Genomic DNA, 57,671 nt, shown 5'->3' on the forward strand with positions numbered 1-57,671 from the left:
GAACCGCAAGCGGTTCATTTCTGGGTTTTTCTTGGCATTAGCAGAATCTCTAAGTATGAAAAAGCAGGAGCCGCGTTGATAGCAACTCCTGCCCATACTTGTCAATCTGCGCAGTTCTATTCCTTATGAAGTTGCTCCCCAGCAGAGCTTCACTACGCTTCAAACTGCAAACCAAAGGTACAATATGTAAGCTGCTTCAACGAAGAAACATCGGAAAAAATCATCCTGCAATTTGAGCTATAGGATACATACTTCTCAAAATCATCCTGCAAAATGAGCTATACGCCTAATATTATCATTATATATATGCCCCCAACCTTTTGAACAAACTATACCTGTTTTTAAATCTACCTCGTAAGCACAACCACCATTGTGACTATTATCAACAATGCTTTCTCCTATGCCTATACGCAAAGTAGCCTTAAAAATATGAGCTTTTTTACTATTTTTCCCACAAGCTGTATAAATACGTATTGTATTAACAGACTTATTATTAAATATCATCTCCTCTTTCTGCACTATTTTCTGTTCAAAAAGTAGATCTTTATCTTGATATTCACTATAAAGTTGTTTTACCTTATTATGATTTTCTATTTTTAAAACTCTTACCCCAATACCTTCCCAGTTATCTAATGGTTTTATTATAACTTCCTGTTTGCCTCGCATAAAGTTATTGAAAGTTTCATAATTAGCTTCTTTAATACTTATCCAATCACGTTTAATAAAATCTTTAAAATATTTATTAAATTCTACTTTATTCTGTAATATTTTTACGTCATCACTATTATTATAGTGTTTAATAATACCACACCAACGCTTATAGGTTAAGATATCCTTCCTTTCAAAATATTTACGTTTATAAAAACAGCCATCTATAAACTGATTAAGTACACAGCCATATCTAATAAAACTCCAAATACAATCTAATATAGTATAAGTAGAATTAAGATGTTTATCTTTTGAAAAATCATTAAGAACCCGTATGTACTTTTTTAAACCTTTGTAATAACTTTCAAAAATATATTTCATCATCTTCACTCTTGAAAATTAATACATATAAGGTTTTATCTTTTCCCAATAACGATACGTGCCTTTAAACTCTAAAAATTCATATTCGGGGTTATGATTGCCCTCTATTAATTCTACTCCCCCCCCCATAGAGAACAGCTACATCCCAACCAATAAGACCGCATGTAGGCAACTTTTCTTGAGCATGATTACACACTTTTACCACTTCTTCCCAATGGGGTATCTTAAAGCCAAGCATACAAGTATTTGTTTTTGGGTGAAAAATAGCATTATTATTAACCTTTGAAAGTGCTGAAGAGATAATACGTCCTGTAGATAAATCCACTTCATAAACACACCCTCCTTGTGCATAATTATCTATATCAGTATGTCCAACACCTGCTCTAAACAAAGCTTTCACTATATGCGACTTTTTTGTCTTCTTATCTAATAACGTTTCCACCCGTAATGTATTAACACTCGTACTGCCAAGGCTAAGCATAGGCTCCTGTAGAACACATTCCTCTATCATATATTTGCTTGTTTTAAGCTTATTATAAATATTTTTTGCCCCTTCTTCTCCTAATTTTTCAAAATATATTTTATAAACACCTTCTCCTTCACAGGTGTTATAAGGTTTTACTATTAGCTCCTTTTTATCCTTAAATAAACATAAGAAATCTTCATATGACATTTCTGGAGAATAAAGCCACTTACGATGTACATACTCAGAAAAAAAACTATTAAACTCATGCTTGTTTTCCAAAATATGTATACTCTCCTTTTTATTAAAATAATTCAGAGCTTTGAGATAACGCCTATACGTTAAAATTCGTCTCCGTTCAAATTCACGCCGCTTATAAAAATTCCCTATTACATAATGTCTTATTAAGCACCCATGTCTTATTAAGCACCACGCATAATCTATAAAAAGACTACATATAGAAAGTTTTTCTTCTTTATGTAGTTGCCAAAGCATCTTAAAACATTTTTTAATATACCTTACATAAACAGAACATTTTACTTTCATTTTACTTTCATTTTACAAATATTAATATTACACATACAAAGATAATAATAAATATTTATTTCTGGCAAATATGACTATATAAAAACGTCATCATACTTGTCATTATTTTTAGGTATTGCCGCTTCCAAGCTATTTATATATCTTTGCAAAAGATTTTTAGCGTTCGTTAAATAATTTAAAGCTGAACGCTTCCTTTTAGTATTAACAAATATAATTTAACATGACAAAAAAGAATTATTTGCTTCTTGGTATGGCTGCATTAGCATACACTAACAGCTATGCTAATGATGTTACCAAGGTCGATTCTACACTTCTTTTAAAAGAGGTAGTTATTAGTACAACGCGCATTCCTGAAATAAAGTCTAATGCTGCTACAACTGTTACTATTATAGATCAAAAACAAATAGCACAAATGAGCAAAGCAGAATCTGATATATCTCATTTATTAGGTTTGCTTACTCCGGGTATGGCTTTAGCAAGCAACACTACAAGCTCACGAACTCAGTCTCTTAGAGGTAGAAGTGCCCTTGTTTTAATAGATGGAATACCACAATCTACCCCTTTAAGATCTACCGATAGAGACATTCGCTCTTTAGATGTTTCTGCCATTGACCATATAGAAATAATAAAGGGTGCTACCTCTTTATACGGTAATGGTGCTATAGGTGGTGTAATAAACATCATTACAAAAAAGAACACAACAAAGAAAACATTTGCAGGTCAGTCGTCTTTATCTGGTTCTACATATAATTTCTACCATGGTAGCGATGGTATGGGCTATCGTTTTAACCAGCAGTTTTATGGTTCTATCAATAAGCTTAGCTATTTAGTTAGTGGGACTCTTTCTAAAACAGGTAGCAGCATAGATGGAGATGGAGAATATATATCGCCACGTTATGGGCTTGGAGATACTTATACATCAAATGCTCTTGTGAAATTAGGTTATGCCTTTTCACCTAAAAACAGTATAGAGTTTATGTATAATTTTTATAGAAGTTTGCAACATACTTCTTTAATTCAGAAAAAAGGAGAATATCTCAAAACTCCTGCAATAGGTGTTTTTGGCGATAAAGATCCTCAAGCATCTGATGAAGGTACACGATATAACCATAATGCATATTTAAAGTTTACCTCTCGAAAACTGTTTGCAAACACCGACTTTGAGGCTTCTCTTTACGGCACAAGTCTATACACTATATTCGATTTTAGAAAGCATAACCCTAAAAAACCACGCTGGGAAGAAACAAGCGGTCAGGCTACTATAAAGGATCAAAAGTTTGGGTTCCGTTCTCAATTTAACACCTTACTAACCTTCTCTGACAACTCCTTTACACGTCTTGTATATGGGTTTGATTATCTTTTAGATAAGACTTCACAACCTCTTGTTGATGGGCGTTACTGGGTACCTAACCTTACAAGTAATAACGAAGCAATATTCTTGCAAACAAAAACTACTCTTTCTAAAGATCTTAACATCAAGGTAGGTGCTCGTTATGATATTATAGATGTTAATGTTCCTAACTACGACATATTACGCACAAAGAAAAGTGCTCCAGAGGTACATGTAAAAGGCGGAAATCTCAAGTATAACAACTTATCATTTAATGCTGGTATATCTTACAATAAATATCGTGCGTTCCAACCTTTCATAGCTTATTCTCAAGGTTTCTCTATTTTCGATTTAGGTCGTACACTACGTGCTGCTAAAGAAGATGTTTTATCTAAAATCTTAACAGAACCTGTAAAGACCGATAACTATGAAATTGGAGCTTATTCTGATATCAATCGTTGGCTACAGCTAAATGGTGCATTCTTCTACACATACTCAAAATTAGGTAGCGACCTTAAGATTAATGAAGCAGGTTTTTGGGAAGTAAACCGCACTCCTCAAAAGGTATATGGTATAGAACTCAACGCAGATGCACAGCTTCTTAATAACCTAAAAGCTGGGGCTAACTTTACATGGTTTGAAGGTAAGATAAAAGATACTTATGGTCAATGGAGAAGTTATATGTCTAATATTTCTATACCTGCTGCTAAATTCGCAATGTATATAGATTATTCTCCTGTGAAAAATGCTTATTTACAGCTACATTATATCCACTCAGGAAACCGCGACCGCTTTCAACCTATTGATGACGGAAAATATAATGAAGGTGAAGGTAAGATCAGCAGCTTTAATCTGCTCAACTTTACAGCAGGGTACAAGCTAAACTCTTGGGATATTAATTTGGGTATCTCTAACTTACTTAACAATACTTACTACACCACCACCTCTATGCTTATGGCAAGAGATGCAGAATACGCACACGCTGATGGACGTAAAATATCATTGACTGTAACATTTAAGTATTAAAAAACTTTTCATTAAACATAAAACAATTAATTGATTCAGTAAAGGGCTGAACCCGTTTATATATGGGGTTCAGCCTTTTTTTTATTGATTCTTACTTTTATTTATAGGGCATAAAAAATATATGTGCTAAAAGATAAAAGCAAAATACTTCCTTTATCATATTAGAAAGATAAACACTTTTGATACTAAAATCTTATCTTTAAAACATTTAAAAGCAACGTCTATAAAAGAAAAATAAATTATTTTACTTTCATTTTTAATCTATTTTTAGTGTAAAAATAGATTATTTTTATATTCTATACATCTTCTTTTTCTCTATAAAATATTAGCATTACTTACTTAGAAGGTAATGCTCTTTTGCTATGTAAAGATACTTTTTATATGCTTTTCATAGCTATTCTTTTTATATAATCACTCTTTTATGCTGCAATAATATAATTGCTACACTTCATAATGTGTTAATAGTATGAATAACAATAAATAAAATATACTAACATACTCCTAACATAGCAACATCTTCTAAAGACATTAAATAGAATAATCTGTAATGTCTAATAATCCTGCCCTTAAAGCATAGCGTGTAGCTTCATGGGCTGTATTTACACTAAGCTTACGAAAAATGTTTTTACGATGTGTGTTTATAGTATGAAAAGAAGAGTAACGCTTATTTGCTATTTCCTTAGTAGTAAGCCCTTGTGCTATATCTATAAGTATTTCTGTTTCAGTCTTAGTTAATCTTTTTTGCTCAACACACATAGAAGACTCTTTTTCTATAAGCATCTCTTTAGCCTGCTTACAAACAAACAGACTACCTTTGACGGCTTTTTTTATACATTCTTGTATTTCGCTTTTTGTAGAATCTTTAAAAAGTATGCTCACCTTAATACCTACATTAACAACTTTCCTTAAAAGCCTAAGGCTAAGCTCTTCGCTCCAAAGTATAAAAATCACGTCAGCAAAACGCAGCCCCATAACATATAAATCGTTAAAACTCGGAATATCAAAAAGCGTGTAATCTATAATAACAACACTTTTAGGGCTGTCTTTAAGCATATTAATAAGCTCTGTTTTGTTTTGCACAATAACATTTTTTGTATATCCCATTTTAGAAAGAATATACATCATTCCTGCCTGTGTTATGTCCTGATTGTCTGCTAAAATAATATTTACCATAGCCCAAAGTTATAAATTAAAAATAGTATATATAGCAAAAAAAGAAGAATATAATAAAAAAAAATAAGAACCATATTACACAAAAAAAAAGAAGAATATAATAAAAAAAAATAAGAACCATATTACACAAAAAAAAATAAGAAGCACACCTATAAAAGTGTGCTTCTTATGAGAGCCTCTTGTCGGATTCGAACCAACGACCCCGAGATTACAAATCACGTGCTCTGGCCAACTGAGCTAAAGAGGCGGGTGAGCAAGCTATTCTTATCGCACCGCTACAACCTCCTACCCTTGCTATGTTCCCATCCTGGGGGATTTAAAGGGAGCTGGTCGTAAGAGACTTGCTCATTTTTACAAAAAGCGTTTTAGCTTTTGCGAGTGCAAAGTTAAACATTTTGTTTGAATTAACAAGACATATATTTATACTTTTTTTCATTTTAACAAAAATGCTCATTTTAAATGAAGCAATACCTTCCAAGTATGACAATTAAATTGTAAATTTGCACACATGAAATTAGAAGATTATAAGATTTTAAACACCTATGCTTTATATGATGGTATATACTTAGGTGTAATATGGACAGGTGCTTTTGTTTGCTTCTTAGGTGCAGCATATTTTGCTTTCCTTGCACAATTTAACACAATGCTAATATTGTGTACCCCTTTCTTTGTAGCTTATCGTATGCGTTTGATGCGTGATAAAAGTTTGGAAGGTCTCATCAGTTTTAAGCAAGGTATGCTATATTGTTTTAGAGTATATTTCACTGGAGCACTAATATTAGGAATAATACAATACCTATTTTTTAAGTTTTTAGATAATGGCAGAATGCTACAGAGCATGATAGCTGTAATACAATCTAAAGAAGGTGGTGAAATTATAAAAAGCTATGGCTACAAAATAGAAGAAGCTATAAGCATATTGCCACAGGTTTTTACGCCTCAAAACATTGTTTTTGGAAGTTTTATATATGAAATGATATTAGGTTTTTTCCTAAGCATTATCACTTGCTTAATCTTAAAACGCTCTATACCTAAGAATAAAGTTTAGAAAATAAAAAGATAAAAATATGGATATTTCAGTTGTTATTCCACTATATAACGAAGCCGAGAGCCTCTCTGAGCTGCACGCATGGATTAGTAAGGTAATGAAAGAACACCATTACTCTTACGAGATAATCTTTATCAATGATGGTTCTACTGATAATAGTTGGGACATTATAGAAAGTCTACGCCTTAAAGACAGCCATGTTAAAGGTATAAAGTTTAGAAGAAACTACGGAAAGAGCCCTGCTCTTTTTTGCGGTTTCAAAGCTGCTCAAGGCGATGTTGTTATTACAATGGATGCCGACTTGCAAGACTCTCCCGACGAGATTCCAGCCTTATACGATATGATAGTAAAAGACGGCAACGACCTCGTCAGTGGATATAAACAAAAGCGTTATGACCCTATAACAAAAACAGTGCCTACCAAGCTGTTCAATGCCACTGCGCGAAAGATTAGCGGAGTGCATAATCTACATGATTTTAATTGTGGTTTAAAAGCATATCGCTTTGATGTTGTGAAAAACATAGAGGTATATGGCGAGATGCATCGTTACATTCCTTACCTTGCCAAAGAAGCCGGATTTACAAAAATAAAAGAAAAGATAGTACATCATCAGGCTCGTAAGTATGGCGTATCTAAGTTTGGTATAAACCGTTTCTTTAATGGTTACCTCGATTTGCTTACACTTTGGTTTTTAACTAACTTTGGTAAGAAGCCCATGCATGTCTTTGGGCTTATGGGGTCCTTTGTTTTCCTTATAGGCTTTATAGCTTTTCTTTGTCTTATCTTAGACAAATGTTATATGCTTATAAATGGAGAGTATGGCGACTTGCTCGTTAATCATGCTTCTTTTTTCATAGCGTTAATAGCTATGGTTATAGGTACACAACTGTTTTTAGCAGGTTTCATAGGCGACTTAATTAGTCGTAGTAACCCTCATCGTAACGATTACCAGATAGAAAAAGAATTAGGTTTATAAAAAAAGACATGTGGAAAAAGAATTTTACATTAGCAACATCTTCCTTTTTGCTTTTATCTTATATTATCTTAACATCTTGCTCGGAAGCAGATTGCTCTATGCTTAATGGGGTTAGAAGTAAATATGTAGCTAAAGGTGAGCCTACTACCGACACTCTCACTGTGTTAGCCGTAAGAGAAGGTTTGGCAGATACCACTATATTATATAAGCTGCAAGACATTAAAACATTTTCTTTACCTTTAAGCTATAATAATGAGCAGGACAAGCTAAAATTTGTTTTTAACACAAAATCGGGTAAGAAAATAACGGATATAGTGAAAATAACAAAGACTAATGTAAGCTATTTTGAAAACATAAGCTGCCCTGCTTATTTCTTACATAAGATTACTAAAGTAGAAAACACTACTAATCGTATAGACCACATTGATATTAATAATGCTAATGTAAATTTAGATGGAAAAGAGAACCTTTACATTTATTTTAAGTCTGATAATTAGTTTTCTCACACTTTTCACCTCATCACTTTATGCACAGAGAAAGGTTGTTGTAACAAAAGACCAGCCTGATACTATACCTTTTTATAGAGGAATAGCATTGGGTACAGATATAGTAGGCCCTGCTATGATGTTTATAAAAGATTATGGGCAATATGAGGGCATAGCGAGGCTAAACTTAAAAGACAAATATTTCCCTGTTTTAGAGTTAGGTTTTGGAAAATCTAATAAAACAGATGAAACTACTAATATCCATTACAGCACTAAAGCTCCATATTTTAGGGTAGGTATAGATATTAACGTGTTAAAAAACAAGCATGATGATTATAGGGCTTTGGTGGGAGGACGATTAGCTTATACATCGTTTAAATATAGCTTTTATAATAAAACAGCTATTGACCCTATATGGAAAAGCCAAAGTTTATGTTATGCTTCTAATGTTAGCAGCAAGCTGCTATGGGCAGAACTCGTGGCAGGATTAGACGCAAAAATATGGGGTCCTATAAGAATGGGTTGGACTATTAGATATAAAAAGCAACTTCACAAAAAAACTGGAGAAAACGGCTCTGCATGGTATGTACCAGGATATGGAGAAGGAGCAGAGTCGCTCATAAGTGCTACCTTTCAGATATTAGCAGAGTTTTAAATAAAAAAAATAATAAAGATGAACAAGAAAAAACTATACTGGCAAATACCCTTCCTACTAATACTTATAATAGGTAGCATCTATATTATCATACAACAGAGGTCTGCCCCTTATCATCAAGATGAAGGTTTCATTTTTGGCACAGTGTACCATATTACTTATCAGAACGATAAAGACATACAAAACGAAATAGAAACAGAGCTTAACAAAGTAAACAAAACTTTCTCTACCTTTGATAGCACGTCTGTAATATCTTTAATCAATCAGAATAAGCCTGTAAAAGTTAATGATATGTTTGCTGAAGTCTTCGACCTTTCTGAACAAGTTTCAAAAGAGACCGATGGAGCTTTCGATATAACCGTAGCTCCTATAGTAAACCTATGGGGGTTTGGCTTTAAAAGCGAACAGAAACCTACAAAGGAAAAGATAGACCGCCTACGTCCACTCATAGGCTATAACAAGGTAGAGCTTGATGGAGATGTAGTAAAGAAAAAAAATAAAAACATAATGCTCGACTGCTCTGGCATAGCAAAAGGATACGGAGTAGATGTCGTTGCACGTTATCTTCGTGAGCAGGGCATTAAAAACTTTATGATAGAAATAGGTGGAGAAATAGTTACAAGCGGAGTAAATGAAAACAGATTACCTTGGAAGATAGGAGTAACTAAACCTTTAAATAATAAAACAAGTGTCAATCAAGAAATAGAGGTAATATTAAACATTACTGATAAGGCACTTGCTACAAGTGGGAATTATCGTAACTTTTATTACAAAAACGGTAAAAAATACGCTCACACTATAGACCCTAAAACAGGCTATCCTGTGCAACATTCACTTTTATCATCTACTGTTATAACTAAAAAATGTGCCATAGCCGATGCCTACGCTACGTCTTTTATGGTAATGGGAATAGAAAAAGCTAAAGTTTTATTAGAAAAACACCCCGAGCTAATGGCATATTTTATATATTCTGATGAAAACGGAAAATTAAAAACATGGTATAGCCCTTCGTTAAAAGATAAAATAGTAAAATAAACATGCTAAATATATATGATAAACTTATCACATTACCTCTTTTTATAGGTATTGGCAACGAGGAGTTATCTCAAATTATAGCACATATAAGAATTGGATTTCATAAGATAGAAGCAGGAAAATATATATGCAAAGAAAATCATAAGTGCGACAAGCTCTTAATAGTAACTAATGGATCTTTTTCTGTTACTTCCTATTCTAATGATCATCATTATAGCATAGAAGAAGAAGTTAACACTCCTATGATACTACAACCTTCTCACCTTTTTGGCTTAACAGCTCATTATACAAAAGATTTTAAGACTATTACAAAATGTAACCTAATATCTTTAGATAAAGTAGAGGTGCTAAAGCTATTAGAAAAATCTTTAATCTTTCGCCTTAATTTTATTAATTTGATTTCTATAAAAGCGCAACATTCAGGTAAATTGCCTTGGGGACGTAAACCTGAAACGATAGAAAAAGCCTTTATACAGTTTGTGAGAAACCGTTGTATCATACAGTCAGGGCATAAGGTTATACACATTAAAATGACAGATTTAGCTTGTGAAATACACGAAAGCAGACTAAACATATCAAAAATGCTTAGTCGGCTTAAAGCAAAAGGCTTATTAAACAACACACGTGGCGTGATAAGTATACCTTTATTAGAAAAATTGCGTTAAAAACAAACCATTATATTAAGGTGTTTCTCTTTTTCTTTTTAACTTTGTAGAAATAATAATATAAAAAGAAGAGAATATGAATAATAATATAAAAGAGAAAGGAAAACACGTAAATCCTTTCTTTTTACCCTATGGTACTCCACACGAAACAGCACCTTTCGATAAGATAACAATTGACGACTATGAAGAAGCCATTATAGAAGGCATAAGAAGAGATAATGAGCAGATAGAAAAAATGCTTAATAACCCAGAAGAACCTACCTTCTATAACACTATAGTGCATGAAGATGAAGACGAACAGCGCAAACACTACTACGACTTATTAGACAGAGTAACAAGTGTGTTTTTTAATCTTTTAAGCGCAGAAACCAATGACGAGATGGACGCTTTAGCACAAAAGATAAGTCCGATGCTTACTAAGCACTCTAACGATATTAGCCTTAATCCTAAAATATTTGAACGTATAAAATACGTTTACGACCATCATGGAACACTTACCTCTGAAGAACAGAGAGTATTAGAAAACAGCTATGACGGGCTTGTAAGAAGTGGTGCTTTGTTAAATGATAAAGACAAAGAAACCCTTCGTAAGCTAACAGAAAAAGCCAGCATGCTATCATTGCAGTTTTCACAAAACGTCTTAAAGGAAAACAAAGCTTACTCCTTGCATATTACAGATAAAAACAAGCTGCATGGACTTCCTGAAACAGCCTTAGAAACAGCCTTAGAAGCAGCTAAAGAGCGCAACCTTGATGGCTGGGTGTTTACCTTAGATATGCCAAGTTATAGCCCTTTTATAACATATTGCAAAGATAGAGAGCTTAGAAAAGAAATATACATGGCACGAAATACCATTTGTACTAAAGATAATAAAGAAAACAACTTTGACGTCTGCAAACAATTGGTAAACGTGCGTAGAGAGATGGCACAGCTTTTAGGTTATAAAACTTATGCCGACTATGTCATGAAATATCGCATGGCAGCAAAAGTAGAAAACGTTTATAAAATGCTTAACGACTTAATAGAGGCTTATAAGCCTACGGCTATTAAAGAAGAAGCTGAAATTACAGCGCTTGCAAAAGAAAAAGAAGGGCAATCCTTTGAAATGCAGCCATGGGACGTTGCTTACTATTCTCATCAGCTACAGCTGAAAAAATACAACTTTGACCCTGAAGAGCTTAGACCATATTTCGAGATAAATAACGTTATCAAAGGAGTTTTTAATCTTGCTACTAAGCTTTACGGCATAACCTTTAAAGAAAACAAAGACATACCTGTTTATCACCCCGATGTTAAGCCATATGAAGTTTATGATGAAGATGGGTCTTATCTTGCCGTTCTTTATGTAGACTTCTTTCCTCGCAAAGGAAAACGCGATGGTGCTTGGATGACAGAATATCAAGGACAGTGGATAGATAAAAACGGAAAAAATCATCGCCCACACGCCTCTTTGGTAATGAATCTTAGCAAACCTACTAAAGAAAAGCCTGCTCTTCTTCGCCTAAGTGAGGTGGAAACGTTCCTACACGAGTTTGGGCATTCGCTTCACGGAATGTTTGCTAATACCCGTTTTGAAAGCTTATCAGGCACTAATGTTTGGTGGGACTTTGTAGAATTGCCATCACAATTTATGGAAAACTTTGCTGTTGAAAAAGATTTTCTTCGCACTTTTGCCTTCCATTACCAAACAGGTGAACCTATACCTGACAGCTTAATAGAAAAGATAACAGCAAGCCGCAATTATAATATTGCCTCTGCTTGCCTTAGACAAGTTAGCTTTGGGCTTTTAGATATGGCTTACTACACCCAAGAAGAGCCTTTCTGTGAGGACATTATCCCCTTTGAAAAGAAAGCTTGGGAAAAAGCTATTATCGGTAAACAGCTACCTGAAACTTGTATGACCGTACAGTTTTCTCATATCATGGCAGGTGGTTATTCTGCTGGATATTATAGCTATAAGTGGGCAGAGGTATTAGATGCTGATGCTTTTAGTATGTTTAAAGAACATGGGATATTTAATAAAGATGTAGCAAAAAGCTTTAGAGATAATATTCTCTCAAAAGGAGGAACAGAACACCCCATGACTCTTTATAAAAGATTTCGTGGGCAAGAGCCTACAATAAAAGCTCTTCTAAAGCGCAATGGCATTAAGATAAATAATGTATAACTAAAATATTATTTACACTTCTTATAAAAGCTATATCACAAAAAATATGGATAAAAAACAACATAGTCTTGACTGCAGATATTTACGCATGGCTCGCATTTGGGCAGAAAACTCGTATTGTCAACGTCGCAAAGTGGGTACGTTAGTAGTTAAAAACAAGATGATTATCAGCGATGGATACAATGGCACACCAAGTGGGTTTGAAAACGTATGTGAGGATAACAACAATGTTACAAAGCCTTATGTGTTACACGCTGAAGCTAATGCTATTACAAAGTTAGCACGAAGTGGTAATAACAGCGAAGGAGCTACTATTTATGTTACAGATGCCCCATGCATAGAGTGTGCTAAGCTCATTATTCAGGCAGGAATAAAACGAATAGTGTACGCTGAAAAATATCGTCTTACTGACGGTATAGACCTTTTACAACGTGCAAATATAGAGGTCGTAAAAATAGATTTTGAGAAAAATAAAGAAGAATAACAACATTATATATATCATTAGTATTAGTTATGGGGCAACACAAAAACAACCGATTTATGCCACTTTGGCTGGCACTTTGTGTAGTAATAGGAATACTTATTGGAACTTTTTACACAAATCACTTTGCTGGTAATCGTCTTAATATAATAAACAGTGGTAGCAATCGATTGAACAACCTACTACATATTATAGACGATCAGTATGTAGACTCTGTAAATATAAATGACCTTGTGGACAAGGCCATACCACAAATACTTGCAGAGCTTGACCCTCATTCCGTATACATAAGTGCAAAAGACGTACAAACAGCCACAGACGACTTAAAAGGATCGTTTTCAGGCGTAGGTATAGAGTTTACTATTCGACAAGATACCATTCGTGTCCAAAATGTAATAAAAGATGGTCCTGCTGACAAAGCAGGTGTTCTCTCTGGCGATAAAATAGTTAATATCGACGGAAAAAGTTTTGTGGGAAAAGTTGTTACCAATGAAGAAGCTATGCATCGCTTAAAGGGTCCTAAAAACTCTAAAGTGAGATTAGGAATAAAGCGTTATGGTAGTAATAATATAAAATATATTACCGTAACGCGTGGAGATATTTCAGTGAAAAGCGTTTCTTCCTTTTATATGCTTAACGACTCTATAGGTTATCTTCGTATAAAAAGCTTTGGCGAACGCACTTACGCCGAGATGCTTGCAGCTTTACAAAACTTATATATTATGGGCGCAAAAAACATTGTTATAGATCTGCGCGATAATGGTGGAGGATTGTTAGAAACTGCTGTACAAATGGCAAATGAGTTTCTACCTAAAAACCGCTTAATAGTATATACACAAGGTAGGAAAAGCCCACGACAGGAATATAGAAGTAATGGTAAGGGAGCATATCAAAAAACGCCAATGGTTGTGCTTATTAACGAAGGTACAGCCTCTGCTGCAGAAATTTTTGCCGGAGCTATGCAAGATAATGACCGCGCAACAATCGTGGGACGTCGCTCGTTTGGAAAAGGCTTAGTACAACAACAAATCCAATTCCCTGATGGAAGCATGATTCGTCTGACCATAGCTCGATACTATTCACCATCTGGAAGATGCATTCAAAAGCCATTTAAGCCGGGAGATAATGCCGATTACCAGCAGGATATACTTTCACGTTACCTACATGGAGAATTCTTTTCACAAGATAGCATAAAGCATGTTGGGCCAGTATATCACACTTTCCTTGGCAGAAAAGTGTATGGAGGTGGAGGAATAACACCCGATATTTTTGTGCCTGAAGATACTCTTAATTTTACATCTTATTATAAAGAGGCTGCTACAAGCGGATTAATACTTCAGTATACTTTCAAATATACAGATAAATATCGCCCTATACTGGCTAAATATAATAATATGCATTCACTCGCTAACTATCTTAACAAACAAAACTTAGTAGAGGATTTTGCTTCATACGCTAACAAGAATGGGTTAAAGCGTAGAAATCGTATGATAAAAAAATCGCATTCGCTATTAGAAAACTATATCAATAGTCGCATAATATATAATATGTTAGACGAAACAGCGTGGATACAGTTTATCAACTTAAATGATCCTACTATAAAAAGATCGTTAGAAGTTTTTAAAAAAGGACATCTGTTTCCAACAAAAAAATACATGCAAAAACCTAAATGAGATATATAAAATATCTCTATAACATGTTAGCATAAGTTTTATTATATATAAAGAGAAAAGAAAAGTGTCAAACTTGAGAATAACAAACAAGCTTGACACTTTTCTTTTACTACTTATTAAGCTTTTTGCTTAAACTAATATTCATAATTTTTAGCTAACCCTCCTGTACTTGTTTCTTTATATAAAGATGGTATATCATGACCTGTCTGCTTCATGACCTCTATTACACGGTCGTATGACACATGATGCATTCCATCACTAAAGGTAGCATATAGCTGAGCATCTAAAGCACGACAAGCAGCAAAGGCATTACGCTCTATACAAGGTATTTGCACCAATCCACACACAGGGTCGCAGGTCATTCCTAAATGATGTTCTAACCCCATTTCTGCTGCATACTCTATCTGTGCCGGACTTCCTCCAAAAAGCTGACACGATGCTGCCGATGCCATGGCACAAGCTACACCTACCTCGCCTTGACAACCCACCTCTGCACCTGAGATAGAAGCATTATATTTGGCAACATTACCAAATATTCCCGCAGTGGCTAAAGCATGTAATATCTTAGTTTCTGTAAAATTATGACCATTTGATAAATGGTACAATACTGCAGGAAGCACACCTGAAGCACCACAAGTGGGAGCTGTAACAATAGTGCCTCCACTCGCATTTTCCTCACTGACAGCTAATGCATAAGAATACACCAATCCCCTACTCTGCAATGATGCTTTATAAGAGCGAGCTTTAACATAATAAGTAGATGCTTTACGTGCTAATTTTAATGGACCGGGTAAAGCTCCTTCTGTATCCAACCCCCTTTCCACAGAATCTTTCATAGCTGCCCAAACCTCACGTAAATAATCCCAAAAGCCTTCATCCTCACATTGGTCTACATATTCCCAATATCCTCTACCGGTAGATTCACACCATCGCTGAATTTCCTTTATAGTATTGAGCTTGTAAACAGGACTGTTTTTAAACATATCATTCTCGCCCTTACCTTCCGAAAGAGCTCCTCCCCCTACACTATACACCGTCCATTCATCGGTAATATTATCGTTCTCGTCATATGAACGAAATAACAGGCCATTAGGGTGATAAGGTAAAAATGTCTTAGGAAGCCATTTAAGGTCTACAGGGGCTATAACCTCTAAAGGCTTTATAACAGCAATATCCGTCATATGCCCTTTACCTGTTGCAGCCAAACTCCCATATAATGTTACTTCAAAACGATGCGCATCAGTATGTTTTTTACTAAAAATCTTAGCAGCACGTCTTGGCCCCATCGTGTGACTACTTGATGGACCAATACCTATTCTGAAAATTCTTCTTAATGAATCCACTCTTTTATATATATTAAGCCTTCTAAAAAATATTTATCCCAAATGAAAATCTATGAATGCAAAATTACGCTATTTTTTTTAAATATAGCACTTTTATAGTTCTAAAACTAAAGCCGTAGATTCAACCGTCAGTCGTAAGTTCAATTAAGAAATGCAACTTTTGGAAATAAACAAAAGGAGAGAAAAATTAAGCTTTTCTACACCTAAGTGCTAATTCTTTAAACACATTTTGTAATTTTACCTTGCTGGCTGACTACGCGCTATATATCTCATATTCTTTTTATTTGTATAATCGGGAAAGCTTTTGTATTTTTGCATGAAGTAAAGATTATTTTAAACTTTTAATTAAGGTATATTTATGGATAAAGTAGCTCTCATAGCTGGTATAACAGGACAAGATGGATCATATTTAGCTGAATTGTTATTATCTAAAGGTTATGATGTTCATGGCACAATCCGCAGATCGTCTGTCGATTTTCGAGAAAGAATTGCCCATTTAGAAGGTAAACCTCATTTTCATCTACATTATGCAGACCTTAGCGACTCAATGAGTATATTAATGGTTATAGGTAAGGTTAAGCCTACCGAAATATATAATTTGGCTGCCCAAAGTCATGTCCAGGTTAGTTTTGATTCACCAGAGTTTACCGCAGATGTGGATGCTGTTGGCGTTTTAAGAATATTAGAAGCTGTTCGTCAATTAGGACTTACACAACGATGTAAAATTTATCAAGCTTCTACGTCTGAGCTTTATGGTAAAGTTGAGGAAATACCACAAAATGAAAATACTCCATTCCATCCTTATAGCCCATATGCAGTAGCTAAGTTGTATGGTTTTTGGATAGTAAGAGAATATCGTGAAGCTTATAATATGTATTGCTGTTCTGGTATTTTATTTAATCATGAAAGTGAACGTAGAGGTGAAACTTTTGTAACAAGAAAGATAACACTTGCTGCAGCTAGAATAAAACAAGGCAAACAAGATAAGCTGCTTTTAGGGAATCTTAGTTCTCTTCGCGATTGGGGATATGCTAGAGATTATGTTGAGTGTATGTGGCTAATATTACAACAAAAGCAGCCAGAAGACTTTGTTATAGCAACGGGTGTTCAGCATAGTGTACGAGAGTTTTGTTATTATGCTTTTAAACGTGTTGGCATAGAATTAAAATTTGAAGGTAAAGGTTTAGAAGAGAAAGGAATAGATAAAAATACGGGTAAAGTATTAGTAGAAGTTAGTCCAGATTTTTATCGTCCTACAGACGTTGTTAATCTTTTAGGAGATCCAACTAAAGCAAAAAACAGATTGGGTTGGAATCCTAATAGTACTTCTTTTGAGGAGCTTGTAAATATTATGGTAGATAGCGATATGGCAAAAGTAGCTTCAGAAGGAGTAGCAGAAAGAGTGCGTACGAATTTAGAGGAATATTTGGAAAAGGGAATTGTAAAGTAAGATATAATAAATGTCAGAGTTGGATAAAAGTGCAAAAATCTATATTGCTGGGCACAAAGGCTTAGTAGGATCAGCAATATGGAAAAATCTCAAAGCACGTGGATATAATAATCTTATAGGGCGAAGTCATAAAGAGCTTGATCTAACAAATCAATCAGCAGTAGCTCAATTTTTTGAAAAAGAAAAGCCTGATGCTGTAGTTCTTGCTGCAGCTTTTGTTGGCGGTATTATTGCAAATTCATTGTATAGAGCTGATTTCATCATGCAAAACATGAAGATACAATGTAATGTTATAGAAAGTTCCTATATTAACAAAGTTAAGAAATTATTATTTCTAGGTAGCACATGTATATATCCTAAAAATGCTCCACAGCCTATTAAAGAGGAAAGTCTGCTTACCTCTCCATTAGAATATACTAATGAAGAATATGCTATTGCTAAAATAGCAGGACTAAAAATGTGTGAAAGCTATAATTTGCAATATGGAACTAATTATATAGCAGTAATGCCAACTAATTTATATGGTCCTAATGACAATTTTCATCTTGAAAATTCACATGTCATTCCAGGAATTATACGTAAAATATATTTAGCAAAATTACTTTATGATAATAACTGGGAAGCCATTCGTAAAGATATGGATAAACGTCCTATCACACCTGTTAATAGCTTAGAAAATATTATAGGTAAAGAAAATATAGATGGAAATAATTCTGAAGAGCGTATAATAAAAGCATTATCTTTTTATGGTATAGAAAATAATAAAGTAACACTTTGGGGAGATGGCAGTCCGCTGCGTGAATTTCTTTGGAGCGAGGATATGGCAGATGCCAGTGTACATATATTATTAAATGTAGATTTTAAAGATATTATAGGAATAGAAAAATATTCAAGTACTTTTTATGGGACAAAAACAAATGGAGCTATAGATAGAAACAATAGTTCTAATCGTGGAGGTGCTATTCTTTCTCTTGGTGAAATTAGAAATTGCCATATAAATGTAGGTACAGGTAAAGAAATATCTATTAAGTCTTTAGCTTATCTTATTAAAAAGGTTATTAAGTTTGAAGGAGATATAGTTTGGGATATAAAAAAGCCAAATGGGACTCCACGAAAACTTATAGATGTAACGAAATTGCATAGTTTGGGGTGGACTCATAAAATAGAAATAGAACAAGGCATAAATAATATTTTTAAATGGTATAAAGAAAGTATATTATGAAAAAACAAATAATCATAGGTATGATAGCATTAATATCACCTACTTTTCTTATGGCTCAGAAGATTAATTATCCTACACCTCCATCTGATAAAACTATGGATAAATATTTTGGCATCGAAGTATTAGATCCTTATCGTCCATTAGAGAATGATACTGCTAAAGCTACTATTAATTGGGTAAAGGCTGAAAATAGTATAACATCAAGATATCTGTCTAAGATACCATTTCGTGGAAAAATATTAAAAAGGATGAAAGAACTTGCTAATTATGAGAAACATTCCTTTCCATGGTATAATAAACATACAAAAAAATGGTACTTTTATCTTAATAATGGGCTACAAAATCAAAGCGTATTATACGTTATGGATAAGTTAGGTGATGAAAAAAAAGCTCAAGTATTTATTGATCCAAATAAATTTTCTACAGATGGTACTATTGCTTTAAAAAGCGTCAACTTTTCCAATAATGGAAAATATGTAGCATATGCTATTTCTCGTAATGGCAGTGATTGGCAAGAATTTTATGTTATAGATGCTAATACAGGTAAACTTCTTAAGGATCATATAAAGTGGTCAAAGTTTTCTAATGCTTCATGGCTTGGTGATGGGTTTTATTATTCTGCTTATGATAGTCCAAAACAAGGTAATGGTTTAAGCAATATAAATTCTGTTCAAAAGATTTTTTATCACAAAATAGGTACTCCACAATCTGATGATGTTTTGTTTTATCAAAATCCAGAACATCCAATGCGTTTTTATACAGTAAGTATTAATGAAGATGAAACGATGATGTTTTTAACAGAGAGTGGTGCTGGACAGGGAAATGGGCTCTATGTACGTGATCTTAAACAAAAAGATAGTCAATTTATTCAGATTAATGCTAATTTAGATGTGCAATGTAATCCTATTAAAACAATTGGAGATAATATATATATACTAACAGATGAAAAAGCTCCAACTAACAAATTGGTTGTTACTGATATTCATCATCTTAGTAAAACGGAGTGGAAAACTATTATCCCTGCAAGTAAGAATGTTTTAGAAGATGTTACTTTTGCAGATAAACAATTAATTATCACATATATACAAGATGCCTGTAGTCATTCATATTTATATTCAATCGATGGAAAGCTGCTTAGAGAAATAAAATTTCCTAGTTTAGGAAGTGTTAGTTTTAGTGGCGATTTTTATCGACCAGAGATATTTTATTCTTTTACATCTTTTACAGAGCCTACAAGTATTTACAAATACGATATTAATAAAAATACAAGCAAAATATATACTGCACCTAATATAAAGTTTAATAAGACTAAATTTATTACAGAACAAATATATATTACAAGTAAGGATGGGACAAAAATACCCGTTTTTTTAACTTATAAAAAAGGATTAAAACGCAATGCTAAAAATCCTCTTCTTCTTTATGCATATGGTGGTTTTGGCATTTCTTTGACTCCTTCATTTTCTTTTGTTCGACTGCCTTTTATTGAGAATGGAGGGATATATGCTATGGCATGTTTACGTGGTGGAAATGAATTTGGCGAAGCATGGCACCTTGCAGGCACAAAGATGAATAAACAAAATGTCTTTAATGATTTTATATCTGCAGCAGAATATCTTATTAAAGCTAAATATACTAATAAGGATTTACTTGCTATTCAAGGAGGCTCTAATGGAGGATTACTCATAGGTGCTTGTATGACACAACGTCCAGAGCTTTATAAAGTATGTATCCCACAAGTAGGTGTAATGGATATGCTTAGATATCATAAATTTACTATAGGTTGGAATTGGGCTTCCGATTATGGAACAAGTGCAGACTCCAAAGAAATGTTTTTATACCTAAAATCATACTCTCCTCTTCATAATATTAAAAAAGGTACATCATATCCAGCTACTCTTATAACTACAGCTGATCATGACGATCGTGTTGTACCAGCTCATTCTTTCAAGTTTGCTGCAGCTTTACAGGCTGCAAATGCTGGTAGAACCCCTACTCTTATACGTATAGATACAAATGCAGGTCATGGAGGCGGTAAACCTTTGTCAAAACAATTAGAAGAACAAGCAGATATTTATAGCTTTATACTTTATAATATGGGACTAAAATACTGAAAATTTTATGCAAATACTATTAGCTTCAGCTAAAATTATGAAGAGTGAAACATCTTTAGCCGCTTCAATAAATTCTATTCCTATATTTTTAAAGGAGGCTCAAACTTTTGCTAGAGAATTGAGTGAATATACTATAGAAGAATTAACAAATTTGTTAAAATGCAGTGTAAATATAGCTTTAGAAAACAAATTGCGTTATCAAGACTTTATGAACCAAGATGCATGTCTCCCAGCAATTTTTGCTTATTATGGACAGGTATATAAATGTCTTAAGGTTGACTCTCTAACTACAGATAACTTGATATATGCACAGAAGCACCTATTGATATTAAGTTTTTTATATGGTATACTACGCCCTTTAGATAATATTCATCCTTATCGTTTAGAGGGTAATGTTGTTTTAAAATCAACTAATTTTTCTAATATTTTTGCATATTGGAAACCTTTACTTACAGACGTATTAATAGATAAAGTAAAAAAAGATGATGGCATTCTCTTACATTTGGCCACAGAAGAATTCCAACATCTTTTTGATTGGAAACGAATATTAAGCGAAGTGCATGTAATTAAGCCTTTATTTATGATAAATAAAGGCTCTAAACTTAAAATAATAAGTATGTATGCTAAAAGTTGTCGTGGTGCTATGACTAATTATATTATTAAAAATAAAATAAATACAATCTCTCAACTTTTAAAATTCGAATACAATGGATTTGTTTATGAAAGACATTATGGTGACAAAGGTAATCCACATTTTATATTAGATTCACCAATTAAAACGTATATATGATATATAAAAAGTTGAGAAATATAATTTTATTACTTAAATAAAGATAAACAATTTATACTTCTCTCTAATAAAATCTCTTTTACATAAATGAAATAGTTATTATTAATCTATTATTAAATATATTGTATAATAACTATTTTGTTTCAAAAGAGAATTTATTATTTTTCATTTTTAGCGCGCAAAAATAATTCTTTCTGATGTTCTGTAAGATTTTCAGGCAACTTAACGTGGTAAGTTATAATAAAATCTCCTATAATTCCATTACCTATATTTTTTCCTTTTCCACGTAGTCGTACTTTAGTCCCATTCTGTGTACCTTCTTTTATCTTTAGTTTAGCCTTCCTACCATTTGGTAACCTGATAATAACATCACCTCCTAAAAGAGCAGTAAATAAATCAATGTTAACTTGTTGTTCTATATTTCCATTAATTGGTTTTGCCATATTTTCATTAAACATAGAAGAGCTATAGTTTTCTTGCTTAATTCGTCCACTGCCAAATAGATCTTGAAAGAAGCTACTAAAGCCCCCTCCCCTACTAGTGTTAAAGGTGCTAAAATCAAAGTTAGCAAAAGGATTACTATAATCTTTGCTAGACTCATTAAATCCAGAATCTTTACTATTTGAAAATCCGCCGACATCTTTCCATTGTTCTCCATATTTATCGTATTGTGCTCTTTTTTGTGGATCTCCAATTACTTCATATGCCTCATTTAAGGCTTGAAATTTAGCTTTAGCCTTTGGATCGTTGGGGTGTAGATCAGGATGAAATTGTTTAGCACGTTTACGATAAGCAGCTCTAACATCTTGTTGTGGTATATTTTTATCTACACCAAGTATTTTGTAATAATCTATAAATGCCATAATAATCTATATTTGTATATTAATATTCTCATATCATATTATAGCAAAAGATATGCCATTAATCCATTCTGTCTCTATAATCTTCATAGCTATATGTACGAAGTATTTCTAAATCTTTATTACTGTGAAGTAAGGCTATTGCTGGGTGTGAAATTCCATTAAATGTATTTGTTTTTACAGTAGTATAATGAAGCATATCTTCAAAAATAATATTTTCTCCGATTTGTAGTTTATGATCAAATTTCCAATTACCCATCCAATCACCACTAAGGCAGCTATTTCCACCTAATCTATAAGTAAAAGGATCTGTTGTCTTTCCGCTATTAGGTTGCGTCTCTGCACCACGCACAATAGGATTATAAGGCATTTCTAAGCAATCAGGCATATGGGCAGTAAAACTAACATTAAGAATTGCAGTACGATATCCTCTATCTTCTATAATATCTACTACTTGCGATACAAGTGTACCTACTTGCCAACCAAAAGCACTACCAGGCTCTAAAATTACTTTTAACCATGGATAACGATTATGAAAGCCTTGTAATATGTCTATCAGCTTATCTATATCGTAATTTGCGCGTGTCATAAGATGTCCACCACCAAAATTTATCCATTTTAATTGTGAAAACCAAATAGCAAATTTTTCTTCTATGTGTGCTAATGTTCGTTCAAAAACATCACTTCCATTTTCACAATGACAATGAATGTGAAATCCTTCTATATCTGAAGGCAATTTTTCAGGAATATTTTTTGCTAATATTCCAAATCTTGTACCAGGAGCGCAAGGGTTATATAATAATGTCTTTATTTCAGAATATTCAGGATTAACTCGAATCCCAAGACTGATTTTTTTATTATAAACTCTTGCTTTTAAATGATAGCGTTCATACTGCTGAAAAGAATTAAAAGTAAGATGAGAGGAGCATTTTACAATGTCTTTTATCTCATAATCTGTGTACGCAGGAGAAAAAGTATGACAAGGGGTTCCAAATTCTTCTAAACCTAAACGAGCCTCGTTTAAAGATGAAGCTGTTGTAGCATTAATATATTCTCTGAAAATAGGAAAAGTTTTCCATAAAGCGTATGCTTTAAAAGCTAAAATAATTTCCACAGATGCTTTATTTGCAATATTTGCAATAAGTGATAAATTCTTGCGTAATTTATCTTCTTCGAGCACATACATAGGTTTAGTCAGCTCTTTAAAAGTAGTTGAGTTTATCTTCATGCTTGCAAAAATACTCATTTATTTGTAATTTCAGGAAAATATATTTACCTTTGCATTATAAAAATAGTTTTTAGTAAATATATATTGCTATTGTTTATATTTTTAGTATAATAAATTATCAAGGTATGAAGCTAGTCGTAATGACTATATCCACATATTATATTGAGAAAAAATGGGGAATTATTTTTCCTTTGATGAGATTTATGAATATATTCTTTTCTCAAAACATATCATTCCTTTTCTTTATATTATTATATTTTTTGTTTAACTTTTTATGAGTATATAAAGAAATCACATATAGAACAAATCTTTTACATTTATATAATATAAATAAAATGAGTAAAAATAACTCTTTTTTGGTCTTCTCTGGTACAAAAACGAGATATCTCGCAGAGAAAATATGCACAAGTTTAGGTTGTCCATTAGGAAACTTAGTTATGACTCGCTTCTCTGATGGTGAGTTTGTTGTTTCGTATGAGCAAAGCATTCGTGGTAAGGATGTTTTTTTAGTACAAAGCACTTTTCCGAATTCTGATAATCTTATGGAACTCTTGTTAATGATAGATGCAGCTAAGCGTGCTTCTGCCCGTCAGATTATAGCAGTAATACCTTATTTTGGTTGGGCTCGTCAAGATAGGAAGGATAAGCCACGTGTAAGTATTGGTGCAAAGTTAATAGCTGATCTTCTAAGTGTTTCAGGTATTGATCGTTTAATAACTATGGATCTTCATGCAGATCAAATTCAAGGTTTCTTTAACGTTCCTGTAGATCATCTCTATGCTAGTGGAGTATTATTGCCTTATGTACAAAGTTTAAAGCTTGATAATTTGGTTATAGCAAGCCCTGATGTGGGTGGTTCTAAACGTGCTAATACTTATGCTAAATATTTAGGTTGCCCACTAGTGTTATGCAACAAAACACGAGCACGAGCAAATGTTATTGCTACTATGCAAATAATTGGTGATGTTAAGGATAAAAATGTAGTTATTGTTGATGATATGGTAGATACTGCTGGTACCATTACTAAAGCTGCAGATATAATGAAAGAAGCTGGTGCTACGAGCGTTCGTGCTCTTGCCTCTCATTGTGTAATGTCAGGACCTGCTACTGAGCGTGTAGAAGCATCTTCTCTAGACGAAATAGTTTTTACAGATTCTATACCTTATACTGATCGCTGTTCCAAGGTAAAGCAGATTTCTGTTGCAGATATGTTTGCTGAGACAATACGCCGTGTAGTAAATAATGAAAGTATTTCAAATCAATATCTTATATAAAATATATTATCATATATAATTTTGGCTTAAGTGGTATTGGGATAAGTATTTTAAGTTCTACTTTTATTTTTATTGCCTTTATTTTAAGTTAAGCTAAGGTCTTTACTATTTTATAAGAAATAGAACTGTATTCTTAATATATAGGAATATGGTTCTTTTTTTAATTTATTCTATATTCTAAAAAAAACTATATATGGAAGGTACATATTAATAAAGAATGCTATTTTTTATAGTTCTGATTAAATTTTCATTTATTTTTTATACTTTTGTAAGTATTATGAAATGTAAAGTAAAATGCTCAACATGTGGCAATATATTTGCTGCAGAAACCCAAAAATATGGTAAAAATAAATTTCGATGTCCATATTGTGGGGCTATCTTAGAATGTAGTTTCGACAAGCCTGCTCCTTTTTATACAACAGCAAGAGAGGTCGTTCCATTGGTAAATATTACTAAAATAGAATCTCAAAAAGAAAACATCCCAGAAGTAAAAAGTAAATTACTTGCTATGGCTTCTAAAGATTTATCACAAACTAAGCAAGATAAATCAATTTACATTTCTAAACAAATGTCCAATACATCTTCTCAAACTAGTTTGATAATAAAAGAAGCAGCTAAAACTACATCAAAAATTGTAGCTAGATCCTCTTTCTTTTTAATTAAGATACAAGAAAAATATAAGAATGGAGATTTGTGGATTTTTTTTATTTTTAGTTTTATATTTATTATTTTGACTATAGCTTTCCTTTTAATTTTTGCTGAACTTACAAATTTTTTAGCAAAAGGTCACTCATGGATCTTTAAGCATTATATAGAATTAAGAAATATGATTTGAATATATTGTATATATATAGTTTAAGGAACTGTTATTTAATATTTTGAGTACTTCTTATGAATATAATAGTAGTAACATTTATAATAATAAAATAGAATTATATCACAAAAAAAGTTGACTTTGGACGACTATATTCTTAATTCTATTTCTAAGAAAAATAATGAAATATTATTTATGTTATCAATGATTTTAATAAAATTTATCTATCTTTGCATTATAAATAATTATAATATATAGCATGGAATTTTCTGCAAAACAAATAGCACAGTTTATTCAAGGACAGGTTGAAGGAGATGAAAATGTTATCATCAATGATTTCTGCAAAATAGAAGAAGGTAAAAAGGGAAGTATTTCTTTTTTATCTAATCCAAAATATACTCATTATCTTTATACAACAAAGGCATCTGTAGTTTTAATAGATAAATCTATTGAAATAAATAGGCCATTTGATGTTACATTAATAAAAGTAGATAATGCCCGTGATTGCATAGCAAAGCTTTTACAACTATATGATAAGATGAAGCCTAAAAAGAAAGGTATTGATCCTTTGGCATTTGTATCTTCTACAGCAAAAGTTGGTAAAAATGTATACATAGGTGCTTTTGCTTATATTGGTGATAATGTTGTGTTAGGGGATAATACAATGATATATCCACATGTAACAATAATGGATGAAACATCTTTGGGTGATAATTGTATTATATATCCTAATGTTACTATTTACAATAATTGTAAATTAAGTAATAATATTATTATTCATTCTGGGAGCGTTATAGGAGCTGATGGGTTTGGTTTTGCTCCTAATTTTGATAATAATTGCTATGATAAGATACCACAAATAGGTATAGTAACTATTGAAGATAATGTAGAAATAGGTGCAAATACTTGTATAGATAGAGCAACCATGGGAAGTACGTATATTCATAAAGGTGTAAAGCTTGATAATCTTATACAAATAGCTCATAATAATGATATAGGTGCAAATACTGTAATGAGTGCGCAGGTAGGTATTGCTGGTTCTACAAAAGTAGGAGAATGGTGTATGTTTGGTGGACAGGTAGGTATCTCTGGACATATAACTATAGGAAATAAAGTCTTTTTAGGAGCACAATCAGGAGTACCTGGCAAATTAAAAGATAATCAACAATTAATAGGCACTCCACCTATGCCACAACGTAATTACTTTAAGTCTCAAGCTATTTTTAAACAGTTACCTGAAATGTATAAGCAATTAAGTGCTTTACAAAAGGAAATAGAAAAATTAAAAAAACAGAAATAACACACTAATAAATGGAAACAGTAAAGCAGAAAACTCTTAAAGGCAGTTTTTCCTTATTTGGAAAGGGGCTTCATACAGGTTTAAATCTTACAGTAACATTCAATCCTGCTCCTGAAAATACTGGATATAAAATACAACGTATTGATTTAGAAGGTCATCCTATTATTAATGCAGTCGCAGAATATGTAGAAGAAACTCAACGTGGTACTGTTCTAGTTAAAGGAAATATGCGTATTAGTACAATAGAACATGCTATGGCTGCTATATATGCAATGGGTGTTGATAACTGCTTAATACAAGTTAATGGTCCTGAGTTTCCTATACTTGATGGTTCTGCGGCTATGTATGTTCAGAAAATTAAGGAAGTTGGCTTAAGTGAACAAAATGCAGCAAAAGACTATTATATTATTCGTAAGAAAATAGAGATAAAAGATGGTGATTCTATTATCACTATTCTTCCAGACAACGACTTCTCTATAACAACAATGTGTTCATTTAAATCGAAATTTATTAGTAGCCAATTTGCTACACTGGATAGTATTTCCCAGTTTGAAGAAGAAATATCATCGGCTCGTACTTTTGTATTTGTACGTGATATTTTACCTTTACTTCAAGCTAATCTAATAAAAGGAGGAGATTTAGATAATGCTATTGTTATATACGAACAACATTTGGAACAGGAAAAATTGGACCAGTTAGCTGATTTGCTTCATGTTCCTCATATCGATGCTAATAATATTGGTTATATTCAACATAAACCTTTAAAATGGGATAATGAATGTACTCGTCATAAATTACTTGATATAATAGGAGATTTGGCTTTAATAGGCAAACCACTTAAAGGTAGGATAATAGCAACGCGTCCAGGTCATACTGTAAACAATAAGTTTGCTCGTCTCATGCGTAAAGAGCTTAGAAAGCATGATATTCAAGCCCCTGATTATGACCAAACTAAAGAGCCGTTAATGGATAATATACGTATAAAAGAGTTACTGCCTCATAGATATCCAATGCAGCTTATAGATAAAATCATTTCAATGGGGTCCACTACTATTGTTGGATTAAAGAATATATCAAGTGATGAACCTTTCTTTCAAGGTCATTTCCCAAGTGAACCTGTTATGCCTGGAGTTTTACAGGTCGAAGCTATGGCGCAATGTGGTGGACTATTGGTTCTTTCACAATTAGAAGAGCCTGAACGTTGGTCTACATATTTCTTAAGAATAAATGATGTTAAATTCCGTCAAAAAGTAGTTCCTGGAGATACTTTACTTTTTAAAGTTGAACTTTTAGCACCAGTTAGACATGGTATAAGTTCTATGAAAGGATATGCCTTTGTTGGAGATAATGTCGTAACAGAGGCATCTTTTACAGCTCAAATTATAAAAAACAAGTAATTAAATTTTATATACTTACTATGAATCAAATTAGTCCATTAGCTTTTATACACCCAGATGCAAAACTTGGTGATAACAATATAATTGGTCCGTTTTGTTATATTGATAGTAATACAATAATTGGTAATAATAACAATTTACAAAACAATGTAACTATTAATTATGGAGCACGTATAGGCAATGGTAATGAAATACTTGCCGGAGCAAGTATTTCAACTAAGCCACAAGATTTAAAGTTTAATGGTGAAGACACCATTTGTGAAATAGGGGATAATAATTCTATACGCGAAAATGTAACTATTTCAAGAGGAACAGCTTCTAAAGGAACTACAATTGTTGGTAGTAATAATCTTTTAATGGAAAATATGCATATTGCCCATGATTGTCAGATAGGATCTAATTGTATAATAGGAAATTCCACTAAATTTGCAGGAGAAGTTACTATTGATGATGGTGCAATAATTTCGGCTGCTGTTCTTTGTCATCAATTTTGTCATATTGGTGGAGGGGTAATGGTGCAAGGAGGTAGCCGTTTTTCTAAAGATATTCCCCCTTTTATTATTGCAGGTAAAGACCCTGTAAGATATTGTGGTATCAATCTCGTAGGGTTACGTCGTAGGGGGTATAGTAATGATGAAATAACAGCCATTCATAATGCTTATCGCTTAATATATAGTACTGGTACCAAAGATGAAAATATTCAAAAAATAAAGGATACGATGGATATAACAGATGAGATACAGTATATTATCGATTTTGTAATTAATTCAGAACGTGGAATAATTCGGCAATAGAAACTTGAAAAAAAAGACATTAATAGTAATTACTGGTCCCACAGGAGTTGGTAAAACAGAAACAACTATTCAGATAGCAGAATATTTTAAAGCTATCATTCTTAATGCTGATTCTCGTCAACTATTTTCCGAAATACCAATAGGTACAGCGGCTCCTACTCCTATTCAGCAAGCAAGAGTTAAACATCTCTTTGTAGGAAACTTAAAACTAACAGATTATTATTCTGCAAGTAAATATGAACATGATGTTATTCAACATATGAAGCAAACATTAGACCCTATTACTATTTTATCAGGAGGGTCTATGATGTATATAGATGCTGTATGTAAAGGAATAGATGAAATCCCTACAGTATTACCACAAATACGTAAATCCTTAACTGTTCGTTTAGCTCAAGAAGGACTTGATAATCTTTGTAAAGAATTATATTATTTAGACCCAGAATATTATTCTATTGTTGATAAAAAAAATCAACGTCGCGTACTTCATGCTTTAGAAATATGTTTTCAAACAGGTAAACCTTATTCTTCATTTCGTACAAATGTTATAAAAAAAAGATCTTTTAATATTATTAAGATAGGATTAAAAAGAGAGCGTGAAGAACTTTACAACCGTATTAATCAACGTGTTTTAAAGATGATAGATGATGGATTAGAAAAAGAAGTATTAAGAGTTTATCCTTATCGATATTTAAATTCGCTCAATACTGTTGGATATAAAGAAATGTTTCAATATGTAGATGGATTAACAACACTTGATGAAACTATATTTAAAATACAAAGTAATAGTCGGCGATATGCACGAAAACAACTAACATGGCTTAATAAAGATAATGAAATACAATGGTTTACTCCATATAATATTGAAGGAATCTTAAATTATATTACCCAAAAACTAAATACACTAAGATAATAATTACCTTTGTAATTAATAAACTTATAGTGTTACACTTTATAATATGAAGAGATTTTTTATTTTTATAAAAAAAACTATCAGAGGATTTTTGATCTTTTTTTCATGGTATGTACACCTATATAAAGATAGGGCTTGGTATACAAAAATTGCATTAGTTTTTATGTCATTAATTGTCTCCATTTTCTTATTTTTAGGAATGGTAGATATAAATTTCTTAGGTTTATTTGGAAAATCTCCGGGTTTTTTTGAAATAAGAACTCCACCTACATATGCTGCTTCAGAAATATATAGTTCCGACTCTGTACTAATAGGTAAATATTTTAAAGAAAACAGAACCCCTGTTAAATATAAAGATGTTAATCCTATTTTTTGGAAAGCACTTATAAGTACTGAAGATGAACGTTTTTATAGCCATCATGGTATTGATTTTATGGGTATTGGTGGTGCTTTAAAAGATGCCATTACTCGTAGTGATGCACGTGGTGCTTCTACCATTACGCAACAATTAGCTAAGAATATGTTTCGCGTACGTACACAATATTCTACAGGATTTTTAGGACATATACCTGGTATTCGTATGCTCATAATGAAGAGCAAGGAGTGGATAATAGCGATTAAGCTTGAAATGATATATTCCAAGAAAGAGATTCTTACAATGTACGCTAATACTGTTGATTTTGGTAATAATGCTTATGGTATCAAAACTGCTGCACGCACTTATTATGATACTAATCCTGCTAATCTTACTACAGACCAAGTGGCTACATTAGTAGGAATGCTAAAGGCTACTACATATTATAGCCCACTACTCCATCCTAAAAAATCGTTAAAGCGACGCAACACTGTTTTATATAACATGGTTACACATAATGTGTTGAGTCGTGATAAATATGCTGCACTTATAAAACTTCCTATAAAACTTAACATACATGTAGAAGAAAATTATGCTGGAAAAGCACAGTATTTTAGAGGATATGTAGCCCATTATCTCGAAAATTGGTGTAAAGATAATGGTTATGATCTATATAGTAGTGGGTTAAAAATATATACAACTATTGATACGCGTATGCAAAAAATGGCAGAAGATGCTGTTCGTAAGCAGATGAAACGTATTCAAAAAGAGTTTGAACAGCATTGGGGAAATCAAGATCCATGGAGAGATGAGAAAGGAAATGTCATTCCAGGGTTTATAGAAAGTATTGCAGAGCGACAGCCTTTTTATAAACATCTTGTTCAAAAATATCCTAATAATAGGGATAGTGTCTTATATTACCTCAATAAGCCTCATAATGTAAAATTATTTGATTATGATAAAGGTATAATAGAAAAACGAATGTCTTCAATGGATTCTATCAGATATATGGTTCGTTTTATGCATTGTTCTATGGTAGCAATGGAACCAGATACAAGAGCTGTTCGAGCATGGGTTGGTGATGTTGACTTTAATACATGGAAGTATGATAAAGTGATAGCAGAGCGACAACCTGGTTCTACTTTTAAATTATTTGTTTATTCTGAAGCTATGAACCAAGGATTAACTCCTTGTGATAAACGTCGGGATGAGTATATATCAATGCAAGTAATAGATAAGAAAACAGGGTTGATGCAAACGTGGAGGCCTTCAAATGCTAATGGACGTTTTTCGGGTGATTCAATACCGCTTCATCTTGCTTTTGCTAAAAGCATTAATTCCATAGCAGTTCGTCTTGGACAAGAAATGGGTATAAAGAATATTATTCATACTGCTCAGGATATGGGTATTAAGAGTCCTTTAGATGACGAGCCTTCATTAGCTTTAGGAGCAAGTGATGTTAACTTATTAGAGATGACAGATGCTTATAGTACTGTAGCTAATTATGGTGAACATAGAGATCCTATTGTCATTACACGTATTTTAGATAAAGATGGTAATGAAGTTTATGTAGCTCCGCGCAATCATACTCAGGCTATTCCATATAAAAGTGCCTATTTAATGCAATTAATGCTTAAGGCTACTTTAACTGATCCTAATGGAACAAGTCGGACGCTTAAGAATTATATTTTTAATGATACAGACTGGGGAGGTAAAACTGGAACAACTAATAATCACTCTGATGCCTGGTATATGGCAGTAAGTCCGAAACTCGTAATAGGTGCTTGGGTAGGAGGAGAATATCGTAGTATACATTTCCGCACAGGTGCACTTGGACAAGGATCAAAAACAGCATTACCTATTTGTGGAGAATTTATTTATAGCCTTATGCGTGATAGACGTTTCCTAAAGTATCATACAAAATGGCACCTTGATCCCGATGAGGGAATTGATTCTACCGCATATTTTTGTACCCGTTATATTCCAAAGCGTAAAAAAGTAGATTATGATAGCCTTAGAACTACTCGTTTGCAACGGCAAAATCAAGACGAAGAAGATGAGGATAATATAGATAAAATAGAAGATAATCCTAATACTTCAGAGTCGCCCACTTCTTCTAAAGGTGAACAACATAACTCATCACCAGAAAGGCAAAATTCATCAACAATAGATGAATCGAATATAAAACAACTTAAAAAACCAAAAGTAGAGAAACTTTAACTTTGATAATAACAATATATATTACTATTATCTTTGTTTTAAAAGTCAATTTATCTACTGCAAACAATTAACAAATATTATATGAGTTGGGAAAATAAATGGTAAGACGATAAAAAGAAATATATCTGTTTATTTTACTTTTTCTTTATGACCTAATAATTATATAAAAAGAAAATGGGTAAAGAACATTTAAAAAGCAAAACAATGTTGGATATTGATTTGGATAATCCTGAACTGCAAAATGCTCTTCAAATTATTCAATTCACGCATAACTCTTTATTTTTAACAGGAAGAGCAGGTACTGGTAAATCCACATTCTTACGCTATATTGCTCAAACTACTAAAAAAAAATGTATTATACTTGCGCCTACAGGCATTGCGGCTATAAATGTTGGTGGGAGTACTTTACATAGCTTTTTTAAATTACCTTTTCACCCTCTTCTTCCTAACGATCAGCGTTATTCTGTTAGTCAGCTGCGTAATACTTTAAAATATAATAGTGATAAAGTAAAACTTCTGCGTGAGATGGAACTGATTATTATTGATGAAATAAGTATGGTACGTGCAGATATAATAGATTTTATTGATAAAGTGCTTCGTGTATATACACATAATATGCGTGAACCTTTTGGAGGTAAGCAACTTCTTCTAGTGGGTGATATTTATCAACTTGAGCCTGTTGTTAAAGAAGAAGATCGTCGCCTTTTGCAATCTTATTACTCAAATAATTTCTTTTTCAACGCTAAGATTTTTCGTGAATATCCTCTAATAAGTATCGAACTTAATAAGGTGTATCGTCAATCAGATCCGAAGTTTATATCTATTCTTGATCATTTTCGAACAAATAATGCCACAGAAAACGATTTTAAAATAATTAATTCAAGGGTTAAAACTTTCTCGTTTTCACATTCTTCTAAAGATAAATCTTCTTTTACCATCACTCTTTCTTCTAAAAGAGATACAGTAGATTGGATTAACAAAGAGGAATTAAATAAGCTTTCTGGTTTACCTACAAGTTTTATTGGTGAAATAAAAGGAGAGTTTCCTGATAATAGTCTTCCAACTCCTATAGAGCTTAATATTAAAGAGGGAGCTCATATTATGTTTATAAAAAATGATATAGAGCATCAATGGGTTAATGGTACATTAGGCATAATAAGTGGCATTAATGAGGAAGAAGGGTTAATATATGTTATAGTTGAAGAAGGAAAAGAAGTACAAGTTCAACGTGAGCTATGGGAAAATGTACATTATACGTTTAATGAGAAAGAGAGAAAAATAGAAGAAGAGCAAATAGGCACTTATAAACAGTTCCCTATTAAATTAGCTTGGGCTATAACTATTCATAAAAGTCAAGGACTCACCTTTAATAACGTTAATATTGATTTTAGTGATGGAGTATTTGCTGGCGGACAAGCATATGTTGCCCTTTCACGTTGTACTTCTTTAGAAGGTATTACTCTTAAAACGCCACTTAGTCGTAATGAAGTTTTTGTATGTAACGAAGTTTCCAATTTTGCAAGTCATTTCAATAATAACAAAATTATATCACAGGTTTTAAAGCAAAGTAAAGCTGATCGTGAATATGTTGATGCTATAAAAGATTTTAATAAAAGGGATTTTGATAGCTTTCTTAAAAATTTTTTTAAGGCTATTCATAGTAGATATGATATAGAGCGTCCTAATATCCAAAGATATATACGAAGAAAATTAAATATAATAAACCTTTTGCACAATGAGCTTGAATTGTTAAAGAAAGAGCGTCAGAATAAGGAAATACTGCTTAAAAAGCTTTCTATGGAATATGTACTTATGGGGAAAGATTGTGAGTATGAGGGTGTTAAAGAAGCTGCTATAAACAATTATAAAAAAGCACTTGAATTATATCCAGATAACCCTGAGGCTAAAAGAAAACTTTATGAATTGACTAAAAAACTTAGATAAAAATATCTATTTCATCTATCATTAAATATTTCAAATATACAATTATGACATGAAGAAAAAATCTATAAGTTCATCACTACTTATTTTAGTTATTTTTATATTACTTATTATTATATTTAATCGTAAAAAAATAACTTCATCTATACCTCTGTCTGATACCGTAGAAGCTTCAAAATTTATTCCTATTAAAACGAAAAATCATATTAATATAAATTTAAAAAATATTACTTCATTGGATTTTCCCAAATATAGTATTACTAAAGAGAATGTTTTTATACCTGATACTCTAAGTCTTGCTGAAGATGAAGAAAATATTGCTAGTGGTAATTATACAGCAATACTTACTCTTGATACTATATTAAATAAAAAATTTATAGCTCAACTACAAAAAAATGCACTAAAAGATACTTGTTGGAAAATAAAAGATGATAATATCTCATATATTCACAGAGATAAAAATGGAGGAAAATATAACATTAGTTTTTCTACTAAAGGTAGGCAGATTACAGTAACTCACATAGAATGAAAGTATAACATTTTACAATCATATGATACAATTCTTAGAAACAATACGTCTTGTTAATGGGGTTTTACAACATATAGATTTACATCAACAACGTGTAAATAATACTTTAAGAGCATATTATAATGAAAAAATAGATCTTTCTTCTATAAAAATACCATATCCTTATAAAGAAGGTGTTTTCAAATGCAGGATAGTATATGATAAAAAGATACAAGAAATTAAATTCTTACCATATACTATTAAGATTCGCAAAACTATAAAATTAATTATTAATAATAATATAAATTACCAATATAAGTATGCTAATCGTACAGAACTGGATTCATTATTGCACAATGCAAATACTGATGATATTATTATAATAAAGAATGGGTTTCTTACAGATAGTGCTTATGCTAATATAATATTGCAAAACAGTAATGGACTTTTTACACCAGCTCATCCGCTTTTATATGGCACAATGCGTCAATATCTACTTAATAATAATTTTATTATTAGTAAAGATATTCATATAAATAATCTATCATATTTTCAATATATTTATTTTATAAATGCTATGCAGCCTTTTGGAATCCAACCGCCTATATACGTTAAAGATATTATACTATAGAATGAAAATATGATTTTATATTAATTAAAATATTGATATTCTTGTTTATTCAGCTAAATTATTGTAATTTTGCAAAGCTATTACGGGCTAATAGCATTAAAAATTCAAACCTTTAAAATAAAAATTAAATGGCAACAAAAATCAGATTGCAACGTGGCGGTCGTAAAAGCTATGCTTTTTATAGTATTGTTATCGCTGACGTTCGTGCACCACGTGATGGTAAATTTACTGAAAAGATTGGTACTTATAATCCTAACACCAATCCTGCTACTGTAGATTTGAATTTCGAACGGGCTCTTTATTGGGTAGAAACAGGTGCTCAGCCTACAGACACTGTTCGTAACATTCTCAAAGGAGAAGGTGTTTATTTAATGAAACATTTGCGCGGTGGAGTAAAGAAAGGTGCTTTTGATGAAGCTACTGCTGAAAAGAAGTTTGATGCTTGGAAGCAAGCTAAGACTAATGCTACTGAAGCTGCAGAAAAGAAAGCAGCTGAAGAGAAAAAGGCTGCTGCAGCAAAGAACCTTGAAGAAGAAAAGAAAGTCAAAGAAGCAATTGCTAAAAAGGTAGCAGAGAAAAAGGCTCAAGCTGCACAAGCTGCAGCTGAAGAGTCAGCTCCCACAGAGGAGCAAGCTGCTGAATAAAAAGCATAAAGCTTAGGCTTACTATTAAAAGTAGGAGGTAAACACTAATAATAGATGTTTACCTCCTTTTTTTTTACATACTTATTATACCAACTCCCTTAGAAATAGTACAATTAGTAAAATATATAACAAAATAGGCTGGTAAAATAGCCAGCCTATCAATTTGTCTATTATAAATGTTTGGAGCTTTTTCTGCTTACCAAATTATCCATTACACTTAAACAAGTTAAAATTAATATTTAATACTCTCCCCATGCTTTTATATCTATATCTTCAAGTTTTACAGTGCAAAAAGCTTGAATAAATGCACTTGCAAGACGACTATTTGTTATAAGTGGAACATTAAGATCAATAGCTGCACGTCGTATTTTATATCCATTTGTAAGTTCTCGAGGAGTTAGATCCTTGGGGATATTAACTACCATATCTATTTTCTTTTCATGCAAAAGGTCTAGAGCTTGCGGATGTGCTCCCTTATCAGAAGGCCAATACACAAGGGTGTTAGGTATATTATTTTCTGTAAGATACTTGGAAGTACCACTGGTAGCATATAATTTATACCCATTTTGAATTAAAATTTTCGCAGCATCAAGCATTTCAGCTTTTTGTTTAGCTCCACCTGTAGATAACAATACAGTCTTTTTAGGTATACGATGACCTACGGAAAGCATACTCTTAAGAAGAGCTGTAGATGTATCTTCTCCAATGCAGCCAACCTCTCCTGTAGAACTCATATCAACGCCTAATACAGGATCTGCCTTCTGAAGTCTGTTAAACGAGAATTGTGAGGCTTTAATACCTACGTAATCGAGATCGAAAAGATTTTTATTTGGTTTCTCAACTGGAACTCCAAGCATTACTTTTGTAGCAAGATCTATGAGATTTATTTTTAAAACCTTACTTACAAAAGGAAAAGAACGACTTGCTCGCAAGTTACATTCAATAACTAATATATCATTATCACGTGCCATAAACTGAATATTAAATGGCCCATTGATATGTAAAGCTTTAGCTATTTGCCTACTTACGCGTTTTATGCGTCGCACTGTTTCTACATATAGCTTCTGAGGAGGGAATTGTATAGTAGCATCACCAGAGTGAACTCCAGCAAACTCAATATGTTCTGAAATAGCATAGGCTAAAATTTCACCATCTTTAGCCACAGCATCCATTTCTATTTCTTTTGCATTTTCTATAAACTTACTAACCACCACTGGGTGATCTTCACTAACATTCGCTGCTAATTGTAAAAAGCGTACAAGTTCATCATTATTTGAACATATATTCATAGCTGCACCCGATAACACATACGATGGACGAACAAGTACAGGAAAACCTACACGATCTACAAACTTCTGAATATCATCCATACTGTTAAGTGCACTCCATTCTGGCTGATTTATACCATAGTTAGTAAGCATAGATGAAAACTTTGCACGATCTTCTGCATTATCAATGTCATGAGCAGAAGTTCCAAGAATAGGAACATTTTCCTCATCTAAATACATTGCAAGATTATTAGGTATCTGTCCACCTGTAGATACGATAATTCCAGAAGGCATTTCCATATCTATGATATCCATAACACGTTCAAATGTTAGCTCATCGAAATAAAGACGATCGCACATATCATAATCAGTAGATACTGTTTCTGGATTATAATTGATCATTATAGAGCGATAGTTTTGTTTACGAATAGTATTTAGAGCTTGTACTCCACACCAATCAAATTCTACAGAACTACCTATACGATAAGCCCCTGAGCCAAGTACAATGATACTTTTACGTTTATCGTCAAAAGTTATATCAGAAGCTACACCAGAATAAGTTACATAAAGATAATTGGTTTGAGCAGGATATTCTGCAGCTAAAGTATCAATTTGTTTTACTACAGGTATTATTCCAAGAGCTTTTCTATGACGACGTACTAGCATCATAGCTTTATGCATATTTGGACTATCATTCTCTAAACCAATAGCTCGAGCTATTTGAAAATCGGTAAATCCATTTATTTTTGCCTCTAAAAGTAGTTCTTTGCCAATAGTATTGATATTACACTTTTTAAGTTTTTCATCAATATCTATAATATGCTTTAATTTGTAAAGAAACCATTTATCTATTTTAGTAAGATCATGTATTTTATCTACAGTATACCCCTTATGAAAGGCTTTTGATATAACAAATATACGTTTATCTGTAGGTTCATGAAGAGCTGCAGCTATATCATCTATCTGTAATTCTTTATTTTCTACAAAGCCATGCATACCCTGTCCTATCATACGGAGACCTTTTTGAATAGCTTCTTCAAAGTTGCGCCCTATAGACATAACCTCACCTACCGACTTCATACTCGAGCCTAATTCCTTATCTACTCCTCGGAATTTACTTAAATCCCATCGTGGAATTTTACATACTACATAGTCAAGCGCTGGTTCAAAGAAAGCTGATGTTGTCTTAGTAACAGAGTTTTTAAGTTCGAACAAACCATATCCTAAACCTAATTTTGCTGCTACAAAAGCTAACGGATAACCTGTAGCTTTACTTGCAAGGGCTGATGAACGAGAAAGGCGCGCATTAACCTCGATAACTCTGTAATCTTCACTTTCTGGATCAAAAGCATATTGCACATTACACTCTCCCACTATACCTATATGACGAACTATCTTAATAGATAAGGCACGAAGTTTATGATATTCCGTATTGGTAAGAGTTTGCGAAGGAGCTACTACAATAGATTCTCCTGTATGAATACCAAGCGGATCAAAATTTTCCATATTGCAAACAGTAATACAGTTATCATAGCGATCTCGTACCACTTCATATTCTATCTCTTTCCAGCCTTTTAAGCTTTTTTCTACTAAAACCTGAGGAGAAAAAGAAAAAGCCTTTTCGCATAATTTATTGAGTTCTTGCTCATTATCAGCAAAACCACTACCTAAGCCTCCTAAGGCATATGCTGCACGCACTATAACAGGATAACCTAATATCGTAGCAGCATGACGCGCCTGATTGATATTTTCGCAAGCTTCACTTTTAATAGTTTTTACTTCTATCTCATCAAGTCGTTCTACAAAAAGCTCACGATCTTCTGTGTTCATTATTGCACCTACTGGTGTACCTAAGACACGTACATTATGTTTTTTAAGAATGCCAGAACGCTCTAATTCTACACCACAATTCAGAGCTGTTTGCCCTCCGAATGACAAAAGTATCCCATCAGGCTTTTCCTTTTCTATTACACGCTCTACAAAATAAGGCTGAACAGGTAGATAATAAATCTGGTCGGCAACACCTTCTGATGTTTGCACTGTTGCTATATTAGGATTTATAAGCACTGTAGAAATACCTTCTTCACGCAATGCTTTTAATGCTTGTGAGCCAGAATAGTCAAACTCTCCAGCCTCACCTATCTTTAATGCGCCTGAGCCAAGTAGCAGGACTTTTTTTATTGATTCGTCTTTCATTACTTCAAAGTTTCTACAAATTTATCAAACATAAAATAAGTATCTACAGGGCCAGAACAAGCCTCTGGGTGAAATTGTGCTGTGAACCATGGGTTTTTAGTATGACGTATACCTTCATTACTACCATCATTCATATTTACAAATAGTTCTTCCCATTCTTTATCAAGAGTAGATGCATCTACAGCATAACCATGATTTTGAGAAGTTATATAACACTTGTTTGTACCAACCATTCTTACAGGTTGGTTATGACCACGATGCCCATATTTTAATTTATAAATAGTTGCTCCTGCAGCCTTAGAAAGTAACTGGTTACCCATACAGATACCACAAATAGGTTTTGTACTATTATTAATATGCTTGCGAATTATATTCACTGCATCATTACACATGTCAGGATCACCAGGACCATTACCTAAGAAAAGACCATCATATTCCATATTACTATAATCATAATTCCAAGGTACTCGTATAACTTCTACGCCACGATTAATAAGACTTCTAATAATATTTGCTTTTACACCACAATCTACTAAAACTACTTTCTTGCCAGCTCCTTCATTATAATGAATTATCTTTTTAGTAGACACACGATCTACAAAATTTACTCCTTCATAATCGGCTTCTGGAATATTATTAGGCTCGTCATCAAACAAAATTTTTCCCATCATAACTCCATGCTCACGCAATACTTTTGTAAGTTCACGAGTATCTATTCCTGTTATACCTGGCACTTTCTCACGCTTTAACCAATCTGAAAGGCTTTCAGATGAGTTCCAGTGTGATGGCTGCTCACTATAATTAGAAACTATAATAGCGGATACATATATTTTATTACTCTCCATAAAAGTGGGTAAACCATTCTTTTCAAAAGTAAAAGCAGGTACACCATAATTACCTACAAGTGGGAACGTCATAGTTAATAACTGTCCTGCATAAGATGGATCTGTCAAACTTTCAGGATACCCCATCATAGCTGTATTGAAAACAACCTCACCAGCTACAGGAGCTTCATAACCAAAAGACTCTCCGTGAAATTTAGAGCCATCATTTAAAACTAAAGTTACTTTCCTCATTATTATTATAGTATATATTTTTTATAGTTTTATAACAACTTATTGTCTTCTTTACTTATAGAATAATTATTCTCATAAAATTTAATGAAAGAATGGTTTACTAACCGCATTCCACCTGATGTAGGATAATTACCAGTAAAATACCAATCGCCTTTATGATTAGGTATTGCTTTATGTAATCCCTCTATACTTTGAAAAATAAGTTCTACAGGAGTTGTCATACCTTCAGGTCGAAGCATTTCTACAAGTTTTTGATTAATCTCTTCTACTGTAAAAGGAGCATAGATAGCACGAACAGGATTTTGTATTTCGTCGGTAAGTTCTTTTTTTACTTCTACTTTACAAGCCTCATATACTTCTTTTAATATATGCTCCATTTTTTGCTCTTTTATAAGTTTTATTGTTGCCTGAAACACACAAAACTCTTCTAAATGTGGCATATCTATACCATAATAGTCAGGGTATCGTATCTGTGGAGCACTCGATACTATTACTATCTTCTTTGGATGAATACGATCTAACATCCTTAGAATACTTTCTTTAAGAGTAGTGCCTCGCACAATAGAATCGTCTATTACTACTAAGTTGTCAATATACGGTACTATACACGAATAGGTAACATCATAAACATGAGAAGCAAGATCTTTACGAGAATTACCTTCTGTAATAAAGGTACGCAACTTAATATCTTTCCAAGCTACTTTCTCGGTACGTATATCTTGATTTACTATTTTTATATAATCCTCTAATGGGGCATAAGGCTTCATGTTAGCTAATTGCTTTACTTTTTCCTTATTTAACCATTGCTTACATCCATGTAATAACCCATAGAAAGCTACTTCTGCAGTATTAGGAATATATGAAAGAACTGCATGTTCATAGTCATAATCTACTTTTTCTAACACTTTAGGAGCTAATTGCTGACCTAATTTTTCACGTTCGTTATAAATATCTCTATCTGATCCACGAGAAAAATATATGCGTTCAAAAGAACATGCTGAAATATTCTTTGGTTCAATAATTTGTTGTAAAGAACACTCTCCTACCCTATTTACTATTAAAGCTTGTCCGGGCATTAATTCTTTTATATTCTCACATTCTAAGTCGAAGGTTGTTTGGAGCACAGGACGCTCACTTGCAAGTACTACTATCTCGTCGTTTTTATAATAGAAAGCAGGTCGTATTCCCCACGGATCGCGCATAGAGAACATCTCACCAGAACCTGTCATACCGCAAATAACATAACCTCCATCAAAATGTTTCATTGTAGTTTTAAGGACATTGCTTACATCTAAGTTGTCTTCTATATAATTAGTAATATCCTGTCCTTCTAAACCGTTCTCTTTAGCTATAACAAAATTTCGCTCTACTTCCCTGTCTAATCTATGCCCCATCAGCTCTAAAAGAATATAAGTATCGCTATAAATGCGTGGACATTGCCCCTGAGCTGTAAGTTTTTGAAAAACCTCTTCAATATTGGTCATATTGAAATTACCACACATACTTAAATTCTTTGCTTTCCAATTATTTCTACGCAAAAAAGGATGAACATAAGAAAGCCCACTCTTACCTGTAGTAGAATATCTAAGATGACCCATATACAATTCACCTGCAAAGGGAATATTCTTTTCAACAAAGGAAATATCATTTAGTTCATCATGAGAATAGTCCTTATAAAGATTATGTAAATTCTTAAAAATATTGCTTACAGCGTTTTTCCCCTCTGCCCTCTCTCTAAACATATATTCACTACCCGGAAGAGATGAAAGCTTTACAGAAGCAATACCTGCTCCTTCTTGTCCACGATTATGCTGCTTTTCCATCATTAGGTAAAGCTTGTTAAGCGCATACATCCATGTACCATATTTCTTTTGATAGTACTTTAGAGGTTTAAGCAGCCGTATTACCGCAACACCACAGTCTTCATGAATGTTTTTGTCCATCTAAAAAAATAATATTCTTTATTTATAATTATATATAAAATAAAAGTCAGTAAACCGTTATTCAACGGTAACCGACTTTGCTAAGTTTCTTGGCTGATCTACATCCTTTCCTTTACAGACTGCTATGTGATAAGCTAACAACTGTAAGGGTATTGTTGCCACTAAAGGCTCTAAACACTCTAAAGTATCAGGAAGCTCTATAACAGCGTCAGCTATCTTAGATATAGTAGTATCTCCTTTAGAGACCAAAGCTATAACATAACCCTGCCGCGCTTTTATTTCTTGGATATTGCTGCGAACTTTTTCATACATTACATTATGAGTAGCAATGGTAACTACAGGCATGTCAGAATCTATTAAAGCTATAGGGCCATGTTTCATTTCTGCAGCAGGATACCCCTCTGCATGAATGTATGAAATTTCCTTCAACTTCAAAGCTCCTTCTAAGGCTACAGGATAAGTAAAACCTCGCCCAAGGTAAAGAAAATTTCTTGCATAAGTGAAGATGCGTGCTAAATCAGCCACCTGATCATTTACTTTTAATACTTCTTCTATTTTTGAAGGTATATTAGATAGCTCTTCAACTATCTTTACATATTCAGTACATTTCATAGACCCTTTTATATAAGCCAATGATAGTGCAAACATTGTTAACACTGTTACCTGCCCTGTAAAAGCCTTTGTAGAGGCTACCCCTATCTCAGGGCCTACATGTATATAAGTACCGGTATCAGTTGCACGCGCTATACTTGAACCTATAGCATTACAAATGCCATATATAAAAGCTCCTTTCGACTTTGCTAATTCTACAGCTGCTAACGTATCAGCTGTTTCTCCACTTTGTGAAAGGGCTATGACAACATCATCAGAAGTAACAACAGGATTACGATAACGAAACTCACTTGCATATTCCACATCAACAGGAATTCTGCAAAATGTTTCTATAGTTTGTTTACCTATCAGACCTGCGTGCCAACTTGTACCACAAGCAACTATTATTATCCTCTTTGCACTGAGCAACTGCTCTCGATGATCTATCAAAGCACTTAAAGTAACATTATTATGCTCAATATTTATGCGACCACGCATACAGTTAGTCAAGCATGCAGGTTGCTCAAAAATCTCTTTAAGCATAAAATGTGGATAGCCACCCTTTTCTATTTGACCTAACTCTATATCTACTGTCTTAATCTCTGGTGAAAGCTTTTCATTAAGAATACTTACTACTTTTAAAGGTTCACCAAGCTTCATCACTGCTATGTTCTCATCATCAAGGTAGACAACCTTGTCGGTATACTCTATTATAGGACTGGCATCAGAACCTAAAAAGAACTCGTCTTCACCCATTCCTATTACTAAAGGACTTTGTTTGCGAGCAGCTATAATAACATCTGGATGCGATTTGTCTATAATAGCTATAGCATATGCGCCTATTACCTGACGTAAAGCTATTTGTACTGAAGTAAGAAGATCTAACTTCTTTTTTATCTGAATGTACTCTATAAGCTGTATAAGCACTTCCGTATCAGTATCTGAGCGAAACTTTACACCTTTATCTTGAAGATTGTGCTTTATCTCTGCATAATTTTCAATGATTCCATTATGAATAATAGCCAAATTTTTCGATTGGGAATAATGTGGGTGTGCATTTGTAGAAGACGGCTCGCCATGAGTAGCCCAACGAGTATGAGCAATACCTATAGAACCTGAAATATCCTTATCCTCACAAAACGCTTCAAGATCAGATACCTTTCCTTTTGTTTTAAAAACATTAAGATCATCATGACTGTTTATCAAAGCTACACCTGCACTATCATATCCTCTATATTCTAACCTTTTTAAACCCTTTATAAGGATAGGATATGCCTCGCGTTTTTTCCCTAAGTATCCTACAATACCACACATAAAATTATTCTAAATATAATTATTTATTTTAGTAAAGCTATAACCGTTGTTAGCAGACCTAAACCAAAACCCGTATATGTCATCCATTCCTTTGATGTAGGACCTTGGTTAGACCCCTTAGCCTTAGCCTTATTTGGCTCTACATAAACAATATCATTTTGCTGAAGATAATAATAAGGAGAGTTTATAATATTAGCATCATTCAAATTTAAACGTACTACATGCTTTTCACCAGTAGCGTCTTCGCGAATAAGCATAATATTATCGCGCTTGCCATATAATGTTAAATCGCCAGCTTGAGCCAATGCTTCCATTATATTTATCTTTTCTGTTGCAACAGGAATAACACCCGGACTACCAACTTCTCCTGTTACTGTAACATGATAGCTTGCCATCATTACCGTAACTACAGGATTCTCTGTACGAGCTAAATAAGGCTGTATCTTGCTTTTAAGAAGATCTTCACACTCCGTCTTGGTGAGCCCTGAAACATGTACTTTACCTATAATAGGAAAATTAATAAAGCCTTCATTACTTACCAAATAAGAACCCTTATTAGAAGAAGAGCTTAAACTACCCGTACCCTGCTGTCCACTTATATTAAAAGGAGCTGAAGCCGCAGGATTTATAGTAAATACTCCTATAGATAATAAGTCTTTTGGCATTATCTTTGCATCATAAAGACCTCTTGATGGTGTCAAACTTATAGAATCTATATTAGTTAAATATATTACACCTTTACTCGATCCGCAACTATACATAATTGCAATAACAGCAACAATTACTAAAGTATAAATAATTTTTTTCATATTAATAGTAGTACAAAATCTAATATCAAATCATAATTCGTTGCAAAAATACTATTAATTTTCCATAACCACAAGCTAACAAAGTACTTTTATACTTCTCATCATGTTATTATAGAATAAATTATTACTTTTGCAGAAACAAACTATAAGATTATGCAAAGGACAAATAAAGTATTACTAATCTACACTGGTGGAACGATAGGAATGGGAATGAACCCAAAAACTGGAGCTTTAGAGCCACTTGACTTTAACCATCTGGTAGAAAACTTACCTGAATTTGAGCAAATATCTACTGACATTGATACCTATCAATTTGTCCCCGTCATAGACTCTTCTGATATGAATCCTGCTTTTTGGGGGAAATTGGTAAGTATTATTGCTACAAAATATGAAAAGTATGATGGCTTTGTTATCTTACATGGTACAGACACAATGTCATACACAGCATCTGCACTTTCATATATGTTTGAAAATCTTACTAAACCTATCATTCTAACAGGCTCACAATTGCCTATAGGACAATTAAGAACTGATGGAAAAGAAAACCTCATGACAAGTATAGAGCTTGCATCTTCTTATTATCCTAATGGCAGGCCTATAGTGCCAGAGGTAGCTATATATTTTAGCGGGCATCTTCTTCGTGGCAACAGATCTACCAAGCAAAATGCTGAAGAATTTAATGCTTTCAATTCTTTTAATTATCCACACCTATGTGAAGCAGGAGTAAAATTTAAATTCAACACACATAATATTCTTACCCCTGATTACGACTTACCTATGTCGCCACATACCACATTAGATAATAATGTTATTATTCTGTCTTTATTCCCTGGTATAAAAGAAGGTATTTTCGATCATATTCTTGACTTACCTTGCCTTCATGGTATAGTAATGAGATCTTATGGAAGTGGTAATGCTCCACAACAACCATGGTTAATAAAACTTTTAAAAAAAGCTACAGCAAGAGGCGTTACTATAGTTAACATCAGTCAATGTATTAGCGGACAGGTAGAGATGAGTCGTTATGATACTGGCTATCAGCTAAAAGATGCAGGCGTAATAAGTGGTTATGATAGTACTGTGGAAGCAGCTTTGACAAAACTAATGTTTTTATATGCAACATGTACCGATACAGAAACAATAAGAGCATATATGAACAAGTCGATAGCAGGAGAAATTACTATACCTTAACTTTAAGAATAAAATATTCTTTTCCATTTTTATATAAGGGTTGGATTACCATTAAAAGAATCCAACCCTTTTTATAATTATTTTTTAAGTTATAATATTAATGATATTTGTCTTATTCTTCCGACTCTTCTTTTGCATGAGCTGAAATTAAACGTTCCTGAATGTCATTAGGAACAAGCTCGTAACTGGAGAATTTTGTAATAAAACTTGCACGCCCTCCTGTAATAGAACTTAACGTGGTGCTATAAGAAGACAACTCCTTTAAAGGTATCTTTGCTTGCAATTTCTGATAGCCAGCCTCCGAATCCATTCCCATAATGAGAGCACGGCGACTTTGAAGATCGCTCATAACATCACCAAGATAATCGTCAGGAACAAACACTTCTAAATCGTTTATAGGCTCTAAGATCTTAGGTCCTGCACATTTAAAGGCATCTGAAAAGGCATGTTTAGCAGCTAATGTAAATGAAAGCTCATTAGAATCAACTGGGTGCATCTTGCCATCATATACTACAACGCGAACATCGCGCGCATAGCTACCTGTTAAAGGACCTTTTTCCATACAGTCCATAACACCTTTTAATATCGCAGGCATAAAGCGAGTATCAATAGCACCACCTACAACAGAATTGATAAAGACAAGTTTTCCTCCCCAAGGTAAAGTCTTTTCTTCTTTACTTTTTATATTAAGCTTAAACTCTTGCCCGTCAAACTTATAACCCGTTGGCTCTGGCATACCTTCAGCATAAGGCTCTATTATTAAATGAACCTCACCAAACTGCCCTGCTCCACCACTTTGCTTCTTGTGCCTATATTCAGCCTTAGCCTGCTTAGTTATCGTTTCACGATAAGGAATGCGTGGCTCCTTATAATCGACATGCAGCTTCTCATTATTTTCTAATCGCCACTTTAACGTGCGTAGATGAAATTCTCCTTGCCCATGTACTATAACCTGTCGTAGCTCCTTGCTCTGCTCTACTACCCATGTAGGATCTTCTTGATGCATCTTTACCAAAGCTGCCATAAGCTTCTCTGTGTCGGAAGAGTTTTTAGCTTCTATGGCACGAGAGTATTTAGAGTTAGGATACTTAATAAAATCGAAACGATAATCACAGCCCTTACCATTTAAGGTGTTACCTGTCTTAACATCTTTCAGCTTTACAGTACAACCTATATCTCCAGCATTTAGCTTATCTACCGCAATACGATTAGCTCCTGCACAAACATATATCTGACCTAAACGCTCTTTAGAACCACGATCAGCATTTATTAAATCGTCGCCAGCTTTAACACTTCCACTCATAACTTTAAAATAAGACACCTCGCCGATATGAGGCTCCATACCTGTTTTAAAGAAATAAATAGAGGTGGCATTAGCTGAATTAGGCTGCACTTCCTCGCCTCGTGTGTTGTGAATCTTAGGCATCTCATCTACAAAAGGTACCACGTTGCCTAAAAACTCCATAAGTCTTCTTACACCCATATCCTTACCTGCACATACACAAAAAACAGGGAAGATAGAACGTGTTACCAGCCCCTTGCGAATACCTGTACGAAGATCGTCCTCTGAAAGCTGTTCTTCTTCAAAGAATTTTTCCATTAAATGTTCATCATTCTCTGCAGCTGCTTCTACTAAGATCTTGTGCAGTTCTAATGCCTTGTCCAGCTCCTCTTTAGGAATATCATCTATAGTAGGTTCGCCACCTTCAGCCTTCCAAGTATATCTCTTCATAGTAAGCACATCAATAAGACTATTAAAATTATCTCCAGTCTCTATTGGATACTGTATTTGTACACACTTTGAGCCATAAATATCACGCATAGTAGTAATAATATTATCAAAGTTGCACTTATCAGAATCTAAGTGATTAATCAAAAATATTACGGGCTTTTTTAGCTTCTCTGTATAACGGAAGATGTTTTGCGTACCCACCTCAGGGCCATACTGCCCATTAATGAGAATAACAGCTTCGTCGGTTACGTTTAAAGCTGTTATAGCACCACCAATAAAATCGTCGCTACCCGGACAGTCTATTATATTTAGCTTCTTATTATTCCATTCTGCATGAAGTATCGTAGGAAACACAGAGTATCCATACTCCTGCTCTACAGGAAAATAATCGCTAACAGTATTTTTGCCCTCTATAGTGCCACGACGCTTAATAATAGAAGCCTCAAATAACATACTCTCGGCAAGTGTAGTCTTGCCGCTACCCGCACTGCCAACAAGAGCAATGTTTTTAATTTCGTTTGTTTGATAAATACGCATAAAAGATTGGTTTAAGTAGTTAGTAAAATGTTAAATTATCAGGTTTTATATATAAAATCTACATATTGTAAATCTAAAATATACCCGCCGTCTAAATTATACATTTTACATGAAAGAACCAAAAAATAAAAGAAATAAATAATAAAAATTTAATGCAATTTAGTAAATTTGCAAAAACACTTACTTTATTACATATTATATATAGAAAAGAAATAAATGACAGGGCTTTATATCCATATACCTTTTTGTGAGAGCAGATGTATATATTGTGGCTTCTATTCCTCACTTACACAGAATGTCAACAAGATAGAACATGGTAAAACAATAAGGCAAAGATATATTAATGCTGTATGTAAAGAAATGAGTAAGCACAAGGCAATACTAAATACTATTTATTTAGGTGGTGGCACACCATCGCAACTATCACCTGAAGAGCTTAATCAGATATTTAACCAAATAAATAAAACTTTCTTACAACAACCAGAAGTACGCCCCTCGCTGCCAAAAGAAATTACCATAGAATGTAATCCTGAAGATGTTACCCCGAATTTTGTACAGACTCTTAGCACCTTGCCTGTAAACAGAATATCTATGGGAGTGCAAACTTTTAATGATGAAAGGTTAAAATTTATTCACCGAAGGCATAGTTCTAACAAAATATTAGAAGCTGTCAGGTTGTTAAGAAATATAGGAATAAATAATATCTCTATAGATCTTATGTTTGGATTTCCTAAGCAAACGCAAGAAGAATGGATAGATGATATTAAGAAAGCTATATCTCTTAACGTAGAACATATATCGGCTTATAGCTTGATGTACGAAGAAGGTACGCCGCTTTATGCTATGCTGAAACACCATAAGATAACACAAATAGGAGAAGAACAATATAGAAATATGTACGAAGAGCTTATAGACAGGTTAGAAATAGCTGGGTACGAGCAATATGAAATAAGCAACTTTGCAAAACATGGTTTTCGCTCTCTACACAATAGCTCTTATTGGCATAATGTACCATATATTGGTGTTGGAGCTGCTGCCCACTCATATAACCTTAGATGCCGGCGCTGGAACTATGCCGACATTAATAAATATGTTAATGCCATAGAGCATGACAATCATGCTTATGAAGAGGAAATTATAGATGATAATACTCATTATAACGACTCTATCGTAACTGCTTTACGTACTAAAGAGGGACTAAATATAGATGGCTTTGATGAAAAATATAAAACATATTTCTTAACAAACGCTGCTCCATATATAGAAAATGGTAATATGGGAAAACATGATAATAACTATTTTATAACTCGAAAAGGATTATATATAAGTGATGCTATAATGACCGACCTTATTATGATATGAGATAAGAGAATACTACCTTTAAAAAATAAAGATAATGACAAGAGAAGAATTTGAAAAGCTTTGGGAAGAAAACAAAGAGCATATACGCCTAAATAGTGAAGAGTATCAGGCTGTTAAGAAGTCTTATTATAGCTGGGGTTTAATAGATTACGCCTTGCTTATTGGAGGTTTTGTAATATGCGAAACACTATTTAATAAAATAATAAAATCCATTATATTACAATATCTGCTTGCTATAATAGGAATGATAATTATCTGGGTATTATGGAGGTTTTTAAAATCGAGATTTACTAATAGCAAAACATTAGAAGATATAGATGCAGAGCTAAAAGAAAGATATAAAAAGACTTTGCATTATAGCGACTAATATAAACAGATATAATAATTTTATTATCAGTATGTTTAATAATTAAAAATAAGTAAAGGCTTAAGTCTTTAATTGCACATTTCTACTAATTAATGTAAAAATATTGCAGAGAACTAAACTTTATATATACTTTTGTATCATATTAAGAAGTAAAAGAGAGAAGTTTTATCAATCTATTAAGAAAGGAAAATAGAAATGAAGAAAATTGTCCTTATGATGCTATTTGCTGTCTTAGGTATCTCCGCAGCTATGGCACAACAAAATCAAGCTGAAATAAAGTTTGAAGAGCTTTCACATAACTTTGGAACTTTTGCTACAAGTGTTCCTATTCATAAAACCACTTTTAGGTTTACTAACGTAGGTACAGCTCCTTTAGTTATTAATCAGGTTGTTGCAAGCTGTGGTTGCACTATACCTAAATATGACAAACGCCCTATAGCTCCAGGTCAGAAAGGTACTATAGATGTTATTTATAATGGTAAAGACAGGTTCCCGGGTAAGTTTAAAAAGAGTATCACTGTACGTACCAATGGTAAAACTGAAATGGTTCGCCTTTATATAGAAGGCGTTATGAGAGACTAATATTTAAAGATTTGTTTAAGAATTACATTTTTAGGGCATAGCTTTTTTTAGCTGTGTCCTTTTTTGTAGCTAATAAAGTATAATAGCTTTAATAACTTTTTTAAAAAGATGCACGCTAAAAAAGCTAACCTAAGCTGTTATTTTAAGAAGTAATATATTATTTTTATGTTTATAAAAGGCTGCTCTTTATATGTAAAAAGATTAGGCAACAGGAGGAAAAATAAATTATTTTTGTTTTATTTTTAATTTATTTTTATGAGTAAAATAACTTAAAAATGTTTTTCGTTCCATGTTTTTTATTTATTAAGAAGTAAGGTATTAATCTTTAAAGCGTGTTGTTGTATATGCAAAAGCTCATGTTTACTCGAGCTTTAACTATCTAATGCTAAAGAGCAAGTTTGCATAAGATGAATATACTTTTATTTATTCTATACGCTCTATATATAAATAGGTAGAAGTATATGTTAGAGATTAAAAAACATTTATTTTTGTTATATTTTGAATTTTCTTTTTAATATCATTTCTACAAACAAAAAATATGTATTAAATTTGCCACTGAAATAATAACTAAAAATCTCCCATAAGAAGGAGGCTTAATTACTAAGATGGTATCAGAGGGCTGTCTTAATGAAAAAAGTAAAACGGCCTGAAATATCATAACGTAAATAATTCTATTAATAAAATTTTTATACTAATGCAAAAAGGTAAGATCCTTCCAGTTAGTGTGTTTCTATCATGTTGTAGCTTAACAGCGTTTGCAAGTAATGTTGTGGGTGTATCCAGCGTTGCTAAAGCAAATTATGTTAGTACGGTTATAAATGGTAGAGGTTCACATGTTTCAGAAAGCCTAAAGGCTCTTGGTGTTAACACTAAAGTAAAAGTTGCTGGTAGTGTAGTTGATGAGAAAGGCGATCCTATTATAGGCGCCTCTATCCGCGTGAAAGGTACTCAGACAGGTACTCAAACCGACATTGACGGTAAGTATGTTCTCCACATTCCAGCCAATTCTACGCTGATAGTTAGCTATATTGGGTATAAGACTCAGGAGATAGCTGTTAATGGTGCTACTACGCTTAACATAAAGCTTGCTCCTGAAGCAACAGCTATAGATGAGGTAGTAGTAACTGCTCTTGGTATTAAGCGTTCGGAAAAAGCTCTTTCGTACAATGTGCAGAAAGTGGGTGGTGATAAGGTTACCAATGTAAAGAGTACTAACTTTATGAACTCTCTTTCAGGAAAGGTAGCAGGTGTTAATATCAATGCTTCTTCTGCTGGTATGGGTGGTGCTACTCGTGTGGTAATGCGTGGTCCTAAGAGTATTACTAAAAGCAATCAGGCTTTATATGTAATAGATGGTGTGCCTGTTACTAACACAAGCAATGGTGCTATAGATGGTGGTTTCTATGCTTCACAGCCTGGTAGCGAGGGTATAGCAGACATCAACCCTGAAGATATCGAATCGATAAGCGTTCTTTCTGGTCCTGCTGCTGCTGCTCTATATGGTTCTGCTGCTGCTCAAGGTGTTATCATGATTACTACTAAAAAAGGTAAGAAAGGAAAGGTTAAGGTTACTATAAGTAACAGCTCTCAGTTTGCTAATCCTTTCGTAATGCCAGAGTTCCAAAACAAGTATATCAATGCTCCTGAAGATAACAGGTCATGGGGTGCTGCTACAGGTTCTCCTTATGGCAATTACGAGCCTAAAAAGTTTTTTAATACAGGTGCTAATATCCAGAACAACGTTTCTTTAACGGCTGGTACTGAAAAGAATCAGACATACCTTTCTCTTGGTACGACAAATGCTAAAGGTATAATCCCTAACAACAAGTACGACCGTTATAACTTTACATTCCGTAATACTACTTCTATGCTGAATGATAAGTTAAGCGTTGATTTCAATTTTAATTATGTTCGTGAGGTAGACCGCAACTTAATGGCTCAAGGTCAATATTTCAACCCTCTAACCTCTGTTTATCTTTTCCCACGAGGTGAGAGCTTTGATGCTATTCGCACATTTGAGCTTTACGATCCTTCGCGTGGTATACACGTTCAGAACTGGGGTTATGGTGATGCTTTAAGCATGCAGAACCCTTATTGGGTGGCTAACAGAATGGTTAGACAGAACAAGCGCAATCGTTATATGGTAAGCGGTAACGTTAAATATAAGATAACAAACTATTTAGATGTTACTGGTCGCTTACGTTGGGACGATGCTAAGACTTTCCAAGATGATAAGCGTTATGCTTCTACCACTACTTTGTTTGCTCATTCTAAATATGGCTACTATGGCTATGATAACGTAGATGACAACTCTATCTATGGAGACTTAATGCTCAACATTAACAAGACATTGGGCAATTATAGCATTGGTGCTAACATTGGTACGTCTTTCTCTCGTACAGCTTACTCTGTATCAGGATTTCAAGGAGGACTAAAGGCACCTTCTAATATCTTTACTCCTCATGCTATAGATTATGGCAAACCTACAAACGACAACCGTCCTATATATTATGGTAACAAGCATCGTATCAACTCTGTCTTTGCTAACGTAGAGCTTGGCTGGAAGAGTATGCTATATATGACGCTTACAGGTAGAAACGATTGGGACTCTGCTTTAGACAATACAGACAATCCTTCTTTCTTCTACCCTTCTGTAGGTATGTCGGCAGTAATATCACAAATGGCTAAAATGCCAGAATTTATTAACTATATGAAGGTACGTGCTTCATGGGCATCAGTAGGTTCGGCTATTTCGCCTAATATCACATCTCCTTGGCGATATGGCTATAATCCTGCTTCACAGTCGTATGCTACTGTAACTTATAAGTTCCCAAACAACTTTAAGCCAGAGCGAACAAACTCTTGGGAGGCAGGTCTTACAGCCCGATTCTTTAATAACAACCTTACATTAGACTTAACCTTATACCAGTCTAACACAATGAATCAAACCTTCTTGCGTCCTATTACAGGTGGTGAAGGTTATACTAACGAGTATGTGCAGACAGGTAATGTGCGCAATCGTGGTATAGAGCTTTCTTTAGGCTATAACCATAAGTGGGGCAACTTCACTTGGAACTCTAATGTTACTTATAGTGCTAACCAAAACAAGATTATCGACTTGCTTGAAGATCCTAAAGAAACTATCAGACAAGGTGGCTTAAAGGGTGCCGAGGTAATACTTAAAAAAGGTGGTACTATGGGAGATATCTACATGACTACCGACTTTAAGCGCGATGCCGATGGCAACATAGCTGTGCAAGACGGCAATATAGCTCAGGTTAACCTTACTAATCCTTCTTACAGAGGGTCAGTGCTTCCAAAGGGTAATATTGGTTTCTCTAACGATTTCACTTACAAAGGGTTTAATCTTGGCTTCGTTATTACAGCCCGCTTAGGAGGTATAGTAATGTCTCAAACACAGGCTATAATGGACTCTTACGGTGTTTCTAAACGCACAGAGATAGCAAGAGATAACGGAGGTATATCTGTTAATAATGGTGTTATCAGCGCACAAAACTATTATAGCATTGTAGGTGGCGACAACCCTATATGGTCTGAATATATTTATAGTGCTACAAATGCTCGCATTCAAGAGCTTCATGCTTCTTACACCTTCCCTCGTAAGTGGTTAGGTGGCGCAGAGCTAACTCTTGGTATAAACGCTAATAACCTATTAATGCTTTACAATAAAGCTCCTTTCGATCCTGAATCTACAGCCTCTACAGGAACATATTACCAAGGCTTCGACTACTTTATGCAGCCAAGTCTGCGTTCTTTAGGCTTTAATATTAAACTTCAATTCTAAAACAATCTTGTATCCTAATAAATAATTAAAATGAACAAGAATTACATAAAAAGAAGTATTGTACCATGTATAATGGCTTCTACTATGATTTATACGTTATCTTCATGCACTGAAGGCTTCCAAGAAGAGAACCGTCCGGGAGAATGTCTATCTTCAGAAGAGCTTAACAGAGATAACTATACAACCTCATCTTTTATTGTGCAAATGGAAAACGAGTCGTTCCCAGAACAGGAAAATACCTATCAGATGAATCAAGACTTAATAGGTAACACCTTAGGACGCTTTTTTACATACGCTAATAACAGTTTTGCAGAGAAAAACTTTGCTAAATTTAATGCTCCTGACGGCTGGGTAAGCTATCCTTATAAAGACTCTCAACCTAAAACAGTATCTGCTTTTAAAGCAATAGCACGCCTTACTAACAAGCAAGGGGTAATGTATGCTTTAGCTTTGATTATGCGTGCAGCTAACTTCTTACGTCTTACAGATATGTACGGACCTCTTCAGATAGGAGCAGTTAAGGACAATCCTAATGCTTATTCATCTCAAGAAGATGTATACAAATCGCTTGTAAAAGACCTTGATGAGGCTACCAGCATTATAAAACCTTTATTACTTATAAATCCTAACCTCACTGTGGCTGAAGAATATGATAAGGTGTATAAAGGCAATTGTGCTAAGTGGGAAAAATATGCTAACTCTTTAAAGCTACGTATGGCTATACGTATGCGCTTTGTAGCTCCTGATTTAGCAAAACAGATAGGCGAGAAAGCTGTACAAGATGGGGTTATTACTAAAAATGAAGACAACTGTACCATAGAATACTCACCTAACGGATTATATAAAACATCTGTAGAATGGGGTGATACACGTGCTGCTGCCGACATAGAGAGCTATATGACTGGATATAAAGATCCTCGACTTATGAAATATTTTAATGCTACTGCTACACAAGGCGCACGCCCTGTTATAGGCTGTCGTGTAGGTGCTAAGATAGGTAACAAAGCTGTGGCTGTTAAGCTATACTCTTCTGCTAACGTAACAAAAGATACTCGTGGCGTATGGCTTTCTGCTTCAGAGATGGCTTTCTGCCGCGCTGAGGGAGCATTGGCTAACTGGACAGGCATGGGAGGCTCTGTAGAGAATCTTTATAACGAAGCTATTCGCCTATCATTTGAGCAGTGGGGAGCTAAAGGTGCTGACGATTATATCAATAACAACACCTTAAAGCAAGCCGACTATGTAGATGCTGCAGGAGGCTATGGTGCTAATGCCAGTGCTGTAAGCACTATTACCATTAAATGGGACAATAACGCTACAGAAGAAGAAAAGATGGAGCGCTTAATAACACAGAAGTGGATAGCTCTTTATCCTGACGGGCAAGAAGGCTGGTGCGAGCTTCGCAGAACTGGATACCCTAAGGTGTTCCCAGTAGCACAGTCTACAGGCTCTACCCTACAGGTGCCTAACCGCATACCTTTTGCACATGATGAAATTACCCAAAACAAAAACAATTACGATAAAGCCGTAAAAATGCTTCGTGGAGGACAAGACAACTATGAAGCTAAAATGTGGTGGCAAAAATAATATATTGTGAAATTAAATAGATTGAAAATAAAAAGATGAAAAATTTATTCAAGACAATATTACTCACAGCTATAACCACTACAGCCTTTACAGCATGTAGTGATTGGACTGAGACAGAACCTAAAAACCCTACTGATCTTACAACTACTAACAGAAGTGAGGCTTATTATGCTCAGCTACGCAAATATAAAGCTACCGATCATGAGGTGTCTTTTGGGTGGTTTGGTAACTGGACAGGTAGCGGTGCGTCGTTAGAAAATTCGCTTGCAGGACTTCCAGATAGTACAGACTTCGTTTCTCTATGGGGTAACTGGAAAAATCCTTCTGCTGCCCAGCTAAAGGATCTTCGTTATGTACAAGAGAAAAAAGGAACAAAGGCTCTTATATGCTTCTTAGTGTTTGACATTGGCGACCAGATAACGCCAGAAATCCCTGAAGATAAGCGCAAGGCAGGCATGAGCTTTGAGCAGTGGAGGCATGAGTTTTGGGGCTGGAAAAATGACGAGGCTTCACAGTTAGAAGCTACAAAGAAGTATGCTAACGCTATATGCGACACCATTTATAAATATAACTACGATGGTTTCGATATAGATGCAGAGCCAGGCTTTAGTCAGCCCTTTTTTACTAGAATGGAGCTTTGGAAGAACCCAAAGGTAATGACTACCTTTGTAGAAACTTTAGCTAAACGCATAGGTCCTAAGTCGGGTACAAAGAAGATGTTAGTAGTAGATGGAGAGCCTCACGCATTCCTTGCTTCTTTA

44 protein-coding genes, 1 tRNA gene and 1 other RNA gene (1 of these 46 running past the window's edge) are annotated in these 57,671 nt (G+C 33.7%); 32 read left to right on the plus strand and 14 right to left on the minus strand.

Going from position 1 to position 57,671, the window contains the following annotated elements; translation table 11 throughout:
• Positions 1 to 261: 261 nt before the first annotated feature.
• Both F596_RS0100790 and F596_RS0100795 read right to left on the minus strand, forming a co-directional pair.
• A complete protein-coding gene (locus F596_RS0100790; RefSeq protein WP_026302347.1) occupies positions 262 to 1,032 on the minus strand; it encodes a sugar-transfer associated ATP-grasp domain-containing protein in 771 nt (256 codons plus the stop codon).
• Between the two features lie 88 nt (positions 1,033 to 1,120).
• A complete protein-coding gene (locus F596_RS0100795) occupies positions 1,121 to 1,774 on the minus strand; it encodes a sugar-transfer associated ATP-grasp domain-containing protein (protein ID WP_169495527.1) in 654 nt (217 codons plus the stop codon).
• Between the two features lie 484 nt (positions 1,775 to 2,258).
• Between F596_RS0100795 and F596_RS0100800 the strand changes: the two genes are divergently transcribed.
• The gene (locus F596_RS0100800) at positions 2,259 to 4,394 is read left to right on the plus strand and encodes a TonB-dependent receptor (protein WP_019035486.1); all 2,136 of its coding nucleotides are present in this window, start codon (positions 2,259 to 2,261) and stop codon (positions 4,392 to 4,394) included.
• A gap of 528 nt (positions 4,395 to 4,922) precedes the next feature.
• Here the strand turns inward: F596_RS0100800 and F596_RS0100805 are convergent.
• From F596_RS0100805 to ffs, 3 genes are all read right to left on the minus strand, one after another.
• Positions 4,923 to 5,567 carry a response regulator transcription factor gene (locus tag F596_RS0100805; protein ID WP_019035487.1) on the minus strand — a complete coding sequence of 215 codons (645 nt, stop codon included), beginning with the start codon at positions 5,565 to 5,567 and terminating at the stop codon, positions 4,923 to 4,925.
• Between the two features lie 173 nt (positions 5,568 to 5,740).
• Positions 5,741 to 5,814: transfer RNA gene (locus tag F596_RS0100810), tRNA-Thr, on the minus strand.
• Positions 5,815 to 5,816: 2 nt separating this feature from the next.
• An RNA gene (gene ffs, locus F596_RS11380) (signal recognition particle sRNA small type) lies at positions 5,817 to 5,914 on the minus strand.
• 161 nt (positions 5,915 to 6,075) lie between these two features.
• Here ffs and F596_RS0100815 point away from each other — a divergent pair.
• The 9 genes from F596_RS0100815 to F596_RS0100855 all read left to right on the plus strand — a co-directional run bounded on the left by F596_RS0100815 (position 6,076) and on the right by F596_RS0100855 (position 14,752).
• A complete protein-coding gene (locus F596_RS0100815) occupies positions 6,076 to 6,615 on the plus strand; it encodes a DUF4199 domain-containing protein (RefSeq protein ID WP_019035488.1) in 540 nt (179 codons plus the stop codon).
• Positions 6,616 to 6,634: 19 nt separating this feature from the next.
• A complete protein-coding gene (locus tag F596_RS0100820; RefSeq protein WP_019035489.1) occupies positions 6,635 to 7,591 on the plus strand; it encodes a glycosyltransferase family 2 protein in 957 nt (318 codons plus the stop codon).
• A gap of 8 nt (positions 7,592 to 7,599) precedes the next feature.
• The gene (locus F596_RS0100825) at positions 7,600 to 8,088 is read left to right on the plus strand and encodes a DUF6452 family protein (RefSeq protein ID WP_019035490.1); all 489 of its coding nucleotides are present in this window, start codon (positions 7,600 to 7,602) and stop codon (positions 8,086 to 8,088) included.
• Positions 8,045 to 8,731: a DUF6048 family protein gene (locus F596_RS0100830; RefSeq protein ID WP_019035491.1), complete on the plus strand. Its 687-nt coding sequence runs from the start codon at positions 8,045 to 8,047 to the stop codon at positions 8,729 to 8,731. Before F596_RS0100825 ends, F596_RS0100830 begins: the two co-directional genes overlap by 44 nt.
• 18 nt (positions 8,732 to 8,749) lie before the next feature.
• A complete protein-coding gene (locus tag F596_RS0100835) occupies positions 8,750 to 9,766 on the plus strand; it encodes an FAD:protein FMN transferase (RefSeq protein WP_019035492.1) in 1,017 nt (338 codons plus the stop codon).
• Between the two features lie 2 nt (positions 9,767 to 9,768).
• Positions 9,769 to 10,431, plus strand: a complete 663-nt coding sequence (locus F596_RS0100840; protein ID WP_019035493.1) for a Crp/Fnr family transcriptional regulator — start codon at positions 9,769 to 9,771, stop codon at positions 10,429 to 10,431.
• A 76-nt stretch (positions 10,432 to 10,507) separates the two neighbouring features.
• The gene (locus F596_RS0100845) at positions 10,508 to 12,598 is read left to right on the plus strand and encodes a M3 family metallopeptidase (protein ID WP_019035494.1); all 2,091 of its coding nucleotides are present in this window, start codon (positions 10,508 to 10,510) and stop codon (positions 12,596 to 12,598) included.
• Positions 12,599 to 12,644: 46 nt separating this feature from the next.
• A complete protein-coding gene (locus F596_RS0100850; protein WP_019035495.1) occupies positions 12,645 to 13,082 on the plus strand; it encodes a deoxycytidylate deaminase in 438 nt (145 codons plus the stop codon).
• 29 nt (positions 13,083 to 13,111) lie between these two features.
• Positions 13,112 to 14,752 (plus strand): S41 family peptidase, encoded by a 1,641-nt coding sequence (locus F596_RS0100855; protein WP_024992709.1) that lies wholly within the window; start codon positions 13,112 to 13,114, stop codon positions 14,750 to 14,752.
• Between the two features lie 134 nt (positions 14,753 to 14,886).
• Here F596_RS0100855 and F596_RS0100860 read toward each other — a convergent pair whose 3' ends face one another.
• Positions 14,887 to 16,095 (minus strand): L-serine ammonia-lyase, iron-sulfur-dependent, subunit alpha, encoded by a 1,209-nt coding sequence (locus F596_RS0100860; RefSeq protein WP_024992710.1) that lies wholly within the window; start codon positions 16,093 to 16,095, stop codon positions 14,887 to 14,889.
• A gap of 358 nt (positions 16,096 to 16,453) precedes the next feature.
• Here F596_RS0100860 and gmd point away from each other — a divergent pair, with 358 nt between their 5' ends.
• From gmd to F596_RS0100880, 4 genes are read left to right on the plus strand one after another with little or no spacing between them, the layout of a single operon-like run.
• The gene (gene gmd, locus F596_RS10720) at positions 16,454 to 17,545 is read left to right on the plus strand and encodes a GDP-mannose 4,6-dehydratase (RefSeq protein WP_008448834.1); all 1,092 of its coding nucleotides are present in this window, start codon (positions 16,454 to 16,456) and stop codon (positions 17,543 to 17,545) included.
• A 10-nt stretch (positions 17,546 to 17,555) separates the two neighbouring features.
• The gene (locus F596_RS0100870; RefSeq protein ID WP_008448750.1) at positions 17,556 to 18,767 is read left to right on the plus strand and encodes a GDP-L-fucose synthase family protein; all 1,212 of its coding nucleotides are present in this window, start codon (positions 17,556 to 17,558) and stop codon (positions 18,765 to 18,767) included.
• Positions 18,764 to 20,881, plus strand: coding sequence for a prolyl oligopeptidase family serine peptidase (locus F596_RS0100875; RefSeq protein WP_019035497.1), 2,118 nt, complete (start codon positions 18,764 to 18,766; stop codon positions 20,879 to 20,881). Before F596_RS0100870 ends, F596_RS0100875 begins: the two co-directional genes overlap by 4 nt.
• A 7-nt stretch (positions 20,882 to 20,888) precedes the next feature.
• Positions 20,889 to 21,671 carry a YaaA family protein gene (locus F596_RS0100880; protein WP_019035498.1) on the plus strand — a complete coding sequence of 261 codons (783 nt, stop codon included), beginning with the start codon at positions 20,889 to 20,891 and terminating at the stop codon, positions 21,669 to 21,671.
• A gap of 158 nt (positions 21,672 to 21,829) precedes the next feature.
• Here the strand turns inward: F596_RS0100880 and F596_RS0100885 are convergent, their stop codons facing one another.
• Both F596_RS0100885 and nspC read right to left on the minus strand, forming a co-directional pair.
• On the minus strand, positions 21,830 to 22,534 hold the full coding sequence (locus F596_RS0100885; protein WP_019035499.1) for a DnaJ domain-containing protein: 705 nt from the start codon (positions 22,532 to 22,534) through the stop codon (positions 21,830 to 21,832).
• Between the two features lie 58 nt (positions 22,535 to 22,592).
• Positions 22,593 to 23,759 (minus strand): carboxynorspermidine decarboxylase, encoded by a 1,167-nt coding sequence (gene nspC / locus F596_RS0100890; RefSeq protein ID WP_019035500.1) that lies wholly within the window; start codon positions 23,757 to 23,759, stop codon positions 22,593 to 22,595.
• A gap of 335 nt (positions 23,760 to 24,094) precedes the next feature.
• On the opposite strand from nspC, the gene F596_RS0100895 reads away from it, so the two are divergent.
• The 11 genes from F596_RS0100895 (at position 24,095) to F596_RS0100945 (ending at position 36,550) form a co-directional block, all read left to right on the plus strand.
• A complete protein-coding gene (locus tag F596_RS0100895) occupies positions 24,095 to 25,033 on the plus strand; it encodes a ribose-phosphate pyrophosphokinase (protein ID WP_019035501.1) in 939 nt (312 codons plus the stop codon).
• A 277-nt stretch (positions 25,034 to 25,310) separates the two neighbouring features.
• Positions 25,311 to 25,868 carry a hypothetical protein gene (locus tag F596_RS0100900; protein WP_019035502.1) on the plus strand — a complete coding sequence of 186 codons (558 nt, stop codon included), beginning with the start codon at positions 25,311 to 25,313 and terminating at the stop codon, positions 25,866 to 25,868.
• Positions 25,869 to 26,106: 238 nt separating this feature from the next.
• Positions 26,107 to 27,147, plus strand: coding sequence for a UDP-3-O-(3-hydroxymyristoyl)glucosamine N-acyltransferase (gene lpxD, locus F596_RS0100905; RefSeq protein WP_019035503.1), 1,041 nt, complete (start codon positions 26,107 to 26,109; stop codon positions 27,145 to 27,147).
• Between the two features lie 11 nt (positions 27,148 to 27,158).
• Complete coding sequence (locus tag F596_RS0100910; RefSeq protein WP_008448831.1) at positions 27,159 to 28,544, plus strand: bifunctional UDP-3-O-[3-hydroxymyristoyl] N-acetylglucosamine deacetylase/3-hydroxyacyl-ACP dehydratase; 1,386 nt, start codon at positions 27,159 to 27,161, stop codon at positions 28,542 to 28,544.
• Positions 28,545 to 28,564: 20 nt separating this feature from the next.
• A complete protein-coding gene (gene lpxA / locus F596_RS0100915) occupies positions 28,565 to 29,338 on the plus strand; it encodes an acyl-ACP--UDP-N-acetylglucosamine O-acyltransferase (protein ID WP_019035504.1) in 774 nt (257 codons plus the stop codon).
• A 4-nt stretch (positions 29,339 to 29,342) separates the two neighbouring features.
• A complete protein-coding gene (gene miaA / locus F596_RS0100920; protein ID WP_019035505.1) occupies positions 29,343 to 30,251 on the plus strand; it encodes a tRNA (adenosine(37)-N6)-dimethylallyltransferase MiaA in 909 nt (302 codons plus the stop codon).
• A 46-nt stretch (positions 30,252 to 30,297) separates the two neighbouring features.
• The gene (locus F596_RS0100925) at positions 30,298 to 32,826 is read left to right on the plus strand and encodes a transglycosylase domain-containing protein (protein WP_019035506.1); all 2,529 of its coding nucleotides are present in this window, start codon (positions 30,298 to 30,300) and stop codon (positions 32,824 to 32,826) included.
• A gap of 174 nt (positions 32,827 to 33,000) precedes the next feature.
• A complete protein-coding gene (locus tag F596_RS0100930; RefSeq protein WP_019035507.1) occupies positions 33,001 to 34,770 on the plus strand; it encodes an AAA family ATPase in 1,770 nt (589 codons plus the stop codon).
• Between the two features lie 49 nt (positions 34,771 to 34,819).
• Positions 34,820 to 35,296, plus strand: a complete 477-nt coding sequence (locus tag F596_RS0100935) for a hypothetical protein (protein WP_019035508.1) — start codon at positions 34,820 to 34,822, stop codon at positions 35,294 to 35,296.
• Positions 35,297 to 35,318: 22 nt separating this feature from the next.
• Positions 35,319 to 35,906 (plus strand): aminotransferase class IV, encoded by a 588-nt coding sequence (locus F596_RS0100940; protein ID WP_019035509.1) that lies wholly within the window; start codon positions 35,319 to 35,321, stop codon positions 35,904 to 35,906.
• 128 nt (positions 35,907 to 36,034) lie between these two features.
• Positions 36,035 to 36,550, plus strand: coding sequence for a 30S ribosomal protein S16 (locus F596_RS0100945; RefSeq protein WP_008448773.1), 516 nt, complete (start codon positions 36,035 to 36,037; stop codon positions 36,548 to 36,550).
• 239 nt (positions 36,551 to 36,789) lie between these two features.
• Here the strand turns inward: F596_RS0100945 and carB are convergent, their stop codons facing one another.
• Genes carB through F596_RS0100970 form a run of 5 tightly spaced genes read right to left on the minus strand, consistent with a single transcriptional unit; the run spans position 36,790 to position 45,747 of the window.
• Positions 36,790 to 40,014 carry a carbamoyl-phosphate synthase (glutamine-hydrolyzing) large subunit gene (gene carB, locus F596_RS0100950; RefSeq protein ID WP_019035510.1) on the minus strand — a complete coding sequence of 1,075 codons (3,225 nt, stop codon included), beginning with the start codon at positions 40,012 to 40,014 and terminating at the stop codon, positions 36,790 to 36,792.
• Positions 40,014 to 41,090 (minus strand): glutamine-hydrolyzing carbamoyl-phosphate synthase small subunit, encoded by a 1,077-nt coding sequence (carA, locus tag F596_RS0100955; RefSeq protein WP_019035511.1) that lies wholly within the window; start codon positions 41,088 to 41,090, stop codon positions 40,014 to 40,016. Before carA ends, carB begins: the two co-directional genes overlap by 1 nt.
• Positions 41,091 to 41,119: 29 nt before the next feature.
• Positions 41,120 to 43,033, minus strand: coding sequence for an amidophosphoribosyltransferase (locus F596_RS0100960; protein ID WP_019035512.1), 1,914 nt, complete (start codon positions 43,031 to 43,033; stop codon positions 41,120 to 41,122).
• Positions 43,034 to 43,090: 57 nt separating this feature from the next.
• Complete coding sequence (gene glmS / locus F596_RS0100965; protein ID WP_019035513.1) at positions 43,091 to 44,938, minus strand: glutamine--fructose-6-phosphate transaminase (isomerizing); 1,848 nt, start codon at positions 44,936 to 44,938, stop codon at positions 43,091 to 43,093.
• Between the two features lie 23 nt (positions 44,939 to 44,961).
• A complete protein-coding gene (locus F596_RS0100970) occupies positions 44,962 to 45,747 on the minus strand; it encodes a polysaccharide biosynthesis/export family protein (protein WP_019035514.1) in 786 nt (261 codons plus the stop codon).
• Positions 45,748 to 45,900: 153 nt separating this feature from the next.
• On the opposite strand from F596_RS0100970, the gene F596_RS0100975 reads away from it, so the two are divergent.
• The gene (locus tag F596_RS0100975) at positions 45,901 to 46,938 is read left to right on the plus strand and encodes an asparaginase (RefSeq protein WP_019035515.1); all 1,038 of its coding nucleotides are present in this window, start codon (positions 45,901 to 45,903) and stop codon (positions 46,936 to 46,938) included.
• Positions 46,939 to 47,050: 112 nt separating this feature from the next.
• Here the strand turns inward: F596_RS0100975 and F596_RS0100980 are convergent, their stop codons facing one another.
• Complete coding sequence (locus F596_RS0100980; protein WP_019035516.1) at positions 47,051 to 49,207, minus strand: elongation factor G; 2,157 nt, start codon at positions 49,205 to 49,207, stop codon at positions 47,051 to 47,053.
• Between the two features lie 216 nt (positions 49,208 to 49,423).
• Here F596_RS0100980 and hemW point away from each other — a divergent pair, with 216 nt between their 5' ends.
• The 6 genes from hemW to F596_RS0101010 form a co-directional block, all read left to right on the plus strand.
• The gene (gene hemW / locus F596_RS0100985) at positions 49,424 to 50,569 is read left to right on the plus strand and encodes a radical SAM family heme chaperone HemW (RefSeq protein WP_019035517.1); all 1,146 of its coding nucleotides are present in this window, start codon (positions 49,424 to 49,426) and stop codon (positions 50,567 to 50,569) included.
• A 34-nt stretch (positions 50,570 to 50,603) separates the two neighbouring features.
• A complete protein-coding gene (locus F596_RS0100990) occupies positions 50,604 to 50,936 on the plus strand; it encodes a positive regulator of sigma(E), RseC/MucC domain protein (protein ID WP_019035518.1) in 333 nt (110 codons plus the stop codon).
• 195 nt (positions 50,937 to 51,131) lie between these two features.
• Positions 51,132 to 51,518, plus strand: coding sequence for a DUF1573 domain-containing protein (locus F596_RS0100995; protein ID WP_008448698.1), 387 nt, complete (start codon positions 51,132 to 51,134; stop codon positions 51,516 to 51,518).
• A 694-nt stretch (positions 51,519 to 52,212) separates the two neighbouring features.
• On the plus strand, positions 52,213 to 55,323 hold the full coding sequence (locus tag F596_RS0101000; RefSeq protein WP_019035519.1) for a SusC/RagA family TonB-linked outer membrane protein: 3,111 nt from the start codon (positions 52,213 to 52,215) through the stop codon (positions 55,321 to 55,323).
• A 30-nt stretch (positions 55,324 to 55,353) separates the two neighbouring features.
• On the plus strand, positions 55,354 to 56,910 hold the full coding sequence (locus tag F596_RS0101005; protein WP_019035520.1) for a SusD/RagB family nutrient-binding outer membrane lipoprotein: 1,557 nt from the start codon (positions 55,354 to 55,356) through the stop codon (positions 56,908 to 56,910).
• A 35-nt stretch (positions 56,911 to 56,945) separates the two neighbouring features.
• Positions 56,946 to 57,671 carry the 5' portion of a glycoside hydrolase family 18 gene (locus tag F596_RS0101010; protein ID WP_019035521.1) on the plus strand. It continues 375 nt past the right edge of the window, so 726 of the gene's 1,101 nt are visible here — the first part of the coding sequence; it begins with the start codon at positions 56,946 to 56,948; its stop codon lies off the right edge, out of view.

This window comes from Prevotella amnii DSM 23384 = JCM 14753 (assembly GCF_000378745.1).
Classification (GTDB): Bacteria; Bacteroidota; Bacteroidia; order Bacteroidales; family Bacteroidaceae; genus Prevotella; species Prevotella amnii.

Coding starts and splice junctions, on each gene's coding strand:
- F596_RS0100790 (WP_026302347.1), bottom strand. CDS start 1,032: ATGATGAAATATATTTTTGAAAGTTATTACAAAGGTTTAAAAAAGTAC.
- F596_RS0100800 (WP_019035486.1), top strand. CDS start 2,259: ATGACAAAAAAGAATTATTTGCTTCTTGGTATGGCTGCATTAGCATAC.
- F596_RS0100805 (WP_019035487.1), bottom strand. CDS start 5,567: ATGGTAAATATTATTTTAGCAGACAATCAGGACATAACACAGGCAGGA.
- F596_RS0100815 (WP_019035488.1), top strand. CDS start 6,076: ATGAAATTAGAAGATTATAAGATTTTAAACACCTATGCTTTATATGAT.
- F596_RS0100820 (WP_019035489.1), top strand. CDS start 6,635: ATGGATATTTCAGTTGTTATTCCACTATATAACGAAGCCGAGAGCCTC.
- F596_RS0100825 (WP_019035490.1), top strand. CDS start 7,600: ATGTGGAAAAAGAATTTTACATTAGCAACATCTTCCTTTTTGCTTTTA.
- F596_RS0100830 (WP_019035491.1), top strand. CDS start 8,045: ATGGAAAAGAGAACCTTTACATTTATTTTAAGTCTGATAATTAGTTTT.
- F596_RS0100835 (WP_019035492.1), top strand. CDS start 8,750: ATGAACAAGAAAAAACTATACTGGCAAATACCCTTCCTACTAATACTT.
- F596_RS0100840 (WP_019035493.1), top strand. CDS start 9,769: ATGCTAAATATATATGATAAACTTATCACATTACCTCTTTTTATAGGT.
- F596_RS0100845 (WP_019035494.1), top strand. CDS start 10,508: ATGAATAATAATATAAAAGAGAAAGGAAAACACGTAAATCCTTTCTTT.
- F596_RS0100850 (WP_019035495.1), top strand. CDS start 12,645: ATGGATAAAAAACAACATAGTCTTGACTGCAGATATTTACGCATGGCT.
- F596_RS0100855 (WP_024992709.1), top strand. CDS start 13,112: ATGGGGCAACACAAAAACAACCGATTTATGCCACTTTGGCTGGCACTT.
- gmd (WP_008448834.1), top strand. CDS start 16,454: ATGGATAAAGTAGCTCTCATAGCTGGTATAACAGGACAAGATGGATCA.
- F596_RS0100870 (WP_008448750.1), top strand. CDS start 17,556: ATGTCAGAGTTGGATAAAAGTGCAAAAATCTATATTGCTGGGCACAAA.
- F596_RS0100875 (WP_019035497.1), top strand. CDS start 18,764: ATGAAAAAACAAATAATCATAGGTATGATAGCATTAATATCACCTACT.
- F596_RS0100880 (WP_019035498.1), top strand. CDS start 20,889: ATGCAAATACTATTAGCTTCAGCTAAAATTATGAAGAGTGAAACATCT.
- F596_RS0100885 (WP_019035499.1), bottom strand. CDS start 22,534: ATGGCATTTATAGATTATTACAAAATACTTGGTGTAGATAAAAATATA.
- nspC (WP_019035500.1), bottom strand. CDS start 23,759: ATGAAGATAAACTCAACTACTTTTAAAGAGCTGACTAAACCTATGTAT.
- F596_RS0100895 (WP_019035501.1), top strand. CDS start 24,095: ATGAGTAAAAATAACTCTTTTTTGGTCTTCTCTGGTACAAAAACGAGA.
- F596_RS0100900 (WP_019035502.1), top strand. CDS start 25,311: ATGAAATGTAAAGTAAAATGCTCAACATGTGGCAATATATTTGCTGCA.
- lpxD (WP_019035503.1), top strand. CDS start 26,107: ATGGAATTTTCTGCAAAACAAATAGCACAGTTTATTCAAGGACAGGTT.
- F596_RS0100910 (WP_008448831.1), top strand. CDS start 27,159: ATGGAAACAGTAAAGCAGAAAACTCTTAAAGGCAGTTTTTCCTTATTT.
- lpxA (WP_019035504.1), top strand. CDS start 28,565: ATGAATCAAATTAGTCCATTAGCTTTTATACACCCAGATGCAAAACTT.
- F596_RS0100925 (WP_019035506.1), top strand. CDS start 30,298: ATGAAGAGATTTTTTATTTTTATAAAAAAAACTATCAGAGGATTTTTG.
- F596_RS0100930 (WP_019035507.1), top strand. CDS start 33,001: ATGGGTAAAGAACATTTAAAAAGCAAAACAATGTTGGATATTGATTTG.
- F596_RS0100935 (WP_019035508.1), top strand. CDS start 34,820: ATGAAGAAAAAATCTATAAGTTCATCACTACTTATTTTAGTTATTTTT.
- F596_RS0100940 (WP_019035509.1), top strand. CDS start 35,319: ATGATACAATTCTTAGAAACAATACGTCTTGTTAATGGGGTTTTACAA.
- F596_RS0100945 (WP_008448773.1), top strand. CDS start 36,035: ATGGCAACAAAAATCAGATTGCAACGTGGCGGTCGTAAAAGCTATGCT.
- carB (WP_019035510.1), bottom strand. CDS start 40,014: ATGAAAGACGAATCAATAAAAAAAGTCCTGCTACTTGGCTCAGGCGCA.
- carA (WP_019035511.1), bottom strand. CDS start 41,090: ATGAGGAAAGTAACTTTAGTTTTAAATGATGGCTCTAAATTTCACGGA.
- F596_RS0100960 (WP_019035512.1), bottom strand. CDS start 43,033: ATGGACAAAAACATTCATGAAGACTGTGGTGTTGCGGTAATACGGCTG.
- glmS (WP_019035513.1), bottom strand. CDS start 44,938: ATGTGTGGTATTGTAGGATACTTAGGGAAAAAACGCGAGGCATATCCT.
- F596_RS0100970 (WP_019035514.1), bottom strand. CDS start 45,747: ATGAAAAAAATTATTTATACTTTAGTAATTGTTGCTGTTATTGCAATT.
- F596_RS0100975 (WP_019035515.1), top strand. CDS start 45,901: ATGCAAAGGACAAATAAAGTATTACTAATCTACACTGGTGGAACGATA.
- F596_RS0100980 (WP_019035516.1), bottom strand. CDS start 49,207: ATGCGTATTTATCAAACAAACGAAATTAAAAACATTGCTCTTGTTGGC.
- hemW (WP_019035517.1), top strand. CDS start 49,424: ATGACAGGGCTTTATATCCATATACCTTTTTGTGAGAGCAGATGTATA.
- F596_RS0100990 (WP_019035518.1), top strand. CDS start 50,604: ATGACAAGAGAAGAATTTGAAAAGCTTTGGGAAGAAAACAAAGAGCAT.
- F596_RS0100995 (WP_008448698.1), top strand. CDS start 51,132: ATGAAGAAAATTGTCCTTATGATGCTATTTGCTGTCTTAGGTATCTCC.
- F596_RS0101000 (WP_019035519.1), top strand. CDS start 52,213: ATGCAAAAAGGTAAGATCCTTCCAGTTAGTGTGTTTCTATCATGTTGT.
- F596_RS0101005 (WP_019035520.1), top strand. CDS start 55,354: ATGAACAAGAATTACATAAAAAGAAGTATTGTACCATGTATAATGGCT.